This window comes from Phormidium sp. FACHB-1136 (assembly GCF_014697375.1).
In the GTDB taxonomy this organism is placed as follows: Bacteria; Cyanobacteriota; Cyanobacteriia; order Phormidesmidales; family Phormidesmidaceae; genus Nodosilinea.
On sequence record NZ_JACJRS010000036.1, the window covers coordinates 1 to 53905 of the forward strand.

A 53905-nucleotide genomic window follows, 5' to 3' on the forward strand; every position below is an offset into this window, starting at 1 on the left:
CACAAATTGACGGCCACAGTCCCGGCACTTGTAATTTTGCTTCCCGCGATGGCTGGTGCCGTTCTTGGAGATATCGTGAGACCCACAGGTCGGACAGGTCATCTCGATGGCCATGCGTTTGTCTCCCTGATTATCGTGGTGGCGTAGCCTGATTTTCCTCTGTCCCGTGCATTAATGCACTACCGAAACCGGACCGTCCTTATGAGTATGCGTTTGCCCTGCCAGAGGGCTGGGCTTCTGCCTCTAATAGGCTACTCGGAAGGTAGGATGAAAATGGTGTCTACCTAGTGACCTATGGGGTGCCTCGAAAAATACCAATCCTATTGAGAATGGCAACGAGATTTCAATGGTTTTGGGCTCCAAGAATTTGCAATAAAGATTCGCAATCAGGCAATTAATCGAGGTGCCCCATGCTCACCCTATCCAGCACGCCCCATCCCCTGCGTCGTCTGTTGCGCTATGGCCGTCAGTATCGTCAGCGGGTGTGGCTGGCCAGTGTGTGCTCGGTGATGAACAAAACCTTCGACCTGGCTCCCCCGGTGTTGATTGGTTTGGCGGTGGATGTGGTGGTGCAACAGCAGGATTCCTGGATTGCCCGTTGGGGGATTGCGTCGATTCCGGGGCAGTTTGTGGCCTTGACGCTACTGACGGTGGTGATCTGGGGGCTGGAATCGACCTTTGAGTATGCCTACGATGTGCTGTGGCGCAACCTGGCCCAGTCCATCCAAAAAGACCTGCGGGTAGAAGCCTACGCCCACCTGCAAAGTCTGGATATGGTCTACTTTGAAGACCGCAGCAGTGGCCGACTGATGGCGGTGCTCAACGACGACATCAACCAGCTCGAACGGTTTTTAGACCGAGGGGCCAACGAAGTTCTCCAGGTGATTACCACCGTGATTTTGATTGGGGGCGCGTTCTTTGTGCTGGCTCCCCAGGTGGCCTGGTTGGCGATGCTGCCTATGCCCGTGATTGTTTGGGGGGCGGTGGCCTTTCAAAACAAGCTGGCCCCCCGCTATGCCGATGTGCGCGAAAAAGTAAGCCTGCTGAATAGCCGCTTGTCCAACAACCTCAGCGGCATGGTAACGATCAAAAGCTTCACCGCCGAAGACTACGAAATTCAGCGCATCCAGGCCGAAAGCGAAGCCTATCGCCTCAGCAACCAGCGGGCCATTGCCCTCAGTGCGTTGTTTATTCCGCTGATTCGCGTCCTGATCCTGTTTGGGTTCACCGCCACCCTGGTCTATGGCGGTTTGGCCACCGTGGCCGGACAGATGGCCGTGGGCACCTACAGCGTCCTCGTTTTTCTCACCCAGCGGTTGCTCTGGCCGTTGACCCGCCTAGGCGAAACCTTCGACCAATACCAGCGGGCCATGGCTTCTACTAGTCGGGTGATGGATTTGCTGGATGCCCCGATTGTCCTCACCCCCGGCTCCCTGCGAGTGCCCGTCAGCGAAATCCGGGGCGAAATCCGCTTTGAGAACGTCAGCTTTGCCTACCCCGACCGCCCCCCCGTGGTAGAAAGCCTGACCCTGAAAGTCCCCGCTGGGCAAACTGTCGCCATTGTGGGGTCTACGGGATCGGGCAAGAGCACCCTAGTGAAGCTGCTGCTGCGGTTCTACGATGTCAGCGAAGGCCAGATCGTCCTAGACGGGGTGGATATCCGCGACATCAACCCCACCGACCTGCGCCGAGGCATTGGTCTCGTCAGCCAGGACGTGTTTCTGTTCCACGGCACCGTGGCCGAAAACATTATCTACGGCACCTTCGCGGCCACGAGGGAGGAGATTATCCAAGCCGCCAAACTGGCCGAGGCCCACGACTTTATCGTAGCCCTACCCCAGGGCTACGATACCCTCGTCGGCGAACGAGGCCAAAAACTCTCTGGGGGCCAACGCCAGCGCATCGCCATCGCCAGGGCCATCCTCAAAAATCCGCCCATTTTGGTGCTGGATGAAGCCACCTCAGCGGTAGACAACGAAACCGAAGCCGCCATCCAGCGCTCCCTCGACACCATCACCCAAAACCGCACGACCATCGCCATCGCCCACCGCCTTTCCACCATCCGCAACGCCCACTGCATCTATGTGATGGAGGACGGCCAGTTGGTGGAATCCGGCACCCATGAGGAATTGCTCTCCCATCAGGGCATCTACGCCAGCCTGTGGCAGGTGCAAATGGGACAGCGACACCCTGTACTTTAGGGAAATATAGTCGTTAAAGAGACTCGTATGGCTTGTCGTACAAAGGCTTAGACTTTGTAGAAGGGGCGTTTTACGACCTGGGCGGGGCGTTGTTGGCCGCGAATGTCTACGGCTAGGGTCTGCCCGATCTTAGCCAGGTGGCTGGGAACATAGGCCAGGGCAATGGGCTTGTTCAACGTGGGGGAGAGGGTGCCACTGGTGACGATACCGACGGGGTTGCCCTCGTGGAGAACGGGATAACCGTGACGGGCAATGTGGCGTTCGGATAGAGACAGCCCCACCAAGCGGCGAGATACGCCCTCGGTTTTCTGCTGTTCTAGGACAGATCGCCCCACAAAATCACCCACGTCGTCCAAATGCACTAGCCAGCTCAGTCCGGCTTCTAGAGGACTGGTGGTGTCGTCAATGTCCTGGCCGTAGAGGGCCATGGCCGCTTCTAGGCGTAGGGTGTCGCGGGCACCGAGGCCACAGGGGACAACGCCAGCCTCCAGCAGGGCGTCCCACAATTCCCCAGCGGTGGCGGGATCGAGCATGATTTCAAAGCCGTCTTCTCCGGTGTATCCGGTGCGGGCTAGGAAGGCAGGTTTTCCGAGGACGGTGCCGTCCACATGGCCAAAGCGTTCTACGGTGGACAGATCCTCCGTGACGGAGGTTTGCAGAATGTCTACCGCCTTTGGCCCCTGTACTGAGAGCAGGGCAAAGTCGCTTGACTGATCCACCAGTTCCACCCCAGTTCCAGCCAAATGCTCCAGAAACCAGGCTTTGTCCTTGTCGGTGGTGGCGGCGTTGACGATGGTAAATACCTGTTCGATGCCCGATTCATCCCGATCCTTCAGGTAAATAATCAGGTCGTCGATGATGCCGCCTTGGGGATTGAGCAACACCGTATATTGCGCCTTACCGGGGGGCAGTCGTCCCAGGTTAGAGGGTACTAACGTTTGCAGGGCAGCTAGAGCACCGTTGCCGCGAAACAGCAGCTTGCCCATGTGGGAGATGTCAAACAGCCCCGCCTGGGTGCGGACGGCCTCATGTTCCTGCTTGATGCCGCCAAACTGCACGGGCATTTCCCACCCGGCAAACTCGGTCATCCGGGCCTTGAGGTCTAGGCAGCGAGAATAAAGGGGCGTTTGGCGCAGGGACATAACAATACGTTCACTGAATGATTAAGCTAGTATACAGACTATTTTTAGGCACAAGATGAAAATAGCGAGGGAGGAATCCAAATATGAAATTCACACCTAGCGCCAGCAACTATGATCTGGAAGATGTAGAAAATGCTATGAGGGTGGAAAGAATTGCTGGGGGCAGTGAGTTCTCGGATTTACAGAAATATCTTGACAGTTGCAGCCTTCATAATGAGTCCGAATACATTTGCAACTTCCTTAAAGAATCCCATGTCATTTTAAGAGTAATGAGCGATACAAGTGGCATTTTTTATCCCCCCTTCCCAGAGACCGCTGTTTCTACAGCAATTCTTGGGCCAATAATGAGATTGCTTAGATTTTATAGCAATGGTCTGACAGTGCTTCATGAAGTGCCATTAAATTTCAAGTTAACAGGAGACTCTTGGCACAGAACACTTGAGGGCAGGAAAGTGTATGAAGACAAAGTAAAACATGAAGTAGAAGGAAGGATCGACTTCCTAGTCCTTTCTTCTAAACCTGAAAGGAAAACTGAAGACATAGAAATTGCTAATTTTCACGATTTACATTATCTGAGCCGCCAGACATGGAAGTTAGGGATAGAAGTAAAGAAGTGTGGAGATAATGATCTATTCAGGCACGTCGATCAGTTACTTCTATACATGAATACGAATATAAATCTTGAAATACCAAAATACGGATTATTGACAAATGGAAAATTCAATATATTAATTAGTTTATCTAGGAGTCAATCACTGAAAAAATACTATAGCCTTTTCTCAGCAGAAGGAGTTGACAGCCTGTTTTATATTTTAAAGTTCTTCAGGTTGCACGACAAACTGAAGAACCTTGAGTGAGCAATTTCATAACAAGGCAAGCAATCATAGCTTTAGAAAGTTTACACCAATACTGCATGAGGACGAGTATAATTCGTAGCCTAAAAGCCTCATATTCAAAGACCTATGACCTCGTCATTTCCGCTCATCTTCACATTTTATTAGTGAGCACCTCGAAAAATGCAGGTCTTCTTGAGACTGGCTACGAAGTTCCATGGGTTTTAGACTCTTCGAGTTCGCAATAAGGTAATTAATCGAGGTGCCCTAGTGTTAAGTCCCAGCGTGTCATAACACTTACTAAAAAAATGTATTCTCAGCGTTTATGCTGTGTTGTCCTCAATGTAACCCATGTGAAGCACGGCTGTCCTCTGTAAGATTAGTTAGAACATCGGCGAGTCCTCCACCACTAAGCAATCCTACCAACGTTGGGGAGTAAAGTTATCATCATTGAGAATTACGACGGGTAGTGCATTAATCTACGGGTCAGAGAAAAAACAGCCAAAAACAGCAATCTACTGCCGTAAGGTCTCTAGGGTCGTCTGATTATTCTCTAGCCTGTACGAAATAGGAGTACCTTATAGCCCTATTTCGTACAGGCTAGAGGAACATCAGGCGATGCCATTGCGATAAACCGGGAGCCAAACCCATGACGAGTGGCGAGGCTGTGGGCGTCAATTGTCCTGCACTAAAATGCATTACCGTCCTCTGGATTGGGGGCGAGGGTGGCGAGGCGGCTGACGGTGGTGCGCCAGGTGTCGATTAAGGCGGGTGTCCAGATCCAGCGTAGGCCCAAAACCCTGGGATCGAGGATGGTGGGGTCGAGGTTGACGCCCATCAGTAGATAGTCGTTGGCGCGGTTGAAGGCGGCTTGGCGTTCGTTGGGGTCGGGGGTTTGTTCGCCTTGGCGGGCGTAGGCCATGGCAAGGCCAGCGATGGCATTGGTGGTAAACGCCGAAGAGACCTGGGGTGGGCCATCAGGGTGGCGATCCCGCAGTTGGGCCTGGTCGAGGCGGAGGGCGGTTTCCCAGGCTTCGATGGCTTGGTTGTTATCGGCTAGGACATAGTGGGCAAAGCCCAGGGCGACCCAAGCGTCCAGGAAGTTTTCCCTGGCTTGGATGGCCTGCATCCAGGCGCGGCGGGCATCGTAGGGGGTGGCTCCCTGGTCGCCGAGGATGGCCTGTTGCCAGAGCAAGCGTCCCCGCACAAAGGCGAGATCGGCATCGAGCAGTTGGTTGGGGGCGGCAGCGGCCAGCACCGATTGAGCGGCGGCTAAGTCTTGCTGATCCAGCAGTTGCTCGATGGAACGACGAGCCTGGGCAGGTCGGTCGGTGGTGAGAAATTGGATCGCTTGCAGGACGATGACCGCATTGCCACTCCCGGAGATTGGCCCCTCCGGTGAGGGCGACGGGCCAGGGTAAACCGAGGGGGAACTCCCGTCATTGGGGGGGAGGGGGGGCACAGGGCGCAGGGCTATCCCTAGGAGCACGGCAGATCCAAAGGCGATGACTCCCATCGCACCCCATCGCCAAGGGGCGGGAAGGCTGAGCAGGGTGTGGCGGAGTGATTCGATGGGTTGGGTGAGGGCATGGATCCTGGACTGGGGCGGGGCAGGTGTCGGCGCGACGGGGGCACTGCCGACGACGACGCGACGGGACGTGGGGGCTGGAGAGTCAGGGGAAGGGGGAGATGGGGAGAGGGGAGAACCGGGGGGAGGCGAGGCGGTTGCTTCGGATGGAGAGTCCGGGGCGGTAAGTTGCTGGACGAGGTTGGCAACGAGGTCTTCTCCGGGGGGCGGGGGGGTGTCGAAGTCATTGAGCCAGTCGCTGATGACGGCGGTGGTGGGTGGTGTGGCCAGGGCCGCGTGGCCAGAGAAGACCTCCTGGGCCAAGCTAGAGATATCGGGATCGGTGCTGTAGTCGGGGGGCATCAGCCCTGGTTCAGGGGACAGATCCTCTAGGTTAATGGTTTCCAGTAGGTCGGCGGGTTGGGCCTCTGGGACGGCGAACAGGTAGCCGTCAAAGCCGGGTCGCAGGTAGAGAATCGGCAACATCCAGAGCGGTTGGCGGGATCCGTGGGCGGTCATTAACCCCTGGCGCACCCGGCTAAGGCAGACATCCACCGGATAGCCCTGGCGCAGGTTGCGGTAGAGCAGTTGGGTGAAGGTGATGGCTACGTCGTCGGGGATGCGGTCGGCCATAGCGATGACGCCGGGAACGCCCCGCGTCACCAGAGCTTGTACCAGATTTTGCAAGCGCCAGTCGGAGGTAGCATCGGGATTGGGGGTGTAGGCTCCGCGACAGGAGTTGAACACGGCCAGCCAAATGCCGTTATTCACCAACAGGCCCGCTAGTTCTTTGCCACTGAGGCTTTCGGTCAGGCCGTTGTGACGGTTCACTAAAAAAAGGTCGCCGCCGCTGGGGTCGTGGTCGTGGTGGTTGGGGTCGTGGTCAAAGCTGGCGTCGCTGTGGCCCGCATAGTGCAACACCTGAAAGTTGCCTTGCTCTAGCGCTTGCACCAGTTCCGCCCGACCGGGTTGCTCTAGGAGGGTTACTTGAATATCGAGGGGTTGCCGCAGGCGGGCGCTGGGATGGGGCATGGGGCTAGAGCGACTGGGGGGCGATGCCAAGTCGGCCAGCAGGGGCTTAATTTCGCGGGTGAGGGAGAGGCGATGCTGATCACTGGGGGCAGAAACCACCATCAGCACGCGCAGGGGTTCGGAGGCGGGGGCCAGGGGGGGCAGGGTGGCTAAATCAACGATGCTGCGGCCTTGGTAGTAGCGGCACAGGGTAATATCCATGCCCGTGGCCAGGGGGCGATCCTCGTCGTAGAGCAGTTCCCAGGGCAGACTTTGCAGACGGCTATTTTTAAACCCTAGGCGCAGGCGCAGGGGTTGTTGAAGGTGTTGGGCCACCCCCTGAGCCGCCAGCCAGCTATCGCGAATGCGCCCCTGAAACAGATGTTGGTAGAGGTCTTGCCCTAGGTGGATGGCCAAGTCCGCCTCGGCCCCTTGGGGGAGCCCTTCAGCACCGGGGGCACGGCTGAGCAATTGATGGAGGGGATCTTGTAGCAGGGCTTCGGCCTGGGTGAGCCAGTCTGCCACGGGCCAAGTCACCTGGGTTTCGGCCAAGGGCACCCCCGCCGCCACGGCCTCAATGCGCAGCAGGTAGGTATCCTGATCTGCCATGGGAGTGATGGAAATATGGAACTCTTGAATCACCAGGGCCGACTCTTAATAAAGGCTTGTAAACCCCGTGTAGGGCGCAAGGGACGGGTATGATGTCTATGTTTTTCGTTGCCCACGGATCTGATTCCGGGAGGTAAACCTATTTTCTTACCACGCGGCAATTTTCGTTTCTTCCACGGTAAAACATCCGGTCTAATCTCGCGATCACCGCAATTTCCCCACCGGACTGGGGGTGGGGTGGGTGGGCGCGGGGTACTCTGGTGGTGTGCGGTGCTGCTGGGCACGGTGGGTATACCTCTTTTGGCAGGGGTGCCCACTCCGGCGGCCATTGTCACCGTTGGGCTTGAGGCTATCCCCGATCAGCCCGAACTGTCCGCGTCGGAACAGGAACGTTTGTCTGCCCTGCAAGCGGTGCAGCGACCCCACATTCTCAGTACCCTCAGCCCCGATGGCACCACGCTGCTGGTGGCCGTAGACTCACCCCTCAGCCCCGAACAACTCACCCTCTACTTCCTCGATCTGCCCACGGGCGACCTCACGGAGGCAACGGATCTTCTGGATGTCGTGGTCAGCCCCGCTGGCCTCGTGCGCTGGGTGGATAACAATACCCTGCATTTTTTGCAACAGGGTGTGTTCGGCCCCTGGGAAATCGTTACCCTCAACCGCGTGACGGGGATCGTCTCGCGTACCCAGGTAGCTCCCTTGGGTGAGGAAGCGGGGGAAGTGTTGGGGATCTCCCCAGACTTTTCTAGGCTCGCCATCCGGGTCTACGACGGAGACGAAGACGTGGTGTTTCTGGTCTCCCTCAATACTCTCCAGCGACTAGAAGTGGCTCGCCTCCCTCAGGACTTCACTCTCCAGCCTCCCACTTGGTCCGCCAATGGGCAGTATATGGCCCTCGTCGCCACCGCCACCGATGCCCAGCAGTTGTATGACCGCAGCCCCAACAGCCCCAACTTTGCCAGTACGGTTGTGCAAGATGCCCTAGGCCGCACCCCTCCCCAAGACAATCCCTTCCGCCAGCACAACTGGGTGCGCCTGTTTGATCTGTCTCAGTCCGAACCCCTACAGGTAGAACTGCGGGCCGACCTAGATCAGGGGGATAACCATGGGGATAACCATGGGGATAGCTTTGCTGACGCCTACTTTAGCCCCGACGGTCGCCGCCTATTGGTGAAACGCCACCGCCCCGCCCACCTAGCCGGACGGCCCCACCCCACCTACCTCTTCCCCGACTCCGCCTACTACCAGGTCTACGACCGTGATGGCACCCTCCTCCATACGATTGATGAGCCCGCCCTCCAAGGCCCCTATGAATCTCAGGGGTGGTTTTTAGGCCAAGATCAACTGCTGTTTTGGGCCTCCGCTGGTCATCAGCGTCCACTCTGGGTGTATGACCTCGGCACCGATTCCACTGCCGATTCCAGCCCCGACCTTAGTCCTGATTCCAGGGCCGATTCCAGGGCCGAACTCAGTACCGAACTGAACCCTGCCCTCCGTCCCCAACCCCGCCAGTCTCGCCTGCGTCCCCTGCCCTTGCCCCCTGGCTCCGTCGATCCTGCGGCCTTAGCCCTCAGCCCCAGCGGCGACACGATTATTTACGGCTTTTCCTCCGTCACCCAACTACCCGAACTCTTTCGCTGGCGATCCAACGACCCGTCTCCATCGGCACCCCTCACCCAGGTCAATGCTGATCTGCAAAGCGTGAACCGGGTGCAGTATCAGCCCGTGCAGTTTGCCACCCAAAACGGCCCCCGCCAGGGCTTTTTGGTGCAGCCGGAGGGGCAAGCCTTCCCGCCCCAGGGGGTGCCCCTCGTGTTTTGGCAGGAGGGCGGGCCAGGGTTCTCCATGGCCAATGAGTTTGCTGCGGAGGTGGAAATTCCCCTCAACCTGCTGCCTAACTTTGGCATTGCTGTCCTGGTGGTGCCGCTCACCGGACGGGAAGGGTTTGGCTCAGCCTTCTATCGGGGGCAAGCGGATCACCAAAACTTCGGCCACATCGACCTTGTGGAGGGCAGGGACATCATTCAACAGGTGGTGCAGATGGGCTGGGCGCGGGCCAACCAAATCGGCGTGAGTGGCTGTTCCTATGGTGGCTACTTTGCGGCCCAAAGCCTGCGCCAGTTTCCCGGTCTGTTTGCGGCGGCGAACCCCCAGTGTTCTCTGCTAGATACCCTCACCGAATGGCAATTGGGCTATTCGGCCCTGCTCTCCTACCTAGTGGGCCAATCCCCCATGGAAGACCCCGCAGCCTACATCGCGAACTCTCCCCTCTATGGAGCCACGGCCATCACCACCCCCACCCTGATGTTCCACGGCACGGAGGATTTTCTTCAAATCGATGTAGCCCGCAACTTCCACGACATGCTGGATGCTGCCGGAGCCCCCGTCACCCTCTACCAGTTTGAAGGCATGGGCCACGGCATCAGCGATCCCCACTTCCAAAATCTCGCGGCTCAGATCCAAATCCAATTCTTCCGCCAATATCTCACCCCCAACTCATACTAAATCTGGCTCCTTTGCCCCCGGTATCAGCGGGCGAGGAGACCTCGCCCCTACGGTTTACTGGGCTGGAGATCGGGGTTATCCAATTCGGATTGGGCATAAAGCCGAAATAACACCTCTACAAACGTCTTGATTGCGGTGGATACTGCGGTGGATTGGGCTAAGCCCGTTTCGAGACAGCGGCAGAATCCTCGATGTACCAGCGCCAGGGTAACTCCGTGCCCTGGGTGAGGCCGATGCGGGTGGTTTGGATGCGGTTGGGGGAAGGAGCAACCCGTTGCCGCCACTGGGTGGTGGGCGGAGCTAGCCATAGGCCGCTTGTGGGAATCAAGGGCTGTTCCGTAAGGCGACGGTCGATGTCGAGCAGTTGACAGGTTTTGCCGGGGCCAGCCCCCCATCGGCTGGGTTTCTCTGGTCGCCTTCCCCGGTTTTTTGCTTGACGATCCTGGGCCAACCAGGGGGGAACCGTCTCCAGTTCCACCGCCCGAACTAGCACAGCACTGGGCACCCGAGTTTGGTCTGTCACCACGTTAAAACAGTGGTAAATGCCGTAGATCAAGTACACGTAGCTATAGCCCGCTGGGCCAAACATCACCCGGTTGCGGGGTGTTTGGCGGCGGTAGGCATGGCAGGCCGGATCGCCCTCCGTGTAGGCTTCGGTTTCCACAATCACCGCCTCCAGTTGGCGGCCATCGGGCCATTGCCGCACCAGCCGACAACCCAACAAATCCGGGGCCACCTCCACCGCTGGACGACTCAGCCAATCGGGAGAAATCCATCCGTCGGCGCACTTCTCGGTGGACATCGGGGTGACTAGCTCTGGAACCATTCGTCCTGGGCTTCTTCCTTGGTGTTGGTGCGGCGGTCGGGGGTTTGACGATCAAAGGTCATGTGAATCGACCGATTTTGTTCGCCATCTGCCGCCACGGCCATGATGGGGTAGTCGATGTTGCCATCGGGGAAACTGGTGTGGACTCGGAAGGTGCCTTCGGGGCTAAGCGGAATGGGCTGTCCGGCCATGGTGACGGTGGCATCGGGTTCGGTGGATCCGTAGACGATCAGTTCGGCATCGGCCACCAGCCAGAATTTGCGCGGGCGGGCCGGGGGCATGGAGGCCGAGAAGCCCACCCCAGACATCGTTAAGCCCGAAATGCCGGACATCGTCAACCCGGACATATTCAATCCAGATACATTCATGCCGGACAGGCCAACGCCGGACATACCAATGCCGGACATACCAATGCCGGACAGGCCAACGCCAGACAGGCCAACGCCGGACATCGTCACACCCATGCCCACCCCAGACATCGAGGAAATTCCCGACATCGTAGGCACCAGGCTCCCTGGCCCCGGCATCCCGTGGAGCAATCCGGCCCCGGAGGCTCCCCAGGAATAGGAGCTTTCTGCGGACTGATAGGGGGCGATGGATCCAGTGACATGCTGGACAGATCCGGCGACGTGCTGAATAGACCCCGCTACCTGCTGCGCCGAACCCGGTACGTGGGGCACCGATCCGGGAATGTGCTGCATGGAACCATAGAGTGAGCCATCGACGCGATCCGCCTCGCCCGCTTGGGAAATAGCGTACATTTGCTCGTGCAAGCTGCGTGATTTCTGGTTGGCATCGACCAGGGTCATCAGGGTTTTGCCCCGCAGTTCTTCCTCCCAGGCAACGGTTTTGAAGTGGTCTTCGCTCCAGTCTGAGGGGTAGATGGGGGGAATGCGGATGGTGTTGGATCGGGCCAGCAACAACCAGCGGCCATCGTGGGCGATGTAACCGATTTCGGCCTGATAATCGCGATCACTGACGGGAATTTGCAGATACCAATCCCGTGCCAGTTCGTCGCAGTCGCACTGTTGCATCCCGTGGGGGGCTTGGTAGTTGCGGTCAATATCGGTAACATCGTAGAGCCGCAGGGCCAGCCGTTCGCCCCCTTGGCGGCGCAGGTCTTCCTTGTGGGTGTGGGGCACATCCCAATAGACATAGGCCCACTGAGGATCGCGGGGCATCAGCACAATCCGGCTTTCCCCATAGCCATCGGGCAGGGGTGGCAGGCCATCGTCAATGGTGGATAGGTCGATGCTGCCATCGGTGGGTTGCCCCACCACATCAAACTTTCTGGCCTCAATATCGGTCTGATCTTCGGTACTGGCCATCGCTGCCGCTGCGCCCGCCGCCAGCCCCGCCGCGCCCGCCACCAGGCCAGTCATCCCCGTGGCCACCGCCATCACCGGAACCGCACTAGGCTGAGGAATGGGAGTTTCCTCAACGGAAGGGGCCGTCGGCGTTTCAGGGGTTTCAACCGTGGGTGAGAGCGAACTATCCTCGGCAACCGCAGGTTCGGGAATCTCAGCGACGACAGGTTCAGGAATCTCAGCCGCGACAGGTTCAGGAATCTCAGGGACGACAGGTTCAGGGATTTCCGCCGCGACGGGTTCAGGAATCTCAGGGACGACAGGTTCAGACGTTTCAGCCACGACGGGGGCTGGATCAAGCCAGGGATCGGCTTCTAGGGGGGCGGCGGTGGCATCTGGAAGGGTAGATTCTTGGGGGGCCGCTGTGGTGGTTAATGCTGGTGTGGTTGGGGGAGTTTCCGTTACCGCTGTGGTCGCATCAACTGGGGGCGGCGGGGCGGCGGCGGTCTCCCTCGAAACAGGCGGCGCATCCGATGGGGCGTCCTCTTGACGGCCCAAGGCCCAGGCCAGGACTCCGACCAATCCAGCGGCGATGGGCAATAGCCACCACCAGGCAAATCCTCCCTGGGGTTGGGCGGCGGGAGCACTGGGGGATTCGGTGGCTTGGGCCAGGATCAACGCCTCGGTACCTTGAGGTGGAATACCTTGAGGTGGAATAGCCGATGGCGCGTTGTCGGGCACCGGAACCGTCGTTGAGGTTTGGGCCACTAGGGGGGGCAACGGCAAGGCTAGAGCCTTAGAGCCTGCTTGCGCCGTGCTGAGGAGCAGCAGCGCCGCAACGAGGGTTCTGGAGGAATACGGCATCGTGACGAGGGGATCAGAGTACTCTAACTGCGAAGGTGATGTCAGACTGAGCCTGTCCAACCGGGCGGATGCCGCCGAGGGTGAACCAGGTTAGGCGATCTTGATTCGGGAGAAGTCTCCCCTCAAGTCGTCGAGTTTTAGGCTCAGACCCAAGAATTACGCACAACTATCGCAGTATTCGCCAGGGGAGTCAATGGGAATTGGCGACCTGGGCGAGCAAGGCCAAAAATTGGCCAAAACCAGAGGATTTGTCCCACCGACTGGGGCCACACCACCCACAACCATCGTCTGGATTGGGAATTCATTGGGGATTGATTGGGGATCGATTAGGAATCTAAATCGATTAGGAATCTAAATAGAGTTCGGCCCGCCAAACCCGTTCCTGAAGCTGCCGAAACAGGGCACACTTGGCCGTACTGAACCCCTCCCCCGCCACCAAGGCCGACAAAATGGCCTCTTCGTCCCGACGGGCCAAACGACCATCCGCCGTCAGATGCTCGATTAGGTGCTGGAAGTCCGAAAGTTCCTGCTGACGGGCGTCATTGCCACCAAGGCGTTTGGAGCTATCCCCCTGAACACGGGAGGACGCATACCCCTGAACCCGATTCCTAGAAGACACCGGGGTTTCTCTGACCATGACCATGGCAACCTCCTAATGAGGCGAGGTTTACTAAAATGCCACTCACCATTGAAAGCCAAAGCGATCCGCACCGATGTTCACCGGGGCACAACCTCCAAAAGGTTTAAGGATTGCTTGGGGTTGAGGAAGGGGGCGGCTAGAAATCGGGCGGCTGGGAGGGCTAGGGTTGGGTCATGCGGCGAGGATGGATGGCCCGGTCAAAGTCCTCGGCGCTGATGTAGCCCAAGGACAGGGCAGCGTCCTTGAGGGTGAGGTCGTGCTCGAAGGCGTGGTGGGCAATTTGGGAGGCTTTGTCGTAGCCAATCACCGGACTGAGGGCCGTCACCAGCATCAGGGAATTTTGCACGTACTGGTTGATTTTTTTGCGGTTGGGGGTCATGCCTTCCACCAAAAATTCGGTGAAGTTGTGGCTACTGTCGGTCATCAGCCGCGCCGATTGCAGGATATTGAAAACCATCAGCGGCTTGTAGACGTTCATTTCTAGGTAGCCGCTGGCTCCGGCAAAGGCCACGGCGGCATCGTAGCCCATCACCTGCACCGCCACCATGGCCAGGGCTTCGCACTGGGTGGGGTTCACCTTCCCTGGCATGATGGAGGAACCGGGTTCGTTTTCGGGCAGGTGCAACTCGGCAAAGCCCGCCCTGGGGCCGCAGCTCAGCAGGCGAATGTCGTTGGCAATTTTGTAGAGCGACACCGCCAGGGTTTTCAGCACACCGCTGGTCATCACCAGGGCGTCGTGGGCACCCATCACCGTGAACTTGTTGGGGGCAGTGACGAAGGGCAACCCCGTAAATTTGGCGATGTATTGGGCAGCGGTTTTGGCAAAACCCGCCCCGGCGTTCAGCCCCGTCCCCACGGCAGTCCCCCCCAGGGCCAGGGGATAGAGTTCTGGCAACACCGTTTCCAGGCGAGCGAGATTGTCGTCCAGCATCCCCACATAGCCGGAAAATTCCTGCCCCAGGGTGAGGGGAACGGCGTCTTGCATGTGGGTGCGGCCAATTTTGACGATATCGGCCCAGGCGTTGGCCTTTTCGTGCAGGGCGTGGCGCAGACGGTTGATGCTGGGAATCAGCGAATGGTGCAGGGCTTGGGCCGCTGCAATGTGCATCGCCGCCGGAAACACATCGTTGGAAGACTGGGACATATTCACATGGTCGTTGGGGTGAATCGGGGTTTTGCTGCCCAGTTCGCCTCCGGCCCGCTCGATAGCCCAATTGGAAATCACCTCGTTCACGTTCATGTTGCACTGGGTGCCGCTGCCCGTCATCCACACCCGCAGCGGGAAGTGATCGTTGAGTTGTCCCGATAGGATTTCATCCGCCGCCTGGGCAATCATCTGGGCCTTGTCGCGGGGAAGTTTGCCCAAATCCGCGTTGGCCAGGGCCGAAGCTTTTTTAATCGTCGCAATGGCATGAACCACCGCCAGGGGCATCTGGTCTTGGCCAATGGAAAAATAACGAATCGACCGCTGGGTTTGCGCCCCCCAGTAGCGATCACTGGGTACGGCAATGGCCCCCATGCTGTCGGTTTCTTGGCGGGTGGCGGGCTGTTCCGGCATGGGGTGTCTCCTTGATGGTCTTGGGGCGAGATAGGATAGGTCGATATCCACCATAGGACAACGCCCCGAAAACACCAATGGGCTTCCGGGGCGCTATGACCGTTTAGGAAAACGTAACCCAGGGTTAGCGGTCGGCAGGACGCTGCTTTTTGCTAACGCCAACGGCGGTGAGGCCAACCAATACCAGGGCGGCGGCAGCAGCAGGTTCAGGTACCTGGGTAGGCGGCGGGGTGCTCGGACGGCCCACAAACAGAGAGGCGTGGGATAAATCCTTCTGGTCGAAGGTGGCCCAGGCTCCACCGGAGGTGGGGAGGCTGCCATCAAAGTAGTAAGAGGTGTAGCGGTTCCCGGCCTTAAGGCTAATCACAAAGGGACGATCCACCGTATCGCTAACCGCCCAGGTGCCACGACCTTTGCCATTCTGTACCCAGCTAAAGCCATAGTCGTTGGGGCCAGAGCTGGTACGCCCCCCTTCAAACTTGCCGTCAAACACCCAGCCCTCCCCTAGGGTTTCGTTCAAAAAGCTGGTTAGGGGAGCACTAATGCTGCTGGTCACATCGTTGCCCCGCACCGGATCCAAGCAGGTGCTATAGCTGAGGGAAGATCCCCCTGCCAGGGGGTTGCTCGTTACCGCGCCCGATGCACAGGATAGACTTGCCGCTGCTTGGGCTTGGGGAGCCATTACAAGGGCCATCACAGACAGAGCCAGGGTAGAACCAATTAGAGTCGTGGGTTTCATTGAGCGATGATTCTCCGGTGAGGATAGGGACGATCTCAAGCCATCGACGGAGCGGGGATCTCCTCTCCGTGGCACAGTCTAGGAACCGCCGATGTTCGGTGTTCTTTTTTACTTAAACATCCCTATCTACGTATGACCTGCGTTGAAATACGGCTTCTCCGTTGAATCCTCGAATCGGCGTCTGAGTAGTTTCCGGGAAGGTGGGCTATCAACCCTCAGTAAACCTAGAGATCTCGGACGAGGCACGACTCCAAAATCTCCCTACACCTCGTTTTAGAGTTTAGGGTTGTGCCGAGGCAATCACCTTTCTCAAAATCCATAGCTGAGCAAGCTGGGCAAGCTATCCGTGATGATCACGAATCCAAACTCGAATCAGTCCTATCAACTTGCGAAATTCCCCTGATCAATCAGCTAGGATCCGTTTATCTTTTCTTCATCCAAGCCTTAATCTTTGTTGGTTCAAGGCCATTCTCAATGCCTTAGCCCAGTCGAAGTCATTTCAGCTTGGTGGTTAACGCAGGGGCGAATCTGGCTTTGTCCGCTGAAACGAGTTCTGGCCTTAGTCAAGGGAGATCACATCCCTGTAGATCGGCATTTTGGCACCATTATCGGATCGATAGAATCCTCTGAATAGAGGAAATTACGCCGTTGAAATCTGGCACAGAGACCACGAAGATCTTCAGATCGCAACAATTTAGTTACACCGTAAACTTGCATCCCTCAGTCCCAGTCACTCCCGTAAAGTATTGATGAAGACAAGGACTACCTAGACAATCACCCTGAAAGGAAGTGATACCTTACTTAAGTAGGATAACTGCGTACTTATACGCATATTCTTCGTCCTAGGCCCATATGCTGCTCTACAGGCAAGCCTAGGCCCAGTTGCATCTCACCTAACATGCCTCTTCATTCCGTTCACCTACGGAGATAATACAACCTATGAAAACACTGGCATTTCTGGGGGCATCCGCCCTAGCCGCAGGTTCCATCGCTTTATCAGGCACTTTCGCCCCCGCTCAGGCTCTAACGTCAACAGGGGTTTCCTGTACCGCTGCTAGCGGGCTTTTTAACCCCATGTATATGGAGTGCTGGGGGGCTTTTGAAGGGAACGACGTTTCCGAAGGTGGAAGCGACAATTCCAGCGGACTCATCGCTCTTCTCACTGAATACACTACCAATAAGGGCTTATTAGGAACTTGGTCGGCAAGCACCGCTGATAAGTCTGATAACAATCCTGGTAATGGTGTGTTTACCAGCAACCCAACGACAAATAGTGGCATCCTAACGTTTGATACCGCTAAGGTTGGGCTGTTCGGCATCTCCCTCAAAGCGTCTAACTCCTTCAGCCTCTACCTGTTTGATGGGGGCACCACTGGCATCAGCTCCATCAACTTTAATACGATTGGCACATCATTGACAGGTGGCCCTAATCCCCAAGGACAGGGGCTCTCCCACGCCAGCTTTTTTGCTTTCACCCCTGATGATTCTGGCGATGTCGATGTGCCTGAGCCTGCTACGGCTGCGGCTTTGGGTACCTTTGCCATGCTTGGTTTGGCGATGAAAAAGAAGACCAAGGTCTCTGCGTAGTTTCCTGGATTGACGTCCGAGAACACTGTTAGTCTCATCTGTCGCTGTCTTAGGTTGGAGTTGCCCTGCCTACGGCGGCGTTTTTGTTGGATAGTGGCATCTAGGGCCATCGCCCTGCTGGAGAGCAGAATGCTAGACTGCATGGGTAATCATGGGGCCAAGAAGTAGGGCAGTGGAACAGAGGGAGATGGGATTAACAGCGGATTTGGATGCCACCCCCCAGCCCTCCCCTGGAGTAGCCCGACCCATTGAGGTGCCCCTCAGCCTTGCGCCGATGATGGATCGGACGGATCGGCACTATCGTTACTTTATGCGGCAGATCAGTCGCCACACTCTGCTCTATACGGAGATGGTCACCGCCCAGGCGATTCACTACGGAGATCGGGATCATTTGCTGGGCTTCACTGCCGATGAGCGGCCCTTGGTGTTGCAGGTGGGGGGGGATAATCCGGCCCTGCTAGTGGAAGCAACTAGGGCAGCGGTGGATTTTGGCTACGATGCCATTAACCTGAATGTGGGTTGCCCCAGCGACCGGGTGCAAAGCGGCAACTTTGGCGCTTGTTTGATGACCCAGCCCCAGCGGGTGGCCGAGGCGGTGGCGGCGATGCGGGCGGCGAGTTCCCTTCCGGTGAGCGTGAAGCACCGCATTGGCGTAGATGACCTGGATCGCTACGAGGACATGGTGAATTTTGTCGGCACCGTGGCCCAAACCGGATGTCGGCATTTCACCGTTCATGCCCGCAAGGCTTGGCTTCAGGGGCTTAGCCCCAAGGATAATCGCACCGTGCCGCCCCTGCGCTATGGGGATGTGTATCGCCTCAAGCAAGATTTTCCCCACCTGTGGATTGAAATTAACGGCGGCATTGTTAGCCTCGATCAGGCCACGACGCACCTGAATCGGGTAGATGGGGTGATGATGGGTCGCGCCGCCTATGATAATCCTTACCTATTTGCTGCGGTGGATCAGCGGTTCTTTGGGGTCAACGAAACTCCGCTAACCCGCGCTCAGATCGTGGAAGCCTTGCTGCCCTACATCGACCACTGGACGAGCCGAGGGCTGAAGCTGAACAAAATCACCCGCCATCTGTTGATGCTGTTTGCCGGACAACCGGGTAGCCGCCACTGGAGGCGCATTCTCACCGAGGAATCTTGCAAACCCAATGCCGGGGTAGAGGTGGTGCAACGCGCCCTTCAAGCGGTTCAGTCGGTGTAATGCAGAATGGCTGATCAACTCAGTGGTTCACTGGGTTAGGGGGTGTGGCAACTCCGTATTTGTGGCGGTTTGGCTATTCTCAGTCTCACAATATAGTAAAACCGCTCACTGCCTCAACAACCGATGCTATGGCTCGGCTTGAGATGACCCAAAACGCCCAAAAGCCAATGTCTCAAAAGACTACGCCCACTCGTCCCTACCAGCCCTTTTTGCTGCGGGTTTTGCACGGCATCACGGCCCTGTGTCTCATCGCCGCTCTCCTCACCGCCTACTGGACCTACGACACCTACGATGGCCGCTGGGGTGGCATTCCTCTGCCCAAGTTCCCTGATATTGAAGGGATTCACGGCACCTTTGGCCTGTGGACATTGCTGATTTTTCCCGCCCTGGTGGTCTATGCCTGTCGTCCGGGGCAGCGGCGCTTGGTGCAGCCCGATACCTTCAAAAAACTGGCCCAGGTTGGTAAACCCATCTGGTGGTACACCCTCAACCGCATCACCAATACCTTCGCCCTGCTGGCCCTCACCTTCGCCCTCTTCAGCGGCAAAATGATGGGATCTAGCTGGTTGCCCGCTGGCGAACTGAGTCATGCTTGGTACTACGCCCACCTCATTTCCTGGGTGGTAATGGTTCTGTCCCTTGCCCTCCACCTGCTGATGAATGCCAAGGTCGGCGGTGCACCGCTGCTGCTGTCGATGCTGACCTGGCGGTTTCGCGACAAAGACAGCCCCGCCCACTGGCCCAATCATCTGTCCCAATGGTGGGTGGTAACGCAGCAAGGGGCATGGCAAGGCTGGTTTCAACCCATGACCGCGATGATTGCCCTAGAAATTTCAATTTTGGTAAGCCTTGTTGCCGCCTGGATTATTCCGCTGTTTAAGCCTTGAGATCCTGCGGTGCCCATCCTGACTAGGGCAATTTCTCTTTCAAGGGATTAATTGCAGGCCGATGCGAAACCGTTTACTTTGCTGATATCTCCCGTATATCTTGTCTAAGTTTTGAGAGGAACCCACCATGCATCCTGACTTTACCGACATGTTCTGTGGAGATACTCAAACTGACGAAAACGGCTGGATCAATATCCTATTAGCCAACCAATCACCCTTAACGAAGGTCTTTGATGCGTTGCCCGTGGCCATCGGTCTATATACCGTTCCACCCAATGCCCGTATTTTGTATGTCAATGCCAGGTTCACCCGCCTATTTGGCTATACCATCAACGATCTACCAAGTATTGACACCTGGATTACCCTAGGTTCTGACGATACTGATCCTCAGAATAATCAGTATCACCGCTGGTTAAGACTGATCGATAACGTCCAGACTGGCCAGCGCCATGCCAACCCAGAGGAATGTAGAATTCAGGGCCAAGACGGGGGTGTAAAAACCATCCTCCTCAACGCTACTCTCCTAGGCGACTGCATTCTATCCTCCTTTATTGATATTACCGATATTAAGCAAAAGGAACAGGAGCTTAGCCAGATCACGGCAGAATATATGGAAATGCTAGACAAGGCTCCCATTGCCATCGCTAGCTACAACCTGAAGGACAATCCAGAAATTACGTTTATTAACCACCAATTCAAGAACATTTTTGCCTACGATCTCTCTGAGATTGCCACGGTCAATCAATGGTTTGAGCGAGCCTACCCAGACCTCAACTATCGGCAGGAGGTTTCTGATCAATGGCAAGCTCTCATTGCTAGACAGAAGGCTACTGGGAAAACGAGTTATTTACCATGCAAGGTTACCAATAAATCGGGTAAAACGCTCAATATTCTCTTTGGAGCCATTACTCTAGACAATAAAATTATCGTCACCATACAAGACCTAACGACCCTAAAAAATGCTGAATCTGAGCTGGAGGAAGCCCGCCAAAACCTAGCAAAAACAGCATTAGCCATCACCGAGGCGATTCCCGTGGGCACCTACACGATGGTAAAAAGGCCCGATCAACCCATGGCCTACTTTTCCTTTATGAGTGAGCGCTTTCTTGAGTTAACGGGACTGGATCGCAAAACAGCGGAATCTGATCCACTCAAGGGATTCGCCTGTGTTCATCCCGACGAGTACGATGATTGGGTTGCCCTAAACGCAGAAGCCTTTGCCAAGAAAATCCCCTTCTATGGCGAAACTCGCCTACTCATTGATGGGGAGATCCGCTGGATTAGCGCTGAATCGATTCCACGGGATCTGCCCGATGGTTCCACAGTTTGGGAAGGGGTATTAACCGACATTACCAAAACCAAGCACTACGAAGCAGAACTAAAACAGGCTCACGATGAAATTTCCCAGATGAATCGAATTCTGGAAAATAAGGTGAGACAACGCACCGCAGAATTAGAGGCAAATCAGGCCAAATTTCAACGACTTTTAAACGACATTAGCGATAAATTTTTAGTGTTCAGCCATACCGACTCGATCCTGACCTATGTGAGCCATAGCGTCGAGCATATCTTTGGCATTAGGACTGAGGATATCCTGGGAAAGCCTTGGATGACTGCCGTTAACTGGTTGCCAGAATATCTTGAAGTTGCAACGACTGAAGTTGATCGGATGCTGCGGGACAAAAACGATGCCCAGCTAGAGATGTCTTTTATTCGACCGGATGGCGAACGGCGAACGGTCAATATTTTACAACATGCCGTTTGGGACGACTCAGGATCTCTAGTGGCCATTGAGGGCTTAGTTGAAGATATCACTGAACGCAAAACTTTTATTGCCGCCCTAGAGGAGAGTGAGGCCAAATATCGAACCTTTATCGAAACGGCTAACGACCTCATTTATAGCATCAATACTGATGGCACCTTTGCCTATCTCTCACCCAACACCGAAGATCTGCTTGGATTTAAGCCTGAAGAGTTGCAAGGACTATCTTTCCCTGAAGTTTTGCATCCCGACGATGTTGCCCATTGTCAGGAATTCTTTGCGGCGGTGATGGCTGGAGAGAAGAAACGCGGATTGGAATATCGCGTTATCCATAAAGATGGTAACTGGCGGTGGCATATGACCAGCGCCTCCCCTCAATTCAATGATCAGGGGGAAGTGATTGCCTTTCTAGGCTTTGCCTACGATATTACCGAGCGCAAACTAGCCGATATCAAACAACAACAGCTCACTGAGGAATTGATTAAAGCCAGTCGCCTCAAGGATGAATTTATGGCTATGATGAGCCATGAACTGCGGACTCCCTTGAATGCCATTCTAGGCATGACCGAAATTCTTCAGGAAGGCATCTATGGCGAGATGAACCTCCAGCAGGGGGATGCCCTCAACACCATCGAAAACAGCGGGCAACATCTGCTCAATATCATTAACGATATTCTGGACGTGGCCAAAATTGAATCGGAAAAACTTGAGCTGAACCTACAAAATGTCGCTGTTGCTCCCCTGTGTGAGTCCAGCCTAGCTCTGGTTGAGGCCCAAGCTCTCAAAAAGAGCATTCAGCTCAGAATGTCGCTTCCTTTTCAGATTCCTAGGATTCATGTCGATGAAGGCCGTATACGGCAGGTTTTACTGAATCTATTGAATAATGCCGTGAAATTTACCCCGGATCATGGCCAGGTTACCCTAGAGGTGATTTATCCTCCAGTCTCAGCGAATCAAGCTCCAAACCACCTACGGCTGGCCGTAAAGGATACGGGAATTGGCATTGCCCCTGAAAATGTAGATCGATTATTTCAGCCCTTTGTGCAAATTGATAGTGCCCTCAATCGACAGCATGAAGGCACAGGTTTAGGGCTGACTCTAGTGAAGAAAATTGTCGATCTTCATGGGGGCAAAGTGGCGGTTACGAGTGAGGTAGGAGTGGGCAGTTGTTTTACGGTGGATGTGCCCATTGTCTCGGAGTCAGCCCTGCACACTGCTTTGACAACCCTTTCGAGCAGTAGTACGAATCAACCTCAGCAAAGGGCTATCGAAGGCCGGATCGAACATCTGCCATCACCTCTAATTTTGTTGGCTGAAGATAACTTGGCTAATGGCCTGATGGTGAAAAATTATTTGGAGATTAGAGGGTGCCAATTGGTGATTGCGCATGATGGCGAACAGGCCGTAGCGTTGGCCATGGCAGAGTGTCCTGATTTGATGATTATGGATATTCAAATGCCAAAATTGAACGGCATTGAGGCCATTAAAGCCATCCGAAGTCATCCTCCCTTGCAACATACTCCCATCATTGCGCTGACGGCCTTAGTGATGGAGGGAGATCGGGAAAAATGCCTGTATGTGGGGGCTAATGAATACCTCAGTAAACCCGTGCGGCTGAAGCAATTGTGGATGGTGATCGAGCATCTGCTCTCTAGCCCAACGCCTTAGCCGCGTTCTGGAAGGGACGGGGATCAGCGCAGCCGTTGGTGGAGCACCGCCAAAATCCCTAGGGCAGGCAGTACTGAAGCCGCCAGGAACAGCCAATAGTTTTGGGCTAGAGGCGATCCTTGGTCAATCGCCCAGCCGCCTAGGGGTGGGCCAATCAAGTAACCAAAGGCCCAGCCCATGGAGTTCACGGATTGGTAAACCCCACGCAGGGCATCGGGGGCAATCGCCGCCACCAAGGCCGAGCCAATGGGCGTATAGGACACCATCGCCAGGGCCATCAGCACCAGGGCCAGCCCCGCCCACCCGATGGGCCAATCCCCCACCCCCGCCCGCCAAACCAGGCTAAAGCCTAATCCCCAAAATAAAGACGACAGCATTAACCCCTGGGCCGCCGAAAATCGCCGCAGCCACCGCGCCATGGGCAGTTGGCACAGGGTCGCCAAGGCCACATAGCCCGTGAACAGTATCCCCAGAGTTGAGGTGGGCAGACCTTGGCCCGTGGCCCCGGTGGCAAAGCGGTTGAGGTACACAGGCAGCGTACTTTGCACCTGGGAAAGGTAGCCCGTCAGCAGCACGTTCACCAGGGAATAGATCATCAGGTTGCCGTCCCGCAGGGCTCGACCCCAGCCCTGGAAGAAGCTTACCTGGGAGGGGCCGGGGGGGCGGGTTTCGGCAATGGAGGTATAAATGAGTCCAAAAAACAGTAAAAACGTGATGCCGTCAATCACAAACAGGGCGCGATACTGCCCAGTGAGGGCAATCAACAGCCCGCCCAGCACCACCCCAGCCCCCAGGCCCAAGTTATCCGCCAAGCGCACGATGGCAAAGGCTTCGTTGCGGTGTTCCGGCGGGGTGAGGTCGGCGGTGACGGTTTCGGTGGCAGGCCAGTACAGCCCCACCCCAAAGCCCATCAATCCCTTGCCCAACAGAAACAACGGCAACCCCTGGGCCAACACCAATACCCCATCGGCCAGGGCAGAAATTAATGTGGACCACAGCAACACCGGACGCCGCCCCCATCGGGGCGAATCCACCATCGACCCGCCCAGAATGCGGCCCGCAATGCCCAATACCGACCCCAGCCCCAGCCCCAGACCCACCTGGGTGGCCGAAATCCCCACCTGGTTGACAAAGAAAATAGGCGCATAGAACAGGGTGAAACCAATCCCCACCTGGGAGAGCAGCCGCCCCGCCGCCAACCACCACACCTGGGAATGCAGCACAGGCAACCACGCCACAAACCGCCGCCAGCTTGCCGTTAAGTACCTGTTCATCGGACGATTGGGCCATTACGCCGAGGTCGCCGCAGGGCATCGATCAGAGCTACCGTGCCGCCGAGGGTGCCCCACAACAGCCAAATCCCCAGGTCGTACCCCTTACGACAGGCCACCTGGGCCGCCACCAGGCCGATCAGGCAATGCAAAAACATCGGCAACCAGAACAGCGGAATGGTTTCGGCCATCATTACGAAAAGGAAAGAAACTTCGAGGTGTTGTCAGAATTCCTATCCTCAGTAGATCACAAAGGATTGAGGTAGGGGCTGAATTGGTAGAACATGACAGGGATATCCCCGAAACGACCAGGGCAGTCTGGATAGTGGCTACCGTCGGGGTTGTTGTGCTATGAATTGAACACACGCAACCCACACCACCCGATTTCTAGAGCGTGCTCCAACTAGCTGAAACCCCTACAGGATTAAGATATGGAGCTAAGCGGGTTCGAACCGCTGACCTCTTGAATGCCATTCAAGCGCTCTACCAACTGAGCTATAGCCCCTTACGCATCTCGCGCATCATTAATAGTCGCGTAAGAGGGGGACATTCGTCAACCCTCATTTTTGGCTTGATGGGGGGTGTTGGCCCAGTCACCTTGAATCTGGCGCTAAGTTTTGCCTGGGTTGGGGTTCTTGGCTAGCCATTCGCGATAGAGTCAGGACAGATATTGAGTCTTGTCCAAGCGGTTAATCACTATGGTGTTTTCTGGTTCTGCCCCCATTCCCGACCCTGAGGCTGTGCAGGATATTCTGTTGCGGCTGCGGCGTAAGCAGGGGACTTGGGTGGATTGGGCGCAGGGGTGCCAAGCGCTGCAACGGGCCAAGTTCACCCCCCAGCAAATTTTTGAGGAAACGGGCATCGAACCCATCCACCAAAACCAGATTATGGTAGCGGAGCAGGTGTTTCAGTCCATCCTCAAAGTAGGGGTTGCAGACACCACCCAGGCCCACTTTACCGAGCGGGGTAGCGATGCTCTCTACGAACTCCGGATTCTCTCCCAGGCAGATCGGGCTAGCGTAGCGGAGTTTATTCTGCGCCATGGGCTCGACTCGGACGCCGTGCGCGATCTCGTCAAACCCATCAAGGAATATAGCTACCGCAAGGAAAACCCATCCGGTTTTGGCGATGGCCCAGGGGATGCCCTGGCCTTTCACTTTTGGAAGTTGGCCCGCCAAAAGGATGACTTGCAGGATCGATCTCGCCTGATTGCCCAGGGGTTGCGGTTTGCGGAAAGTGCGGAGGCCCGCCAACAGATCGAAAAACTGCTCACCGACTTTACGGTGGTCAAAGCCCGTACCGCTCCTCGCCTGCCCTTGTATCGCATTGAATCGGAAACGGAACTCCCCCGCGTGATTCCGGTGGCGGGGCAACTGCCCATGTCGGTGGATGACTTGAAATCCGTGCCCGTCTCCCTGCCCGAGGATCCCTTTGGCTTGGTGCGAACGACGGGGCCAAGCGCCTGGATCGCCGTACCCGGTTGGCAGGTGATTTTTCGGGCCGAAGATCCGGTGGGGTTGCTGACCCAGTCGGGCCAATTGCCCCATATGCCCGCTGATACTCCCAATGAACCCGTCCTCGTGGTGGTAGACCGGGCGGATCGCACCTGGGACGACGATAACTACTTCTTTACCGAAGAGGACGGCCAACTGGGACTCGTCTGGTCAGAGAATCCGCCGAATGCAGCTATTTTGGGCCGAGTGATTTTGGTGCTGCGGCCCAAGCGCATTTTGGATGAAGGCTACAACCGCGAACTGTGGCAGCTAGAAGAATAGACGCTTCGGCAATCAACGGCCTACAATAGAACCAACTCCCCAGGGTTGGCCGAGCGGAGAAAGGCAGCGAACTCATAATTCGCCTTAGGCAGGTTCAACTCCTGCACCCTGGATTTTAATCATGAAAACACCCGCAGTCTACATCTTGGACTACGGGTGTCGGCCTACTGCAATACCCCCTTCGTGGGGCGGAATTTTAGGCTAGAAGCGCTCGAAGATGAATTCAGTGCCCACCAGGGGAACCTGGCTGCTGGGCATAGTCAGCAGAGAGGAGGTGTAGGGGTTGGCCAAATCGGGTACGCGCAGGGTGGGGTCGGTGGTGTTTTGCAGCCGCATCAACTCTTGAAAGGCGGTGGCGGTGGCATTGGCATCCCACTCTAGTTCGCGCTCCGGGAAACCGAAGCCGACCATTCTACCGCCTTGGCGGCCCATGGTGCGGTTGATAAAAAAGTCGCCGGAATAGGTGGACATCAGGTCACTGAGGGCTTCTGGGATAGTTCTCATATCGTGGGATTGCATGTCCTGAGCCATGGCGGCGGGGGACACGGTGCAAGCCGCTAAAAGCGCCAGCATTCCAGAGATGTGCTTGAATTGAATGGCCATCGCCATGCCTCCTCAGAACCTTACAGGACAGTGGATGGGGGATACGCTAGGGCCATCGCTGACCGTTCGCCAGAGTACTCCCTAGGTTGGAGCGGAGCCAAGGGAACTAAACATCAGCCTAGATACTGGGCTTAAGCACACTCCTTCCCCCCCTTTATATCGCAAAGGCTGAAAAGCGACACAGGTTTTCTGGCCTATTGTTGGCGTATTGTTACAGAGGCCGTAGGCCATTAAAGTATCTGTAATCCCCAATCCCCAATCCCCGATGCCATGACGGACGTCTCTTCCCAATACAATGGCCCAGATCTCGCCCAGATGGAAGCGGCGGATTTGCGGCTGGCGCTCCTAGATCTGATCTGCCAGGGAGCCTACCAGGAGGGGGATTTCGTCCTCACCTCTGGACAGCGCAGCACCTACTACATCAACGGCAAACTGGTGACGCTGCACCCTCAGGGGGCGCTAATGCTGGGGCGGCTGATGCTGGAACAGGTTGGGCCGGAGGTCATCGGCGTGGCGGGGCTGACCCTAGGGGCCGATCCCATGGTGTCTGCGGTTAGCCTGGTGGCGATGTATGGGGGACGACAACTGTTCCCGCTGATTATTCGGAAGGAAGCCAAGGGCCACGGCACCAAAGCCTACATCGAAGGGGTGAGCCTCCCGGCGGGGAGTGTCATCACGGTACTAGAAGATGTGGTGACCACCGGACAATCGGCCCTCAAGGCGGTGGAACGACTCCAGGCGGCGGGCTATCAGGTGGATCAAATCTTGGCCCTCGTGGATCGGCAACAGGGAGGGGCAGAACTCTACGCCGAGCAGGGCATCGCCTTTACTGCGCTATTTAACCTACCCGACGTTCAAGCCCACTGGGCCAATCGGAATGCCTAGGCTATGGCCCATCCTCGTCCCGATATTGCCTTCATCCCTACGCCCTCCGACGCCGTGGCGGCGATGTTGGCGCTGGCAGAACTAACCCCGGCAGATCGCGTCTATGACCTCGGTTGCGGTGATGGTCGGCTGTTGATTCAGGCGGCGACGGTCTATGGCGTTTGCGGGGTGGGCATTGACATCAACCCTGACCTCTTGGCCCAGGCTCGCCTAGATGCCGAGGCGGCGGGGGTAGGGGATCGGATCACCTTCATGCAGGGCAACCTGTTCGAGGCCGATGTACGACAGGCCACGGTGGTGCTCATTTACCTGCTGCCCCATCTCAACCTGCGGCTACGGCCTCACTTGCTCAGTCAACTCCAACCCGGAGCCCGTGTCATTTCCCACCAGTTTGATATGGATGATTGGATTCCAGAAACCACGATAAAGCTAGAACCCTCCGAGGAGGATTCCGTGCTGTACCGCTGGCGGATCTAGGGGGTTAATCTAGGTGGCGGGCTTGTGGGCTACCCAATACTTGCTCATAAAGTGGACTTGGTTACTGACGGACTCGAACCCGGCATCGATGAGGCGCTGGTTGAGGTCGTCGGTGGTGTAGTGGCGATAGTAGGGCTCGTGGAACATGGTTGGAAAGTTGTCCATCATCACCTCAAATTCGGGAGAATCCGACCGCTGGATGGAGTCGCAGATGATGAAGACGCCGCCCGGTTTGACCACGCGATAGGCTTCGTTGATCACGTTTTGGCGGGCTTCGGCGGGTAGTTCGTGGAACAGGAACACACTCACCACGGCCTCAAAGTAGGCCGCCACAAAGGGGAGATCTTCGCCATTGGCCTGCACCAACTGGGGCAATACCCTGGGCTTGCTAGACAGCAAGCCATTCGCCTTACGGAGGTAGGCCGGAGACAAATCCACCCCATACAGCAAGGTTTGGGGCAGGGTATCGCGGATCATACTGAGGGTGCGCCCGGTACCGCAGGCGATGTCGAGCACCTTGGGCTTGGGCTTATCGGCTAGGGCGGCTTTGAGCGGAGCCAAAATGCGCCGCCGCATGGGGTCAGCGGATCCGTTGAAGAGGATTTCCACCTGAAGATCGTACAGGTTAGCCGACATCTCACTGAGATAGCCGTTGGTTTGGTGGTGGAAATTTTGCAGGTAGTACTTGGGATAGCCGGAAGTATCAATGTCGGCGTCGAAGCTGTGGTAGTGGCGACGATTCGCTCGTTCCCAAAGGCCGGGGAGATCGAGACACACGAAGGGATAGAACCGAAAAAATTCATCCCAGGGGTTGTCAAACAACAGTTCCTTGGGATACACACCTGCCTCGGCATCGGCCCAATCCTGCTCTAGGAGGTCGTTCAGGCGCTGCTGGAGAATTTGAAGCGTCTTGAAATCAACGTCTTGAATCTTGACCTTGGGCGGATTGAAGGCCCGCATCAGTTGGCCGCTAAGGGACTTGTGGGTAACCCCAAAATAGCTTTTGCCCTGCTGAAAGGTTTGGTAGGCCAGCTTGGTGATTGTGTCAGGCATGGGTAGCGGTTTATTTTTTCACAAAAATATATATCAGCGTAAATAATTGTAACGACTTTTTCAAGCCGAGTTTTTCATCTGCGATCTATGATCCGACTTCCACGTCAGAACCGCTTAAAACCCCATGGATGGGGAGACAGCCTGTCCCCTTGCCGTTCACCCTACCCCGGCTCACCGAGATCCCAAGGCACCAGCGGTAGCCCTTCTAGCCGACTAAACCCGCGAGTATCGGAGTCACTGGCGTTCCCTTCTCTGCCAGGGCCAGTTCCGCAATGAGCCCATCGTCGCTAGAGTTTCTGGCAGGGCTTGCCAGGGTGGTTGAACTTTGCAACCCCTATGTAGAGATCCAAGCCCGCACGATATCTCGTCCCAAGTTTGCTCTCAGCGTTTCCCGTTCAGGGTCATCAGACCATCTGCCAGATAGGTCGTGAATAAGGGTAGACCGATCCGATAAATGTTCTGTTGAGGCATCGATTGATGTCGTTGTGGGCACAAGGGGCTGCTGGGCTTGCTCAAACTGGGACGGGTGAGCCGCGATCCACCAACGGAGACTCGTATAATAGATGCTTGGCGATGGGATCGATGAACGATTGGCTTGATTGATTCGTGGGTGATCCGCTAAATCCGAGTCCTTCGGCCCTGTCTCCCTCATCATTTCTTTAGCAGGTTTATTGGTACCGTGGTTAACCCAGCATCGGGGAACGTTCCGTCCGCTCCACAACCGCCCGCCGACACCCTTCCCTCAGATTTTCAGTTTGATTCCATCGAATCGGCCCTGCAAGATTTGGCGGCGGGGAAATCTATCGTGGTGGTGGATGACGAAAACCGGGAAAACGAAGGGGACGTGATCTGCGCCGCCCAGTTTGCCACCCCCGACAACATCAACTTTATGGCGGTGGAGGCGCGGGGGCTGATTTGCCTCGCCATGACCGGGGAGCGGCTGGATGAACTCGACCTGCCCCTGATGGTGAGCCACAGCGCCTTTGAGGACGAAAACGAACAAACCGCCTTCACCGTCAGTATCGATGCCGCCCTGGCCTGGGGGGTGACCACGGGTATTTCCGCCGAAGACCGGGCGCGAACGATTCAGGTGGCCATCAACCCCAACGCTCGCCCCAACGACCTGCGCCGACCGGGCCATATTTTTCCGCTGCGGGCCAAACATGGCGGCGTTCTCAAGCGGGCAGGCCACACCGAGGCCGGGGTGGATTTGGCCCGACTGGCGGGACTCTATCCGGCGGGGGTAATCTGCGAAATCCAAAACCCCGATGGCTCCATGGCCCGTCTGCCGGAACTGGTGGACTATGCCAAAACCTTTGGCCTCAAGCTGATCAGCATTGCCGATCTGATCCGCTATCGCCTCCAGCACGAGCGCTTTGTGCAGCGGGAAGCGGTGGCGGAACTGCCCACCCAGTTTGGCCTCTTCCACATCTACGCCTACCGGAATTTGCTGGATGATTCCGAGCACGTCGCCCTAGTGAAAGGCGACCCCGCCACCTTTACCGACAATTCGGTGATGGTGCGGGTGCATTCCGAGTGTTTGACGGGGGACGCCTTTGGTTCCCTGCGCTGCGACTGCCGAATGCAGCTTCAGGCGGCCCTGAAAATGATTGAAGCCGCCGGACGGGGCGTGGTCGTCTACCTGCGCCAGGAGGGCCGGGGCATTGGCTTAGTGAACAAACTCAAAGCCTACTCCCTGCAAGATATGGGCCTCGATACCGTGGAGGCCAACGAAAAGCTGGGCTTGCCTGTGGATCAGCGCAACTACGGCATTGGAGCGCAAATCCTCAACGACATCGGCGTGAAAAAATTCTGCCTGATTACCAACAACCCCCGCAAAATTGCTGGCCTCAAGGGCTATGGCCTGGAAATGGTAGACCGGGTGCCGCTGATCATCGAAGCCACCCCCTACAACTCCAGCTATCTCTCCACCAAGGCCCAAAAGCTGGGCCACCTGATGCTGCAAACCTACCTGGTTACGGTGGCTATCCACTGGCACCGGGGGCCACTGGCGGCGGCGGATCGCTACCAAAAGCTAGAGAAACTGCGCCACCTCGCCCAGGCCCAAGGGCTGCGCTTACAGGAAGAAGCCCGTTCCGTGGCGGCGGCCCTGTTTAGCCAGCCCCACCAAATTATTCATCTCGGCCTAGAAAGCCCCGAAGCCGTTGACGCCGACTGGTATACCGACCCCAATCAGCCCCACCTCAAGGCTCTCACCACGGTGCTAGACGACCTGGTGACCTGGCCCGACCTCAACCAAATGGCCTTTTTAATTTCCAACGGCACTGACCCCTTCAGCGGTCTTCAGGTCAGCCTCAACCGCCAGATCTTCCATCGCGGCGACCCCACCGAAGATGTCAAACCCTCCGATCTCATCCAGGGCCTCGAAACCCAACGCATCTACATGTTCTCCAACCACATCCCCAGCGACTAAAGATCTGCGGTGAGCCGTTGGCGCAACGCATCAAAGCGCTGCCAAACCATCTCAGGTGTCTGGGGTGAGGTCATCTGGGCCAGGGCTGGATCGCATTTTGCGACTTCATAACTATTTAGCTATATTAGATATACTTGGCCCCCGCCCAACGTCGGTGCGAGGCCCCGTACCAACTCGCCTTCTCTAAAACCTACGAATGCAGGAAAAGACCATGGATCGATGGATTCGCCGAGTCTGGGCCGGGATGCGGCGAGGGTTGGTGCTGGTGTTGGGAATCATCCTAGGGCTGGGCTGGGGAATGCCCGCCGCCTGGGCCACGGTGCGCACCCTAGAAGAGGCTCCTGGGCAGGTGGTGGTGCAGTCGCGGCAGACGGTGCAAGATCAGCGGGGGCGAAGCTGGCAGGTGATTGCCTTTAAACGCCAGCGTCCCGATGGCACGGCCACCTTTGCGGTGCGGCTGGTGGGATTCCCTGGATCGGTCACCCTGGATCGCCAGCAGCCCCTCACCCTGACCAACTCCCTGGGTAAAACCTTCACCGCCGCCGATGCTTCGGGCAAAATTTTTACCGATGCAGAACGCCCTGAACCCCACGTGGGCCAGTACGATCTCCAACCCCTGCTGTCGCAGTTGCAGGCGGAAATTCCCCTCCAGTTGGCCCTACCCACGGTGGAGGGAGAAGCGGTGCGGCTGATGGTACCCGCCGCCCTGGTGAAGGAATGGCAGGCGGTGGCCAATGCGGGCTGAGATGCCAAACACCCCCGCCTTGGGTGCAGGGTTAACGGATTTACCCTCGGTGGACGCCACCACCCTCGCCGCCCAGGATCGTTGGTTGCGTGATCATCGGCTCTGGGGGCAGTTACCCGATGCGGCGATCCAAGCCTTGGCCCAGGCCCTCCATCCCCTGACGGCGGTGGCGGGGGCGGTGTTGTTTCAGCCCCAATCGCCCTCCCTGGGCCTGTACCTGCTGAAGCGGGGATCGGTGGCGATCTATCGGCCCTCGGCCCTGGGGCCACTGCTGATTCGGCAGCGCAGTGACGGAGATTTATTTGGCCATGTGTCGCTGATGGGGGGAGCCGACCACGGCATCCACCAAACCCAGGCCGTGGCCCTCAGCGCCAGCGAGATTGGGTTTGTGCCCCGGTTGGTGTGCCATCGGCTGATGCAGCAGCACCCTGAGTTCGAGCATTTGCTCAACACCCTGCTGGTGCAGGATCTCAACGCCTTTAGCGCCCGCATTGCCCGCGAGGAACAGCGCATTCAGGGGTTGCAAGCCTATCTTCAGCCGATTTCCAAACAGGGGGCGATTTGGGGCACCAGCAAAGCCGCCACCAAGCTCAAAACCCAGGTGGAACAGGCCGCCGCCAGTCTGCGCCCCGTGGTGTTGCAGGGGGCCGCAGGCACAGGCAAAACCTTTTTGGCCGGGGTCATCCATGGGCAGTCGAGTCTGGCCGATCAGCCCTTTGCTGAGCTAGATTGCGCCCGGTTGCCCTACCTGGCCGACGGTCGGATCGATACCGATTCCCTCTTTGGCCAAGGGGAAAAGCCGGGCCTGCTAGAGCTTTTGGAACGGGGCACGTTGCTCATTAGCAATGCCCAGCGCCTAGGGCCAGGGGATCGAGAACGGCTGCTGCAATACAGCCTCACGGGCAGCTTTTTTAGAAATGCCCCGCCGCTGTCTCCGCCCCGCAATCGGATGGAGGCCACCCCCCGCCCCCCCAATGCCGCCGTGCAAACCTGGGTGCGGCTCATGTTTGCCACCCCCGAAGCCCTGCCCTGGCCAGGGGAGACGGTGATTTCCCTCAAACTGCTGAGCTTAACCCAGCGCAAGGCAGATATTCCGGCCTTTGCCGATCACTTTTTGGCCCGGTGTTGTCAGGCCCAAAATCGTCCTACCCTGGGGCTGGATCAGGCGGATCGCCGTCGTCTGCTGAGCTACGACTACCCCGGCAACCTGACGGAACTGGCGGAAATCCTCTACCGGGCGGTGATTATGACGCCCCCCGGCCAAGTGGTGATCCCAGAACAAGCCCTCTGGTCGGTGCAGTCGGACAAAAACGCCTTCCGCATTGACCTACTCACCCATGTGCCCTGGCTGCGGCGGGTCTTGCTCAGTCGGTGGTACCCGGAGGGGCTGTGGATTCCTATGATGGCGGTGTTTGTGCCCGTTACCCTGGCGGGGTTTCTCGGCCCCCAGGAGCGGGGGGATAGCGTCACCCTCAACCTATTTTGGGCCTGGTGGTGGCCGGGATATCTGTTTCTATTTGTATTTGTGGGGCGGCTGTGGTGCGCCGTTTGCCCGTTTATGATCATGGCGGAGGGGCTGCGGCGGCTGTCGCTGTGGCTGTGGCCCCGGCAGCAATGGGCTTGGCCCACCCGCTGGCTGAATCGCTGGGGGGCGTGGTGGTTGTTCCTGGGGTTTGCGGTGATCTACCTCTGGGAAAAACTCTGGGACTTGCCCCACCGGGCCTACCTATCGGCCTGGCTGTTGCTGGCCATTACGGCGGGGGCCGTCATCTTTAGTTTGATCTACGAACGGCGGCTGTGGTGTCGCTACCTCTGCCCCATTGGCGGCATGAATGGCCTGTTTGCCAAGCTGGCCATGGTGGAACTGCGATCCACCCAGCAGGTCTGTGGGAGCCAGTGCAGCACCTTTGGCTGCTACAAGGGCAGCGGGGTTACTCCAATCACCTTTGCCGATGCCCTGCCCCAGGAAGGCCAAGCCACAGGCGGTTGTCCCCTCTATTCCCACCCAGCTCAGCTTGCCGATAACCGGGACTGTGTTCTGTGTATGACCTGCCTCAAAGCCTGCCCCAACCGCTCGGTGCAGCTCAACCTGCGTTTTCCCAGTGCCGACCTGCTCGACAACCACCAGGGTAGTGGAGCCGAGGCGGCCCTGCTGCTGATGTTGCTGGGGGGCGTGTTGATGCACCACGGCAGCAAAGTCATCGGCCTGTTCAGGCTTCCCCCCTGGCCCCTAGACGCGGATCACCTGATCACCGCTGCGCCCCTGGCCCTGGCCCTGCTCAGTCTGCCCGCCCTGGCCCTGGCCCTAGCCCACCGCCTCGCCCGCTGGATAGACCCCCAGCAGCCCGACTATGTCACCGTGGCCTACGCCTATCTGCCCTTCACCCTGGCCCTCAATCTCGCCCACTACATCCCTGCCGCCACTACCGAGGCAGGGCAAATCCTCGTCGTCATTGCCCGCAGTGTGGGATATTACGACGCCCCTCTCCCCAGCCTGACCTGGAGCCCCGATGTCGCCGCCTTCCTCCAAGGCGTCACGATTCTCTCGGCCCTGGTCTTTAGCGTCTATCCGCTCCTACGCATCACCCAGCGCCCCTGGTGGTCTAACCTACCCCACCTGCTGTTGATGGGCGGTTTTGCCGTGGCCGGATTCTGGCTGATGGTGTAGGGAGGCTTGCCTAGGGGGCGGAAGAGCCGCCGACCGGGGGCTATGGATCACCCTGAAACACTTGGCTGGGGCGGGAAATACCCCGTTGGGTTAGGCCCGCGTCAATGTCGCGCAGGAGTTGGGTATCGGCGTCGGTCATGGAGGAATGGGAGACGGCTCCGGGCCGCAAAAAGTCGAAGGCTTCGAGAAATAGTTGGGGATTGGCGGCGATGGGGGCGTCCATGTGGGCGGGAATAACCCGTTCAAACTGCCAGGTCGCTACCTGCTTGGCCCAGTCCAACACGTCCCTTGGGCCTCGGTTAAAAATCAGGGTTTTGAGGATAGGGGCCACGGAGAGTTTCCCTTGGTTGTGCAGGGCGTTGAAGGAATCGGGCCAGTGGGGCTGCCAGCGGAAAGGGTAGAGGCCAAAGTAGTTTTGGCGAGAACGATCCGGGGCTTGCTTGGCTTCGCGGAACATGTCCCCGGTGGTGGCCACGTCCAGGGTGCTGGGCCGAAAGTAAAAGGCAAACAGGGCGATGCGCTGCCAGCCCTTGCGGCGATTTTCCGGCGTATCGACGATGGCATCGGCGGGGCTGTCCTTGGCGTGGAACAGCAGCGGAAAGGGGTTGATCTGCACTACAGCGGGCGGTTCAGCGGGGATAGACACTAGGGCATCGGTCACCATCAGGGTGCGACTGGGGCGATGGAAGCAGGCGGTTTCGCCAAAGGGGCCAAGGCCGAGGGGGATGGGGGGCAGAATGGCACAATCCACCTGGTCGGCAAAGGGCAGGCGAGAGCTATCATCGGGCAAAAGCTGGGTGCGATCCGCAGGCAACCCCAGCCAGGGCAGGGGCAAATTGAGGGGAAAACTCCACTGATTAGGGGTGACATAGACCTGGGCCGTGGGAAAGCGCCGAGCAAAGGGGCCAACAAACACCTTGTGCTCAATCCCTGTCACGGTAGACAAAATGATGTAGCGCACCGGGCCATGGCGATCCTCCAGTTCCCGCAGCAGACGCACACACTCTGTCGTGGGAGCCACCGGAGCATAGACCAGCAGCCCACGGGGTTCTAGCCGCACCACGGTCATCCGAATCGGCACCACCACATAGAAAATGCCCTGGAACTGATCGAAGGTCCACACCGTATCTTTGACCACCTCGGTACGCAGGGTGGGGCGCTGGCCATAGGGGTAGAGGGGCACCAGGGGCCAAAAGGGCCAAGCGGTATCGCGATGAGGACTAGACAACGTAGGAGCAACCGTCATGGACAATTCTGGTAAAATGAGGAACGTCTTGATCAGCCTGTGGTTCTCTCATTTTCTCTGAGAAAAGAGCCTGAGGATAGATAGGATGGAAAATCTCTAGGAGTGGATCACAAAGGTCTGCCAGCCGATCAAATCATCTAGCCATTAGCTAGGATCCTTGGGATCCTGGGGTTTCTTGGGAGCATTAAACAGGTAGTTGGCCACAATAACAAAGAGTCCCAGCACATTAAGCGTAGTCCCGCCAATTAAGGCTAACAGCACAGCATCAGACAGTTTAAAACTAGGCTGAAATTCTTCTAGTCGCTGGGCTACAGGCACGTCGCTGAGGTTGATGCGTGCCGTTGATGAATCGATTCCAGTCAAAACAATAATAGAGTAGATGCCTAGCAGCCAGGCGCAAATGAGTTGAAATAGGTATCTGGCATACTTTTGCCGTTCTTCGCGATCCTGCTTTAATATCTTAAATCGTTCTTCTTCAATACTAGCCTTGGCTTCATTGATTCGGCTCTCAAAGTCCTCATAATATTTTTCAGCCTCCTTTTCGGGGATTTCCCTTAACTTTTTGGACGCAGATAACTGTGACCGAAAGGGCGCTGAGCTAATATCTTCTATGCTCAGAAATTCTTCTTGAGGATCGAAGTTTTCTTCCGGAGAATCCATCGCAACATAAAAACAGAATTAGAACATGAGAGAAAATTACAGTAGGATTTTGTCGTGATTAACCACAAGTCTGAAGTCACTAAGGATCTACTGTCACCCTTAATTATCCCCCTGCATTGTGTTCCCAAAGGCTATAATGCGACCTGTTGATTTATTGCCCCTATTTGGCTTTTTCCAGATTGCGCAATAAAGTAATGCTTGATTTGGTTGTCATCAATGGTGACGTTAAATTTCTCGTCGGCCACCTCTTTTCGGGTTAAATCCCACGGAGAAGCGGGTAGATAGGCCATCTCAGAAAGCGTAATCGCATCGTAGTCTTTATACACTTCCCAGACCTTGTGTAATAGATGCACGATTTGCTCGTGATGTTTGAGATTTTCTAGTCTCGCTAGATCGTGAGGCTCCACTTCCAATTTTTTAAGGTTGATGGGTTGAGAGCCAAAGGATCGCAGCCAATAATAAATATTGCTGACCACAGAGCCGTAGCGCCATGCCTCAATGCTTTCTTCAATTAACGGCGAGTCTGTGATGGCTAGACACCAGCCGTGGGCAAAATAAATTAGTCGCTGCATTTTCATGGGCGAAATCTCAATGTTGTCTCGGTCACCCATCTCTAGGAAGAAAAGAGCTATCGTTTTCGCCCGATATGGTAAACCCACTGAACCACACTCCTAGATAAACAATCTGAGTAATCTACGGTGCCCATCCCATGATTAACCGATGATGAAACCTATCGTCAATGTAGGCTGTACTAGCATTACTCAATGTCAGCGCAAGGTGCTATTTTGATGGCGTGACCTGTTGTTTGGATTGCTGGCAAATCGGTGATGCACGGCATTCTAGAATCGGTGCTTCTTTAGCCATGCCGATTATACGCTATCCCCTCCCCAGGGCGGTCATCCGACCCTTGCGCAACTGCCAGCGGTGCCCATGGGGTAGGTCATCTACCCAGGTATCCCCCTGAACGGACGGGGGCCGGGGCGATAGAATTTGGGCAGACCCCGCCCTCCACCGCCTGAAACCGATGATTAAGGATGCAAAATACTGGCTGTTAACCCATTGGCTGTGGTGTGTGCTGGCCGTGGCGGGGCTGTTACTGGCCGATGCTGGGGTTCACCTACTGGCGGAGCGTCTGTGGTTTGTGGAGGTGAATTACGTTGATGTGTTTTGGCTGCGGCTGCGGTCTCAACTGCTGCTGGGGCTGGTTCCTATTGGTCTGACGCTGGTGTTTACCTGGGGCAACCTAGCCCTGGCCGACCGTACTACGCCCCTGCCGTCGCCCTCAGAACGGGTCTCGAAAACCCAGGGGTTATCCCTGCGGGGGGTGCTGTTGCTGGCGGGGCTGCTCAGTTTTTTGGTGGGGGCGCAGTTGGTCTACCAGGGGCAACTGGCGGCGAATTTTTGGCGCGAAACCACCACGCTCTACGAGTCCACTGCCCCACTGCCCCTGTGGCCCAAACTGCAAGTGTTTCGGGTGGTGGTGCAAATTTTGCGGAATCAGCCCTGGTTGATTGGGGCCTTAGGGATGAGCACGGTGGCCTTTGTGGTCTACCCTCGGCAGTTGGGGCGGCTGGCGGCGGCACTGATGAGCCTGGGCTTTGGGCTAATTTTGGCCAAACAGTGGCCCACGGTGCTGCTGGCCTTGAATCCGGTAGCCTTCAACGAAACAGAACCCATTTTTCAGCGAGACATCGGCTTTTATATCTTCCAATTGCCATTGCTAAATTTGTTGGAATTTTGGCTGATTGGTGTCCTCTTTTTCACCTTTGTGGTGGTCTGTTTGGTCTACCTCCTGCGGGGGGGCACCCTCAGCCGGGGGCGGTTCTACGGATTTTCGGCCTCTCAACAACAGCATCTTTATACCCTGGCGGGGCTGCTGTTTTTAATCACCAGCGTTAGCCACTGGCTGGGCCGCTACGACATCCTCTACTCCCAGGAGGGGGTGGTCTATGGGGCGGGCTATACCCACATCCATGTGCTGCTGCCCATGAACTGGGGGCTGGCCTTGCTGGCGCTGGCCTTTGGGCTGGTGTTTCTGTGGCGGGGGCTGCTGTGGCGACCCAGCTACTTCAACCCCATGGGGAAGGTGTCGCGGCGGCAAAGTCGCATCTGGGGCTGGTTTGATCTAGGCTGCACCAGTTTGCTGGTGAACGGGATTTGTCTTTACCTGGTGCTGGCCCTGCTGGGGTTGGTGTTGGCCCCGGCAGTGGTGCAGCGGCTGGTGGTGCAGCCCAACGAACTTCAGCGGGAGCGGCCCTACATCATCAATTCCATTGCCCTGACGCGAGCCGCCTTTGACCTGGAGGCGATTGATTCGGAGCCCTTTGACCCCAGTGGCGATCTGACGGTGGAGGATCTGGAGCGCAACGATCTCACCCTGGAAAATATTCGCCTATGGGATCCGCGTCCCTTGTTAGACAGTAATCGCCAACTCCAGCAAATCCGCCTGTACTACGAATTTAAAGACGCCGACTTCGACCGCTACAACATCCTCAACCAAGAGCGACGCTCGGAACGGCGGCAGGTGATGATTTCGGCGCGGGAACTCAACTACGAACGGGTGCCGGAAATCGCCAAAACCTGGGTGAACGAGCACCTGGTCTACACCCACGGCTTTGGCTTCACCCTGAGCCCGGTCAACACCGCTGGCCCCGATGGCCTGCCCACCTACTTTGTGCGCGGCATCGAGAACACCCCTAGCAGCGAGGAGGTGCGCCAGAGTATCCCCATCGGCGATCCCCGTCTGTACTTCGGGGAACTCACCGACACCTTCATCATGACCAACACGAAGGTGCTAGAGCTGGACTACCCCAGCGGCAACGAAAACATCTACACCACCTACCTGGGCCGGGGCGGTATTCCGCTGGATCATCCCTGGCGACGGCTGCTGTTTGCCCGCCACCTCAAGGACTGGCGGATGCTGTTCACCGAAGACTTCACCCCGGATACCCGGCTGCTGTTTCGCCGCAACATTGCCGAGCGAGTGCGGGCCATTGCCCCCTTCCTGCGGTTTGACACCGACCCCTACCTGGTGACGGTGGACATTGGCGACCACTCCCGCCAATGGGGCACCGGAGACGGCCACGGCAGCGCCCCACCGGAACGGGTGAATCTACAGGTGTTTGGCGACCGCGATCCGGGTTTCATCGCGGCTAACTTCAACACCCAAACCGGAGAAAACTACCTGTATTGGGTGATCGACGCCTACACCGTCAGCAGTCGCTACCCCTACTCCGATCCGGGCGACAACAACTTCAACTACATCCGCAACTCCGTCAAGGTGGTGGTGGATGCCTTTAATGGATCCGTGGCCTTCTTTGTGTCAGAACCCAAAGACCCCATCATCCAAGCTTGGAGCGGCCTTGTTCCCGGCATGTTTGAACCCCTCACCGCCATGCCCGACGACCTACGCGCCCACATTCGCTACCCCCAGGATCTGTTCTCGGTGCAGGCGGATGCCCTGATGACCTACCACATGACCGACCCCCAGGTGTTCTACAACCGGGAAGATCAGTGGCGCGCCCCCACGGAAATTTACGCCCGCGAAACCCAGCGGGTGGAGCCCTACTACCTGATCATGAAGTTGCCCCAGGAGGAGAGCGAAGAATTTATCCTGTTGCGGCTGTTCACCCCGGCCCAGCGCAATAACCTAATTGCTTGGCTGGCGGCCCGGTCGGATGGCGAACGCTACGGGCGACGGTTGCTCTACCGCTTTCCTAAGCAGGAACTCGTCTTTGGCCCAGAGCAAATCGAGGCCCGCATCAACCAAGACCCGGAAATTTCCCAGCGCATTTCTCTGTGGGATACCCAGGGTTCACGGGCGCAGCAGGGTAATTTGCTCGTTATCCCCATCGAGCAGTCCCTCATTTACGTCGAACCCCTCTACCTAGTGGCCGATCAAAACCAACTACCTGCTCTGACGCGGGTGATCATGGTCTATAAAAACCGCATCGCCATGGCCCCCACCCTGCCCGATGTGCTGTCCGCCATTTTCCGAGAAGAACCCGCCCCCGCCCCACCCATCCTGCGGGAATTGGAGGAGGGCATTCCTGACGACGTTCCCCTTACTCCGCCCTTGGAGGGTGGCGATTTAAGTCTTCTATCGTCGTTCTAGATCCCTTAACCGCCCTTCCACCTGGTCAGCGTTGGCCTCGGCTTCGAGGGCATACACCGCCCAAAATCCCTCTGATGGTAGGGGTGGACATTGCCGTAGCGCCGCATGGGCTGCATCAATCACCCCTGCGGGCACCTGGCGTTCCCGGCTTTGGTTCCACTGGTGGCAGGTGGCCAAGGGCGTGGTCAAATACCAGCCGATCCAGTCGGCCCCCAAGGGTGCTAGCCGCCGCAACAGCGCGATCCGCCAAGATCGCTGGGTATTGGTGGCATCGTAAATCACACTCTGCCCCTGCTCCACCCCCTGACCAATCCGCCGGATCACCTCTGCCTCAATCTCCGGCCACGATCCCTGCTCCGCCGCGTTGCCGTAGAGATCCTGACGAATCTGGTCGGTAGACACAAGGCAACGGTGGGGTAACCCCGCCTGCATCCGCTGGGCCAGGGTGCTTTTGCCGCTTCCCGGTGGCCCAATCAACAGGTGGCAACGCAACGGAACCCCCATTTCTGCCATGCCTTGCGGCCCTCCCTCCACGGAATAGGCCCATTGTAGGGGCGCAACGGCCATCCTGCCCTAGTCAGCACGAAGGTCGTACCCCGTGTAACGGTTGGTGTCTCTAGGTAACATCGCGCAAAGTCTTCTAAAGAGATATCGAGATCCCCTTGTTTTCCCATTATTTTGATGATCCCAATCCCTAGATGTGCCCGTATCGATCTGTAAACAGATCCCTGCTTTTCGGGGGGGATCAGATACCGTGAAACTAGAGCCTAGATGAGGAATAATCGCCTTTTAGAAAGGGCTGTGTTGTTAAAGACGAATGCTGAGAATAGAGTCGGCCCATGGCTCAGAGAGCAGAGGCTTACAGGATTTTTTCGATACGGTACTATCCACTGAAGTGCTTGAATCTATCCTAATTCCTGGGCGCTCTTCATTTCTCATTAGCCTCAATGAAATCATAAGATTCTCTTAAATTGTTTTCTGTTAAACATCGTTTATTTTGAATATGAGTTCGGATTATCTCAACGAACTTCCTGCTTTGGTTGTAGTGCTTTCTAGGGCTACAACTGGTTTCTCTAAAGGGTTGTGCCATGTCACCCACCGCTACTACGTCCACCGTTGAGCCCGCCGCCAAAAAGGAAAAAGCTGCCAAGCCCGATCTGCGCTTCAAACGCCTCGACATCACCATGAAGCGGCAGCAGTATGCCCCCGATGCGCTGATTGAGGTGCTCCACATCGCCCAGGAAGCCTTTGGTTTCTTGGAAGAAGACGTGCTGAAGTACGTCGCCCACGGCCTAAAACTTCCCCTCAGCAAGGTCTATGGCGTCGCCACGTTTTACCATCTGTTCTCCCTCAAGCCCAGCGGTGCCCACACCTGCGTGGTCTGCATGGGGACGGCCTGCTACGTGAAGGGCGGCGACAAGGTGGTGGAAAAACTACAAGCGGAACTGGGCATTGAACTGGGGGAAACCACCCCCGACGGCAAGGTGTCCCTAATGGCGGCTCGCTGCCTGGGAGCCTGTGGCATTGCCCCCGCCGTGGTGTTTGACGGCACCGTGGGCGGCAAGCTCTCCCCGGAGGAGGCCGTCGCCAAGGTCAAAGTTTGGGAAGGGGAAGGATAAAAGCCTTTGAAGCCTGAGTTTTGGACGTGACCGAACGCGGTTGAGGTCGAAAGGCAAAGGGCAAAAGGCAAAGGTCAGAACTCTCTCCATCTCCCCATCCTCCCCATCCCTCCTACAGGAGACACATTATGGATTTACAAGAACTCAAAACCGTCGCCAAGGCGGAACAGGAACGCCAGAAGCCCGTGCGGGTGCATTGCTGTACCTCGACGGGGTGTCGGGCGGCGGATGCCATGGGCATCTACGGCAATTTGAAGCAGGCGGTGACGGATCATCACCTGGAGGATCGGGTGGAGGTGGTGGGAGTGGGCTGCATGGGCTTTTGTGGCCGTGGCCCGCTGGTGCAGGTCGATCCTGACGAGTTGCTGTATGAGGAAGTCACCCCCGACCAAGCGGCCAGCATCATTGAGGCGATGGATGGCGGCACGGCTCAGCCCATCCAGGGGGATGTGAACCATCCCTTCTTTGCGCGGCAAATGCGGGTGGTGCGCGAGTATAGCGGCAAAATTGACCCGGAACGCATCGAGGAATACATCGCGGTGGGCGGCTACGAATCGCTACACAAGGCGATTTACGAAATGACCCCCGCCGAGGTGGTGGATCAAATTTCTAAAAGTGGCCTGCGGGGGAGGGGTGGCGGCGGCTATCCCACCGGGCTGAAGTGGGCCACGGTGGCGAAAATGCCCGAAGGCCAAAAGTACATCATCTGCAACGGCGATGAGGGCGATCCGGGGGCGTTTATGGATCGCAGCATCCTAGAAAGCGATCCCCACCTTGTCCTAGAAGGCATGGCGATTGCGGGCTATGCGGTGGGGGCCAACCACGGCTACATCTACGTGCGGGCGGAATATCCTCTGGCCATTGCTCGGTTGCAGAAAGGCATTCAGCAGGCCAAAAAGTACGGCCTGTTGGGCAGCCAAATTTTCGATTCGGCCTTTGACTTCAAAATCGACATCCGCATTGGGGCCGGGGCCTTTGTGTGCGGCGAAGAAACGGCGCTGATCCAGTCCATCGAAGGCGGGCGCGGCAACCCCATTCCTCGGCCTCCCTACCCGGCCCAAAAGGGGCTGTATGGCTGCCCAACGCTGATCAACAACGTGGAAACCCTGGCCAACATTACGGCCATCATCCGCAACGGGGCCGACTGGTATTCCAGCATCGGCACCGAAAACAGCAAGGGCACCAAAATCTTTGCGCTAACGGGCAAAATTCGCAACAACGGCCTAATCGAAGTGCCCATGGGCATCACCCTCCACCAAATTGTCGAAGAAATGGGCGGCGGCGTCCCCGATGGCGAGGTGAAGGCCGTGCAGACGGGTGGCCCCTCCGGCGGCTGTATCCCCAAATCCATGCTAGATACCCCGGTGGACTACGATTCCCTCCGCAAGGTGGGCTCCATGATGGGTTCCGGCGGCATGGTGGTGATGGACGACTCCACCAGCATGGTCGGCATTTCCCAGTTTTATATGGAGTTCTGCCGAGGGGAAACCTGCGGGAAGTGCGTCCCCTGTCGCACGGGCACGGTGCAGCTCTACGCCATGCTGTCCAAAATCCTCAAGCGCCAAGCCACCAAGGACGACCTGGCCAAAATGGAAGCCCTCTGCGAAATGGTGCGCGACACCAGCCTCTGCGGCCTGGGCCAAACCGCACCCAACCCCGTCCTCAGCACCCTGAAATACTTCCGGGAAGAGTACGAAGAACTGCTGATCGAACCGGAATACCTCAGCGACCTCAACGGCAAAACCGCCCCCCAAGAGGTGAACGCATGATGTCTGTGATCCTTGGCTTGGCCCACCCTGCGGGAAGCAAGCTACACCCCAGCCCCTCTCCCGGTCAGGAGAGGGGGGCCGGAAGCTGCCTTCAAAGTCTCTCTCCCACCTTGGGAGAAGGATTTAGGGTGAGGGCCAACCTACGCCAAACGGCAGTTTGCCCCAGGAGGTCGCCATGAGTTATCAGCGTGTGATCATCCCCCGCCACGGCCATGCCGAGGTGCTGCAACTGGTGGAAGAGGCAGAATTGCCCTTCCCAAATCCCGACCAGGTGCGGCTGCGGGTTCTCGCTGTCGGTGCGGCCTATACGGATGTGCTGATTCGGGAAGGGATGTATCCCGGTATTCCCAAGCCGCCCTTTTCGCCCGGTTACGAGGTGGTGGGCGAAGTTGACCAACTGGGGGAATCCGTCACCGGGTTTGCCCTCGGTCAACGGGTCGTCGCCCTCACCGTCACCGGGGGCTATAGCGAATACCTCTGTGTGGCGGCGGATGAACTGGTGCCCCTGCCCGACGGGGTGGATGCCAACGAAGCGGCCTGTCTGGTGCTGCAATACGTCACGGCGTATCAGCTCATCCACCGAGTCGCCAAGTTGCAACCGGGGCAGCGGGTGCTAATCCACGGGGCCGGGGGCGGCGTGGGGACGGCCTTGCTAGAAATCGGCCAAATCCTAGGGCTAGAGATGTACGGCACCGCCTCTACGGCCAAGCATGACTTGGTGCGACGGTTGGGCGGCACTCCCATCGACTACCAGCGGGAGGACTTTGTTGAGCGAGTCCATGCCCTGACTGCATCCGGCACCGGGAACGGCAAAAAGTCCGGCGTGGATGCGGTGTTTGACGGTATTGGCGGCGGGCATCTGCGACCGTCCTACAACGCCCTGGCCCCTGGGGGACGGTTGGTGTGCTACGGCTTTTCGGCAGCGATGCAGAGTCGGCAGCGTCAACTGGCCTTTGCCGCCACCTTTGGGCTGATGATGGCGCTGAAACTGTGGCCTGACGGCAAACAGGTTTCGTTCTACAGCATTACCGGGCTGAAGCAGGCCCACCCTGACTGGTTTAAGCAGGATCTCGCCCTGCTGCTCGACTGGCTGGGGGCGGGGCAGATTCGTCCGGTAATTGCTCAGCGGTTGCCCCTGCGGCAGGCCGTGACCGCTCACCAGTTGCTCGACCGGGGAGCGGTGGCGGGGCAGTTAGTTTTGGTTTGTACTGGCGAAGGAGAATAACCATGGCCGTAAACACCCTAAATATTGATGGCAAAGACATTGCCGTAGAGGCAGGCACCAGCATTCTGGATGCGGCCAAGGAAGCGGGGGTGCCCATCCCCAAACTTTGCCACCTAGAGGGAGTCACCCCCGTGGGGGCCTGTCGCCTGTGCCTGGTGGAAATTGAGGGCATGAACAAAATGCTGCCCGCCTGTGTCACCGAGGTGTGGGAGGGCATGGTGATCCACACCCAAACGCCCAAGCTGCAAGAGTATCGGCGCATGACGGTGGAGCTGATCTTCGCCGAGGGCAACCACGTTTGCTCCATCTGCGTGGCCAATGGCAACTGCGAATTGCAGGATGTGGCCATCGAGGTGGGCATGGATCACAGCCGTTTCCCCTACCGTTTCCCGGATCGGGGCGTGGATCTCTCCCATCCCCTGTTTGGCATCGACCACAACCGCTGCATCCTCTGTACCCGCTGCGTTCGGGTGTGCGACGAGGTGGAGGGTGCCCACGTTTGGGATGTGGGCAATCGCGGCGCGGCTTGTTACATTGTCTCCGGGTTAGATCAACCCTGGGGCGAGGTAGACGCCTGTACCTCCTGTGGCAAATGCGTAGATGCCTGCCCGACCGGAGCCATCTTCAAACAAGGCAGCACCACGGGCGAAAAACAGGCCGACGCCGACAAGCTCGAATTTCTATCCACCGCACGGGAGAAGCATCAATGGACAAGATAAGATTTGCCACGGTATGGCTGGCGGGTTGTTCGGGCTGCCACATGTCGTTTTTGGATTTGGATGAGTTTTTAATCGACCTGGCCGACCTAGTGGAGGTGGTCTATAGCCCCGTGGGCTGCGACCTGAAGGAGTATCCCGACAACGTGGATGTGTGCCTGGTGGAAGGGGCCGTCGCCAACGAAGACAACCTAGAGCTGATCCACGAAGTACGCCGCAAAACCAAGCTGCTGATCTCCTTTGGCGACTGCGCCGTTACCGCCAACGTGCCCGCCATGCGGAATATGCTCCGCAATAGTGCCGAGGGTGTCCTCAAACGCGGCTACCTAGAACTGGCGGACGAAAACGCCCAGCTTCCCCACGCTCCCGGCATCGTGCCAGAGCTGATGGATCGGGTTACCCCCGTCCACGAAATCGTGCCCGTGGATATCTTTATGCCCGGTTGTCCTCCCTCTGCTGATCGCATCCGGGCTACCATTGAACCGCTGCTACAAGGGCAACAACCCAACATGGCAGGACGCGAAATGATTAAATTCGGATAGTTCGATTAGGAGGAACAACCATGAGCGTTGACAGCAAAGAGTTCAATGAAGAGCTGCAAAAAGCCATCGACTATGCCCACCAAGTAACGGCTGAGAAGGGCGAAACCTCCCCCGAAGCCGCCGCCGCCTGGGATGCCGTCGAAGAAATGCGCGCCGAAGTGTCTCACCAACACCAAAAGCCCAAGCAAACCGGCTTTGATAAGTACCTCGAAGAAAACCCCGAAGCCATCGAGGGCTTGATGTACGACAGCTAAGCCCCCAGGTTTATCGGGCACAGTGTGATATCTGGATGCCCGATAAACCCACCCTTTTACCCCTGGTTGATCTGGCCCTTGCCCCCAAGCCTCGGAAAGCCCTCACCCCCAACCCCTCTCCCAGGGAGGAGAGGGGAGCCGAGCCAAATCCATCCCTCCGGTTCCCTCTCTCTGTGAGATGTGGTTTCTGTACCTCCGGTTCCCTCTCCCCGTGGGAGAGGGCTAGGGTGAGGGCTTCCGAGGATCTGGCCCACAGCGTCAGGGCCACAACCCACCTTTCACCCTCCCCGGAGACCCCACCATGGCAAAAACCGTAGTTATCGACCCCGTCACCCGCATCGAAGGCCACGCCAAAATTTCGGTCTTCTTGGATGATGCGGGCAACGTCTCCAATGCCCAGTTCCATGTGGTGGAATATCGGGGGTTTGAAAAGTTCTGCGAGGGCCGTCCCTACACCGAAATGGCAGGCATCACCGCCCGCATCTGCGGCATTTGCCCCGTCAGCCACCTGATTTGCTCCGCCAAAACGGGCGACAAAATCCTATCGGTGAAAATTCCCGAAACCGCCGATAAGCTGCGCCGCCTGATGAACCTAGGCCAGATCACCCAGTCCCACGCCCTCTCCTTCTTCCACCTCAGCAGCCCCGACTTTTTGCTGGGCTGGGATAGCGACCCCGCCAAACGCAACGTCTTTGGCCTCATCGCCGCCGACCCCGACCTGGCCCGCGCCGGAATTCGCCTGCGCCAGTTTGGCCAAAAAGTGATCGAAATCCTCGGTGGCCGCAAAATCCACGCCGCCTGGACGGTGCCCGGTGGCGTCCGCGAACCCCTCAGTGAAGAAGGCCGCGCCTGGATCGTAGACCGCCTGCCCGAATCCTTCGCCACCATCCGCAAAGCCCTCGATATCTTCAAAGGGCTAATCAGCGGCCCCATGCAGGAAGAAGTGGGCATTTTTGGCGAATTTCCCTCCCTGTTCATGGGCCTAGTTGGCAAAGATGGCCTCTGGGAGCACTACGACGGCCACCTGCGCTTCTCCGACAGCAGCGGCAACATCGTCGCCGATGGCCTCAGCGAAGACGACTATCAAACCTTTCTCGGCGAAGCGGTCGAAAACTGGTCGTACCTCAAATTCCCCTACTACAAGCCGATGGGCTACCCCGACGGCATCTACCGCGTCGGCCCCCTGGCACGGCTCAACGTCTGCGACCGCATCGGCACCCCCCAAGCCGACGCCGAACTGCAAAACCTGCGCGACTACGCAGGCGGCGTGCCCACCTCCTCCTTCCTCTACCACTACGCCCGCCTCGTCGAAATCCTCGCCTGCCTAGAGCACATCCAAATCCTCATGGATGACCCCGATATCCTCTCCAAGCGCGTCCGTGCCCACGCCGGAGTGAATGCCCTAGAAGCGGTCGGCGTTAGCGAAGCCCCCCGTGGCACCCTCTTCCACCACTACAAAGTAGACGACAACGGCCTCATCCAAAAGGTGAACCTAATCATCGCCACGGGCCAAAACAACCTGGCCATGAACAAAACCGTCACCCAAATCGCCAAACACTACATCCACAGCGAAGACATCCCCGAAGGCTTCCTCAACCGCGTCGAAGCCGGAATCCGCTGCTACGACCCCTGCCTCTCCTGCTCCACCCACGCCGCAGGGCAAATGCCCCTCCATGTACAACTCGTCGCCGCCGATGGGGGTGTGATTCGGGAGGTGTATCGGTAGGTCAAGCTGATGCACATTTAAACTGCATGATGGCTTTCTCTGAAGCTCTTGCTGAAAGGCTTTTAGATCAATCTAGTCAATGTATTTTAAGTGACTAAAAGCTTAGCCCTGTATCTTTTGGCTACAAGCTTACTTTGGGATCTTAGAGGAAATGTTCCTAGCCTAAGATCTCAAGGGCTGTAGCAATAAATTAGGGAAAAATTATTGTTCAGTCATCAAGCAAGTCACAGACATATTTTCGTTCAAGGTTTCAAGAATGTTTCTCAAAGAAGTTGTTCTGAAAAATTTTAGAGGATACAAGGGTGAATGCCGGATTTCTACAGAGAGATTGACTGCCTTTATTGGCAAAAATGACGCAGGGAAATCATCAATTTTTGATGCTTTAGCAATTTTCTTTGATCATCCTTTAGGAAAGATTGATGAAAATGACCTGTGTGTTCATGCTGATGATGCTTGTGAAATTCGTATTGGCTGTGTCTTTACTAGCCTCCCAGACCAAATCATTATAGACTCAGCTTCCAGAACATCTCTAGCCAATGAATATCTATTAAATTCAAATGGAGACTTGGAAATCCATAAAATATATGACTGCTCATCAGGATTAAGCAGGAAATCAAAAATAGTAGCCATTGCAAATCATCCCACGGCTAGCGATTGCAAAGATCTCTTGGCTAAGAAGAACTCTGATCTCAAAAGAATAGCTAAATCTCTCTCTCTAGGTGATGACGTAGATAATCGCTCAAATGCGGCTTTAAGGCAGGCGATCTGGCAAGCATACAGTGACTTAGAACTCCGGGAAACTGAAGTTAAGCTAGACAAAGAGGATGCAAAACACATCTGGGATAAAATTTCTAATTACTTGCCAGAATATGCTTTATTTAGAGCTGATCGTCCTTCTACGGATGAGGATACAGAAGTGCAAGATCCTTTGAAAATTGCTATAAGGCAAGCAATTCAAGAAGTTCAGCAAGAGCTTGATGTTGTAAAGGAAAAAGTCAAGGCTCGTGCAATTGAAGTTGCTAATAGAACTCTAGCAAAACTATCAGATTTTGATGATGCACTTGCATCTCAACTGAATCCATTCTTTAGGACAGATCCTAAGTGGGATAGTCTCTTCAAGTTAGCACTTACTGATGATAATGACATTCCTATAAACAAACGCGGTAGTGGTGTGCGTAGGCTAGTGTTGTTTAGCTTTTTTCGGGCCGAAGCAGAAAGACTAAGAGAAGAAAATAATAAAGGAAATATTATCTATGCTGTAGAAGAGCCAGAGACTGCTCAACATCCTAACAATCAAAGGAAAGTAATTGAGGCTTTATCTTCAATCTCAGAAGTTGATGGATGTCAAGTTTTACTCACTACTCACGTACCTGCATTGGCTTCTCTTTTACCTGTAGATTCAATTCGTTACATTGAAAGGCAGAATTGTGGGGATAGACTAATCAGTTCTGGAAGTGATGAAGTATTTTCTAGAGTTGCATCTGATCTTGGAATTGTGCCAGACAGAAGAGCACAAGTTTTAGTTTGTGTTGAGGGGCCGCATGATTTACAATTCCTAAGAAGAATTAACTCAATACTTTTAGAACAAGATTTATCTGTAATCGATATTTTCTCTGATCCACGGATAGCCTTGGTGGTTCTTGGTGGCAGCACTCTTCAGGAGTGGGTTAATCAACACTACCTAAAAAATCTTGGATTACCAGAAATCCATATATATGATCGAGACTTACCTCGCGATGATGGCACTTATAAGTATCAAAGCTCAGCAGATATTGTCAACGCTAGGGGTGATAATTCTTTAGCGTTTTTGACCCAAAAAAGAGAGATGGAAAACTATCTGCACATAGATGCATTAAATGAGGTGTTTCAACCACTAATCAACAATAGTTTCACATTCTCTGTCACAGATGAGTGTGATGTTGAGGGTGAAATAAAAAGTGCTCTAAATGGTCAAGCTAAAATTCAGCGAAGATCTCTCAAATCTTGGCTGAATGATGAAGTGGCAAGCCAAATGAACATAGATAGGTTGAGGGAAAGGGATGCTGAAAATGAAATTATAAATTGGTTCCTTGAAATAAGACAACGACTAACTTAATAACAGAATTTTCTAGCAAGAAAGCAGAGCAGTCACGACCCTCCACACCACCCACACCCCAGTACCAGCCCCTTTTCTACAACGGCATAGAAAGAAATTATTGGCAAAGAGACTGAAGTTGGGAGAGTTATCAACCTTTAGGTTCCGTGATGAAACGACAAGAAGCCATAACGGTACTCACAAACCACCAGAAGTCACTCAAAGATTTTGGTGTTAGATCCCTAATGATCTTCGGTTCAGTCGCCAGAGACGAGGCAAGACCCGACAGCGACGTTGACCTATTGGTAGAATTTGATCGTCCAGTCGGCCTATTTACCTTTGTTCGCCTAAAACGCTACCTAGAAGAAATCCTAGGTAGCCCCGTAGACCTAGGCACCCCCGACTCTCTCAAACCCTACTTACAAGAAGCTGTGAGCCAGGAGGTAATCCGTGCCTTCTAAACATTGGCAGAATCGTATTCAAGATATTTTATCTGCCATCTCAGAAATTCAATCTTTCACAGAAGGACTAACTTTTGAAGACTTTCAGAACGACCGCAAAACAATCGGAGCCGTACTATATACCCTCGCCATTATCGGCGAAGCCGCCCGCACCATCCCCCCAGAACTAGAATCCACCCATCCTGAAATACCCTGGAACGACATGCGCGACATGAGGAATATCATCATCCACGAATATTTCCAGGTAAATCTATCCATCGTCTGGCAAACGATCCAGGAGGATATCAATAATTTAGAACATCCTCTCAGGAACTTATTAGGTGATTCAGAGAGTAAGTAAGTAGGGTGAGCACTGCCCACCACACCACCCACATCCCATTACCAGCCCCTTTTCTACAACGGCATAGAAATTATTGGCAAGCCTGCCTGAGCTAAAATCTAGATAAACCTCTATTCATCACGCCCATGAGGTAAGCAATGCCTATCGTCACACTCACCAACGAACAAGTTGTAGAACTGGTCAAACAGCTACCCGTTGAGCAGCAAACCGAAGTATTTCAGTTCTTGCTGCTTCAACAATGGCCATCCTGGGATGATCTATCAAAATATGGCGAAGACAAAGCCCGTCATGTAGCCCAAGAACGCGGCCACAACTGGGACACCATGACCGAAGACGAGCGAGAAACCTTTATTGACCAGTTAGTGCATGAAAACTAGTGCGATATACAGCCGTTTTCGATACCAACATCTTGATCTCAGCCCTGCTATCCACAAAGAGTAACCCATTTCGCAGCCTAGCCCTTGCCAAAATTGGCAAAATCGAGTCCATCACCTGCCAAGAAATTTTAGATGAGTTCGCTGAGAAACTGATCGTCAAATTCAAGTTCTCTCAAGAAATGACACAAGCCGCCGTTGAAGAAGTTGCTGGTTTCTCTCGATTAGTCAAAATATCAACAACCCTAAAAGTCGTTGAGGCCGATCCAGATGACGATATGGTTATTGAATGCGCCGTTGTTGGTAATACAACCCACATTGTCACTGGAGATAAACACCTTCTATCCATAGCAAGATATGGTTCTATTGAAATCGTCAATGCTACTGATTTCATCGCGCTTTCAAATATGACTTAGCAAATAGAATGGGCACTGCCCACCACACCACCCACATCCCATCACCAGCCCCTTTCTACAACGGCCTAGGAAATTATTGGCAAAGCGCTAAAACCTAATTTATGAATCTATTTGACCGCTCCCAGCACGTCTATACTTCTCCAGACTTTGATGAAATCATAAAAGACACCATCCGCTTCTTCAACGGCACACCTGTCCATCCTCTCCCTGTCCCAGAACGCTTTCATGGCACAGGTATTTATGCCCTATACTGCATCGCTAAATCCGGCATCTATTCCAGATTTCATACGATGAATAGAACCGCCTTTAATATACCCATCTATGTCGGAAAAGCCGTCCCCAAAGGCTGGCGACAAGCGAGACAACCCGCATTCGAGACCCGCAGCTACGAGCTAAACAGTCGCCTTAACGAACATAGCCGCAGCATCGATCAGGCCCAAAACCTAAACAAAGCAGATTTCTTCTGTCGCTTCATGATCCTCGAAGCCAAAGAAAGCGACCTAATCGGCACCGTAGAAGCTGCTCTGATTAGAGCCTATCAACCCATCTGGAACACCCTAATTGACGGCTTTGGTAATCATGACCCCGGCAAAGGCCGATACGAACAAGCCAAATCAGACTGGGATGTTTGTCATCCTGGTCGTCCTTGGGCAGAAAAGTGCCAAGGAATTCATGCCAACCGAGAAGACTTGCTAAAAAACATTGAAACTTTCATGTCTAGATTGAACAGTGAAGAAAATGTCTAAATTATCTTGCCTAGAATTGTTTGCAGGAGCCGGAGGTCTTGCAAAAGGGCTAGAAATGGCTGGCATCCAGCACAAAGCCCTAGTTGAAATCAATAAAAATGCCTGCCAAACGCTAGCCAAGAACTATCCCAGCCAACTGATTCATGATTTAGATGTTAGATCCTTTGATTTTAATCAGTTTGGCCATATTGACATTATCTCCGGCGGCCCACCCTGCCAACCTTTTTCTATCGGTGGAAAGCACAGCGGGAACACCGACCAACGTGATATGTTTCCCTATGCCTGCAAAGCAATCAGCCTTTGCACACCCAAAGCCTTCATTTTTGAAAATGTTAAAGGACTTCTCCGAAAATCCTTTAGCAACTATTTTGAATACATCCTTCTAAGACTGACCTACCCTGAAGTTTATTGTAAAGAATCAGAATTCTGGCAAGATCACCTCATCAGGCTAGAAAAAATCCATACCTCAGGAAAATATAATGGGGTAAAATACAACGTTATTTTTCGTCTTCTAGATGCCGCCAACTACGGAATTCCCCAACGTCGTGAACGAGTCTTTATTATCGGCATCAAAGAAGATCTAAATGTTGCTTGGTCTTTCCCAAAAGAGTCATACTCCTTAGACTCCCTCCTATGGTCACAATTTGTCAGCGGCGACTATTGGGAGAAGCATGGTATTAAGCCCTCAAGTATCGAACACTTAGATACAAAAACTCAACAACGTATTCAACAACTCACTCAACAACCTGCTCTATTTGCACCTCCCTCGAAACCGTGGCAAACCGTCCGA

At 55.8% G+C, this 53905-nt stretch carries 44 protein-coding genes and 2 tRNA genes; 29 read left to right on the forward strand and 17 right to left on the reverse strand.

Annotation, left to right across the window (positions count from 1 at the left end; translation table 11 throughout):
* Nucleotides 1-102 (reverse strand): IS1 family transposase (locus H6G62_RS12520; RefSeq protein WP_199324940.1); only part of this gene is annotated, 102 nt, incomplete at its 3' end.
* Between the two features lie 308 nt (nt 103-410).
* Between H6G62_RS12520 and H6G62_RS12525 the strand changes: the two genes are divergently transcribed.
* A complete protein-coding gene (locus tag H6G62_RS12525; protein ID WP_190495587.1) occupies nt 411-2201 on the forward strand; it encodes an ABC transporter ATP-binding protein in 1791 nt (596 codons plus the stop codon).
* 47 nt (nt 2202-2248) lie between these two features.
* Here the strand turns inward: H6G62_RS12525 and gcvT are convergent, their stop codons facing one another.
* Nucleotides 2249-3343 (reverse strand): glycine cleavage system aminomethyltransferase GcvT, encoded by a 1095-nt coding sequence (gene gcvT / locus H6G62_RS12530; RefSeq protein ID WP_190495589.1) that lies wholly within the window; start codon nt 3341-3343, stop codon nt 2249-2251.
* An 83-nt stretch (nt 3344-3426) separates the two neighbouring features.
* Here gcvT and H6G62_RS12535 point away from each other — a divergent pair, with 83 nt between their 5' ends.
* Nucleotides 3427-4200: a hypothetical protein gene (locus tag H6G62_RS12535; protein WP_190495591.1), complete on the forward strand. Its 774-nt coding sequence runs from the start codon at nt 3427-3429 to the stop codon at nt 4198-4200.
* Between the two features lie 664 nt (nt 4201-4864).
* Here the strand turns inward: H6G62_RS12535 and H6G62_RS12540 are convergent.
* Entirely contained in the window at nt 4865-7396 is a 2532-nt protein-coding gene (locus tag H6G62_RS12540) for a CHAT domain-containing protein (RefSeq protein ID WP_190495593.1), read from the reverse strand.
* A gap of 204 nt (nt 7397-7600) precedes the next feature.
* Between H6G62_RS12540 and H6G62_RS28595 the strand changes: the two genes are divergently transcribed.
* Nucleotides 7601-9871, forward strand: coding sequence for a prolyl oligopeptidase family serine peptidase (locus H6G62_RS28595; RefSeq protein ID WP_199324941.1), 2271 nt, complete (start codon nt 7601-7603; stop codon nt 9869-9871).
* 157 nt (nt 9872-10028) lie between these two features.
* Here the strand turns inward: H6G62_RS28595 and H6G62_RS12550 are convergent, their stop codons facing one another.
* From H6G62_RS12550 to H6G62_RS12575, 5 genes are all read right to left on the reverse strand, one after another.
* A complete protein-coding gene (locus H6G62_RS12550) occupies nt 10029-10697 on the reverse strand; it encodes a DNA-3-methyladenine glycosylase (protein WP_347239349.1) in 669 nt (222 codons plus the stop codon).
* Nucleotides 10682-12868 (reverse strand): DUF4912 domain-containing protein, encoded by a 2187-nt coding sequence (locus H6G62_RS28600; protein ID WP_347239350.1) that lies wholly within the window; start codon nt 12866-12868, stop codon nt 10682-10684. The genes H6G62_RS12550 and H6G62_RS28600 overlap by 16 nt, the downstream gene beginning before the upstream one ends.
* Before the next feature lie 343 nt (nt 12869-13211).
* Nucleotides 13212-13511 (reverse strand): hypothetical protein, encoded by a 300-nt coding sequence (locus H6G62_RS12565; RefSeq protein ID WP_190495596.1) that lies wholly within the window; start codon nt 13509-13511, stop codon nt 13212-13214.
* A gap of 157 nt (nt 13512-13668) precedes the next feature.
* Nucleotides 13669-15066, reverse strand: coding sequence for a class II fumarate hydratase (fumC, locus tag H6G62_RS12570; protein ID WP_190495598.1), 1398 nt, complete (start codon nt 15064-15066; stop codon nt 13669-13671).
* A 124-nt stretch (nt 15067-15190) separates the two neighbouring features.
* Nucleotides 15191-15805: a hypothetical protein gene (locus tag H6G62_RS12575; RefSeq protein WP_190495600.1), complete on the reverse strand. Its 615-nt coding sequence runs from the start codon at nt 15803-15805 to the stop codon at nt 15191-15193.
* Nucleotides 15806-16744: 939 nt separating this feature from the next.
* Here H6G62_RS12575 and H6G62_RS12580 point away from each other — a divergent pair.
* From H6G62_RS12580 to H6G62_RS12595, 4 genes are all read left to right on the forward strand, one after another.
* On the forward strand, nt 16745-17392 hold the full coding sequence (locus H6G62_RS12580) for a hypothetical protein (RefSeq protein ID WP_190495602.1): 648 nt from the start codon (nt 16745-16747) through the stop codon (nt 17390-17392).
* Nucleotides 17393-17579: 187 nt separating this feature from the next.
* A complete protein-coding gene (dusA, locus tag H6G62_RS12585; RefSeq protein WP_190495604.1) occupies nt 17580-18605 on the forward strand; it encodes a tRNA dihydrouridine(20/20a) synthase DusA in 1026 nt (341 codons plus the stop codon).
* Nucleotides 18606-18748: 143 nt separating this feature from the next.
* The gene (locus H6G62_RS12590; RefSeq protein ID WP_242051964.1) at nt 18749-19492 is read left to right on the forward strand and encodes a cytochrome b/b6 domain-containing protein; all 744 of its coding nucleotides are present in this window, start codon (nt 18749-18751) and stop codon (nt 19490-19492) included.
* Between the two features lie 127 nt (nt 19493-19619).
* A complete protein-coding gene (locus H6G62_RS12595; RefSeq protein WP_190495606.1) occupies nt 19620-22922 on the forward strand; it encodes a PAS domain S-box protein in 3303 nt (1100 codons plus the stop codon).
* Between the two features lie 23 nt (nt 22923-22945).
* Here H6G62_RS12595 and H6G62_RS12600 read toward each other — a convergent pair whose 3' ends face one another.
* The 3 genes from H6G62_RS12600 to H6G62_RS12610 all read right to left on the reverse strand — a co-directional run bounded on the left by H6G62_RS12600 (nt 22946) and on the right by H6G62_RS12610 (nt 24698).
* Nucleotides 22946-24196: an MFS transporter gene (locus H6G62_RS12600; RefSeq protein WP_190495608.1), complete on the reverse strand. Its 1251-nt coding sequence runs from the start codon at nt 24194-24196 to the stop codon at nt 22946-22948.
* Nucleotides 24193-24387, reverse strand: coding sequence for a hypothetical protein (locus H6G62_RS12605; RefSeq protein WP_190495610.1), 195 nt, complete (start codon nt 24385-24387; stop codon nt 24193-24195). Before H6G62_RS12605 ends, H6G62_RS12600 begins: the two co-directional genes overlap by 4 nt.
* A gap of 238 nt (nt 24388-24625) precedes the next feature.
* Nucleotides 24626-24698: transfer RNA gene (locus tag H6G62_RS12610), tRNA-Ala, on the reverse strand.
* Between the two features lie 193 nt (nt 24699-24891).
* On the opposite strand from H6G62_RS12610, the gene H6G62_RS12615 reads away from it, so the two are divergent.
* Nucleotides 24892-25968, forward strand: a complete 1077-nt coding sequence (locus tag H6G62_RS12615) for a RuBisCO accumulation factor 1 (RefSeq protein ID WP_190495612.1) — start codon at nt 24892-24894, stop codon at nt 25966-25968.
* Between the two features lie 39 nt (nt 25969-26007).
* Nucleotides 26008-26081 (forward strand) — tRNA-Ile (locus H6G62_RS12620).
* 88 nt (nt 26082-26169) lie between these two features.
* On the opposite strand, the gene H6G62_RS12625 is transcribed toward H6G62_RS12620, so the two are convergent.
* Nucleotides 26170-26571 (reverse strand): hypothetical protein, encoded by a 402-nt coding sequence (locus tag H6G62_RS12625; RefSeq protein ID WP_190495614.1) that lies wholly within the window; start codon nt 26569-26571, stop codon nt 26170-26172.
* A gap of 270 nt (nt 26572-26841) precedes the next feature.
* Between H6G62_RS12625 and pyrE the strand changes: the two genes are divergently transcribed.
* Together pyrE and H6G62_RS12635 are read left to right on the forward strand one after the other, a co-directional pair.
* Nucleotides 26842-27456: an orotate phosphoribosyltransferase gene (gene pyrE / locus H6G62_RS12630; protein WP_190495617.1), complete on the forward strand. Its 615-nt coding sequence runs from the start codon at nt 26842-26844 to the stop codon at nt 27454-27456.
* A 3-nt stretch (nt 27457-27459) separates the two neighbouring features.
* The gene (locus H6G62_RS12635; protein ID WP_190495619.1) at nt 27460-27933 is read left to right on the forward strand and encodes a class I SAM-dependent methyltransferase; all 474 of its coding nucleotides are present in this window, start codon (nt 27460-27462) and stop codon (nt 27931-27933) included.
* 9 nt (nt 27934-27942) lie between these two features.
* Here the strand turns inward: H6G62_RS12635 and H6G62_RS12640 are convergent, their stop codons facing one another.
* Complete coding sequence (locus H6G62_RS12640; RefSeq protein WP_190495621.1) at nt 27943-28986, reverse strand: class I SAM-dependent methyltransferase; 1044 nt, start codon at nt 28984-28986, stop codon at nt 27943-27945.
* Between the two features lie 679 nt (nt 28987-29665).
* Between H6G62_RS12640 and ribBA the strand changes: the two genes are divergently transcribed.
* From ribBA to H6G62_RS12655, 3 genes are all read left to right on the forward strand, one after another.
* Entirely contained in the window at nt 29666-31420 is a 1755-nt protein-coding gene (gene ribBA, locus H6G62_RS12645; protein ID WP_190495622.1) for a bifunctional 3,4-dihydroxy-2-butanone-4-phosphate synthase/GTP cyclohydrolase II, read from the forward strand.
* 211 nt (nt 31421-31631) lie between these two features.
* Nucleotides 31632-32165: a DUF3122 domain-containing protein gene (locus H6G62_RS12650; RefSeq protein ID WP_190495624.1), complete on the forward strand. Its 534-nt coding sequence runs from the start codon at nt 31632-31634 to the stop codon at nt 32163-32165.
* A gap of 1 nt (nt 32166) precedes the next feature.
* Nucleotides 32167-34833, forward strand: a complete 2667-nt coding sequence (locus tag H6G62_RS12655) for a sigma 54-interacting transcriptional regulator (protein WP_190495626.1) — start codon at nt 32167-32169, stop codon at nt 34831-34833.
* A gap of 40 nt (nt 34834-34873) precedes the next feature.
* Here the strand turns inward: H6G62_RS12655 and H6G62_RS12660 are convergent, their stop codons facing one another.
* From H6G62_RS12660 to H6G62_RS12670, 3 genes are all read right to left on the reverse strand, one after another.
* Nucleotides 34874-36079 carry a DUF4336 domain-containing protein gene (locus H6G62_RS12660; protein ID WP_190495641.1) on the reverse strand — a complete coding sequence of 402 codons (1206 nt, stop codon included), beginning with the start codon at nt 36077-36079 and terminating at the stop codon, nt 34874-34876.
* 144 nt (nt 36080-36223) lie between these two features.
* Entirely contained in the window at nt 36224-36739 is a 516-nt protein-coding gene (locus H6G62_RS12665; protein WP_190495643.1) for a hypothetical protein, read from the reverse strand.
* 131 nt (nt 36740-36870) lie between these two features.
* A complete protein-coding gene (locus H6G62_RS12670) occupies nt 36871-37317 on the reverse strand; it encodes a type II toxin-antitoxin system antitoxin SocA domain-containing protein (RefSeq protein WP_190495645.1) in 447 nt (148 codons plus the stop codon).
* Between the two features lie 446 nt (nt 37318-37763).
* Here H6G62_RS12670 and H6G62_RS12675 point away from each other — a divergent pair, with 446 nt between their 5' ends.
* Complete coding sequence (locus H6G62_RS12675) at nt 37764-40853, forward strand: UPF0182 family protein (protein ID WP_190495646.1); 3090 nt, start codon at nt 37764-37766, stop codon at nt 40851-40853.
* Here H6G62_RS12675 and H6G62_RS12680 read toward each other — a convergent pair.
* Entirely contained in the window at nt 40839-41420 is a 582-nt protein-coding gene (locus H6G62_RS12680; RefSeq protein ID WP_190495648.1) for an AAA family ATPase, read from the reverse strand. The genes H6G62_RS12675 and H6G62_RS12680 overlap by 15 nt on opposite strands.
* A 521-nt stretch (nt 41421-41941) precedes the next feature.
* Here H6G62_RS12680 and hoxE point away from each other — a divergent pair.
* The 14 genes from hoxE to H6G62_RS12750 all read left to right on the forward strand — a co-directional run.
* Nucleotides 41942-42472 carry a bidirectional hydrogenase complex protein HoxE gene (hoxE, locus tag H6G62_RS12685; protein ID WP_190495650.1) on the forward strand — a complete coding sequence of 177 codons (531 nt, stop codon included), beginning with the start codon at nt 41942-41944 and terminating at the stop codon, nt 42470-42472.
* Nucleotides 42473-42600: 128 nt separating this feature from the next.
* On the forward strand, nt 42601-44241 hold the full coding sequence (locus tag H6G62_RS12690; protein ID WP_190495652.1) for a NuoF family protein: 1641 nt from the start codon (nt 42601-42603) through the stop codon (nt 44239-44241).
* Nucleotides 44242-44416: 175 nt separating this feature from the next.
* On the forward strand, nt 44417-45466 hold the full coding sequence (locus H6G62_RS12695; RefSeq protein WP_190495654.1) for a medium chain dehydrogenase/reductase family protein: 1050 nt from the start codon (nt 44417-44419) through the stop codon (nt 45464-45466).
* Nucleotides 45467-45468: 2 nt separating this feature from the next.
* Nucleotides 45469-46185: a bidirectional hydrogenase complex protein HoxU gene (gene hoxU, locus H6G62_RS12700; protein WP_190495655.1), complete on the forward strand. Its 717-nt coding sequence runs from the start codon at nt 45469-45471 to the stop codon at nt 46183-46185.
* Nucleotides 46173-46724 carry an oxidoreductase gene (locus tag H6G62_RS12705; RefSeq protein WP_190495656.1) on the forward strand — a complete coding sequence of 184 codons (552 nt, stop codon included), beginning with the start codon at nt 46173-46175 and terminating at the stop codon, nt 46722-46724. The genes hoxU and H6G62_RS12705 overlap by 13 nt, the downstream gene beginning before the upstream one ends.
* 20 nt (nt 46725-46744) lie before the next feature.
* The gene (locus H6G62_RS12710; protein WP_190495657.1) at nt 46745-46978 is read left to right on the forward strand and encodes a Calvin cycle protein CP12; all 234 of its coding nucleotides are present in this window, start codon (nt 46745-46747) and stop codon (nt 46976-46978) included.
* Between the two features lie 301 nt (nt 46979-47279).
* Nucleotides 47280-48704: a Ni/Fe hydrogenase subunit alpha gene (locus tag H6G62_RS12715; RefSeq protein WP_190495658.1), complete on the forward strand. Its 1425-nt coding sequence runs from the start codon at nt 47280-47282 to the stop codon at nt 48702-48704.
* A 256-nt stretch (nt 48705-48960) separates the two neighbouring features.
* A complete protein-coding gene (locus tag H6G62_RS12720; protein WP_190495659.1) occupies nt 48961-50799 on the forward strand; it encodes an ATP-binding protein in 1839 nt (612 codons plus the stop codon).
* Between the two features lie 149 nt (nt 50800-50948).
* Complete coding sequence (locus H6G62_RS12725; protein ID WP_190495660.1) at nt 50949-51239, forward strand: nucleotidyltransferase family protein; 291 nt, start codon at nt 50949-50951, stop codon at nt 51237-51239.
* Nucleotides 51229-51579 carry a HepT-like ribonuclease domain-containing protein gene (locus H6G62_RS12730; protein ID WP_190495661.1) on the forward strand — a complete coding sequence of 117 codons (351 nt, stop codon included), beginning with the start codon at nt 51229-51231 and terminating at the stop codon, nt 51577-51579. The genes H6G62_RS12725 and H6G62_RS12730 overlap by 11 nt, the downstream gene beginning before the upstream one ends.
* Nucleotides 51580-51716: 137 nt before the next feature.
* Nucleotides 51717-51956: a hypothetical protein gene (locus H6G62_RS12735; RefSeq protein ID WP_190495662.1), complete on the forward strand. Its 240-nt coding sequence runs from the start codon at nt 51717-51719 to the stop codon at nt 51954-51956.
* Nucleotides 51956-52369, forward strand: a complete 414-nt coding sequence (locus H6G62_RS12740) for a putative toxin-antitoxin system toxin component, PIN family (protein ID WP_190495663.1) — start codon at nt 51956-51958, stop codon at nt 52367-52369. The genes H6G62_RS12735 and H6G62_RS12740 overlap by 1 nt, the downstream gene beginning before the upstream one ends.
* Before the next feature lie 101 nt (nt 52370-52470).
* The gene (locus tag H6G62_RS12745; RefSeq protein WP_190495664.1) at nt 52471-53115 is read left to right on the forward strand and encodes an Eco29kI family restriction endonuclease; all 645 of its coding nucleotides are present in this window, start codon (nt 52471-52473) and stop codon (nt 53113-53115) included.
* Nucleotides 53108-53905: DNA cytosine methyltransferase (locus H6G62_RS12750; protein WP_190495665.1), on the forward strand; the 798-nt coding region annotated here is incomplete at its 3' end. The genes H6G62_RS12745 and H6G62_RS12750, both read left to right, overlap by 8 nt.

What these genes read in the sequence shown, in the direction of transcription:
- H6G62_RS12580 (WP_190495602.1), top strand. Translation starts at nt 16,745, where the DNA reads ATGAAAACACTGGCATTTCTGGGGGCATCCGCCCTAGCCGCAGGTTCC.
- dusA (WP_190495604.1), top strand. Translation starts at nt 17,580, where the DNA reads ATGGGATTAACAGCGGATTTGGATGCCACCCCCCAGCCCTCCCCTGGA.
- H6G62_RS12640 (WP_190495621.1), bottom strand. Translation starts at nt 28,986, where the DNA reads ATGCCTGACACAATCACCAAGCTGGCCTACCAAACCTTTCAGCAGGGC.
- H6G62_RS12670 (WP_190495645.1), bottom strand. Translation starts at nt 37,317, where the DNA reads ATGAAAATGCAGCGACTAATTTATTTTGCCCACGGCTGGTGTCTAGCC.
- H6G62_RS12705 (WP_190495656.1), top strand. Translation starts at nt 46,173, where the DNA reads ATGGACAAGATAAGATTTGCCACGGTATGGCTGGCGGGTTGTTCGGGC.
- H6G62_RS12695 (WP_190495654.1), top strand. Translation starts at nt 44,417, where the DNA reads ATGAGTTATCAGCGTGTGATCATCCCCCGCCACGGCCATGCCGAGGTG.
- H6G62_RS12550 (WP_347239349.1), bottom strand. Translation starts at nt 10,697, where the DNA reads ATGGTTCCAGAGCTAGTCACCCCGATGTCCACCGAGAAGTGCGCCGAC.
- H6G62_RS12710 (WP_190495657.1), top strand. Translation starts at nt 46,745, where the DNA reads ATGAGCGTTGACAGCAAAGAGTTCAATGAAGAGCTGCAAAAAGCCATC.
- H6G62_RS12735 (WP_190495662.1), top strand. Translation starts at nt 51,717, where the DNA reads ATGCCTATCGTCACACTCACCAACGAACAAGTTGTAGAACTGGTCAAA.
- H6G62_RS12575 (WP_190495600.1), bottom strand. Translation starts at nt 15,805, where the DNA reads ATGAAACCCACGACTCTAATTGGTTCTACCCTGGCTCTGTCTGTGATG.
- H6G62_RS12605 (WP_190495610.1), bottom strand. Translation starts at nt 24,387, where the DNA reads ATGATGGCCGAAACCATTCCGCTGTTCTGGTTGCCGATGTTTTTGCAT.
- gcvT (WP_190495589.1), bottom strand. Translation starts at nt 3,343, where the DNA reads ATGTCCCTGCGCCAAACGCCCCTTTATTCTCGCTGCCTAGACCTCAAG.
- pyrE (WP_190495617.1), top strand. Translation starts at nt 26,842, where the DNA reads ATGACGGACGTCTCTTCCCAATACAATGGCCCAGATCTCGCCCAGATG.
- H6G62_RS12655 (WP_190495626.1), top strand. Translation starts at nt 32,167, where the DNA reads ATGCCAAACACCCCCGCCTTGGGTGCAGGGTTAACGGATTTACCCTCG.
- H6G62_RS12590 (WP_242051964.1), top strand. Translation starts at nt 18,749, where the DNA reads ATGACCCAAAACGCCCAAAAGCCAATGTCTCAAAAGACTACGCCCACT.
- H6G62_RS12725 (WP_190495660.1), top strand. Translation starts at nt 50,949, where the DNA reads ATGAAACGACAAGAAGCCATAACGGTACTCACAAACCACCAGAAGTCA.
- H6G62_RS12660 (WP_190495641.1), bottom strand. Translation starts at nt 36,079, where the DNA reads ATGACGGTTGCTCCTACGTTGTCTAGTCCTCATCGCGATACCGCTTGG.
- H6G62_RS12525 (WP_190495587.1), top strand. Translation starts at nt 411, where the DNA reads ATGCTCACCCTATCCAGCACGCCCCATCCCCTGCGTCGTCTGTTGCGC.
- fumC (WP_190495598.1), bottom strand. Translation starts at nt 15,066, where the DNA reads ATGCCGGAACAGCCCGCCACCCGCCAAGAAACCGACAGCATGGGGGCC.
- H6G62_RS28600 (WP_347239350.1), bottom strand. Translation starts at nt 12,868, where the DNA reads ATGCCGTATTCCTCCAGAACCCTCGTTGCGGCGCTGCTGCTCCTCAGC.
- H6G62_RS12595 (WP_190495606.1), top strand. Translation starts at nt 19,620, where the DNA reads ATGCATCCTGACTTTACCGACATGTTCTGTGGAGATACTCAAACTGAC.
- H6G62_RS12650 (WP_190495624.1), top strand. Translation starts at nt 31,632, where the DNA reads ATGGATCGATGGATTCGCCGAGTCTGGGCCGGGATGCGGCGAGGGTTG.
- H6G62_RS12665 (WP_190495643.1), bottom strand. Translation starts at nt 36,739, where the DNA reads ATGGATTCTCCGGAAGAAAACTTCGATCCTCAAGAAGAATTTCTGAGC.
- H6G62_RS12615 (WP_190495612.1), top strand. Translation starts at nt 24,892, where the DNA reads ATGGTGTTTTCTGGTTCTGCCCCCATTCCCGACCCTGAGGCTGTGCAG.
- H6G62_RS12600 (WP_190495608.1), bottom strand. Translation starts at nt 24,196, where the DNA reads ATGAACAGGTACTTAACGGCAAGCTGGCGGCGGTTTGTGGCGTGGTTG.
- H6G62_RS12690 (WP_190495652.1), top strand. Translation starts at nt 42,601, where the DNA reads ATGGATTTACAAGAACTCAAAACCGTCGCCAAGGCGGAACAGGAACGC.
- H6G62_RS12745 (WP_190495664.1), top strand. Translation starts at nt 52,471, where the DNA reads ATGAATCTATTTGACCGCTCCCAGCACGTCTATACTTCTCCAGACTTT.
- H6G62_RS12680 (WP_190495648.1), bottom strand. Translation starts at nt 41,420, where the DNA reads ATGGCCGTTGCGCCCCTACAATGGGCCTATTCCGTGGAGGGAGGGCCG.
- H6G62_RS12625 (WP_190495614.1), bottom strand. Translation starts at nt 26,571, where the DNA reads ATGGCCATTCAATTCAAGCACATCTCTGGAATGCTGGCGCTTTTAGCG.
- H6G62_RS12720 (WP_190495659.1), top strand. Translation starts at nt 48,961, where the DNA reads ATGTTTCTCAAAGAAGTTGTTCTGAAAAATTTTAGAGGATACAAGGGT.
- H6G62_RS12635 (WP_190495619.1), top strand. Translation starts at nt 27,460, where the DNA reads ATGGCCCATCCTCGTCCCGATATTGCCTTCATCCCTACGCCCTCCGAC.
- H6G62_RS12565 (WP_190495596.1), bottom strand. Translation starts at nt 13,511, where the DNA reads ATGGTCATGGTCAGAGAAACCCCGGTGTCTTCTAGGAATCGGGTTCAG.
- hoxE (WP_190495650.1), top strand. Translation starts at nt 41,942, where the DNA reads ATGTCACCCACCGCTACTACGTCCACCGTTGAGCCCGCCGCCAAAAAG.
- hoxU (WP_190495655.1), top strand. Translation starts at nt 45,469, where the DNA reads ATGGCCGTAAACACCCTAAATATTGATGGCAAAGACATTGCCGTAGAG.
- H6G62_RS12715 (WP_190495658.1), top strand. Translation starts at nt 47,280, where the DNA reads ATGGCAAAAACCGTAGTTATCGACCCCGTCACCCGCATCGAAGGCCAC.
- H6G62_RS12535 (WP_190495591.1), top strand. Translation starts at nt 3,427, where the DNA reads ATGAAATTCACACCTAGCGCCAGCAACTATGATCTGGAAGATGTAGAA.
- H6G62_RS12675 (WP_190495646.1), top strand. Translation starts at nt 37,764, where the DNA reads ATGATTAAGGATGCAAAATACTGGCTGTTAACCCATTGGCTGTGGTGT.